Source organism: Sphingobium limneticum (genome assembly GCF_008710165.1).
GTDB classification, from domain to species: domain Bacteria; phylum Pseudomonadota; class Alphaproteobacteria; order Sphingomonadales; family Sphingomonadaceae; genus Sphingobium; species Sphingobium limneticum.
Window position 1 is genome coordinate 56,466 of record NZ_VYQA01000012.1, and the last position, 57,671, is coordinate 114,136.

The 57,671-nt window shown below is 61.2% G+C and carries 47 protein-coding genes (1 of these 47 only partly in view); 27 read left to right on the forward strand and 20 right to left on the reverse strand.

Annotated elements, in window-relative coordinates; translation table 11 throughout:
- From F4U95_RS16075 to F4U95_RS16110, 8 genes are all read right to left on the reverse strand, one after another.
- Window positions 1-1,219 carry the 5' portion of a thiamine pyrophosphate-binding protein gene (locus tag F4U95_RS16075; protein ID WP_246171620.1) on the reverse strand. 494 nt of this gene lie to the left of the window's left edge, so the window shows 1,219 of its 1,713 coding nt (coding positions 1-1,219); the start codon lies at window positions 1,217-1,219; its stop codon lies beyond the left edge, outside the window.
- An 827-nt stretch (window positions 1,220-2,046) separates the two neighbouring features.
- Entirely contained in the window at window positions 2,047-2,655 is a 609-nt protein-coding gene (locus F4U95_RS16080) for a flavodoxin family protein (RefSeq protein ID WP_150426381.1), read from the reverse strand.
- A 65-nt stretch (window positions 2,656-2,720) separates the two neighbouring features.
- Entirely contained in the window at window positions 2,721-3,017 is a 297-nt protein-coding gene (locus F4U95_RS16085) for a plasmid stabilization protein (RefSeq protein ID WP_150426382.1), read from the reverse strand.
- 11 nt (window positions 3,018-3,028) lie between these two features.
- Window positions 3,029-4,123, reverse strand: a complete 1,095-nt coding sequence (locus F4U95_RS16090; protein ID WP_150426383.1) for a catalase family protein — start codon at window positions 4,121-4,123, stop codon at window positions 3,029-3,031.
- Between the two features lie 28 nt (window positions 4,124-4,151).
- Window positions 4,152-4,334, reverse strand: coding sequence for a hypothetical protein (locus tag F4U95_RS16095; RefSeq protein WP_150426384.1), 183 nt, complete (start codon window positions 4,332-4,334; stop codon window positions 4,152-4,154).
- Between the two features lie 9 nt (window positions 4,335-4,343).
- Window positions 4,344-5,126 carry an SDR family NAD(P)-dependent oxidoreductase gene (locus F4U95_RS16100; RefSeq protein WP_150426385.1) on the reverse strand — a complete coding sequence of 261 codons (783 nt, stop codon included), beginning with the start codon at window positions 5,124-5,126 and terminating at the stop codon, window positions 4,344-4,346.
- A gap of 11 nt (window positions 5,127-5,137) precedes the next feature.
- On the reverse strand, window positions 5,138-6,328 hold the full coding sequence (locus tag F4U95_RS16105; RefSeq protein ID WP_150426386.1) for a zinc-dependent alcohol dehydrogenase: 1,191 nt from the start codon (window positions 6,326-6,328) through the stop codon (window positions 5,138-5,140).
- Window positions 6,328-6,903 (reverse strand): SRPBCC family protein, encoded by a 576-nt coding sequence (locus tag F4U95_RS16110; RefSeq protein WP_150426387.1) that lies wholly within the window; start codon window positions 6,901-6,903, stop codon window positions 6,328-6,330. The genes F4U95_RS16105 and F4U95_RS16110 overlap by 1 nt, the downstream gene beginning before the upstream one ends.
- 295 nt (window positions 6,904-7,198) lie before the next feature.
- Here F4U95_RS16110 and F4U95_RS16115 point away from each other — a divergent pair, with 295 nt between their 5' ends.
- Both F4U95_RS16115 and F4U95_RS16120 read left to right on the forward strand, forming a co-directional pair.
- Window positions 7,199-7,849, forward strand: a complete 651-nt coding sequence (locus tag F4U95_RS16115) for a DUF6766 family protein (protein ID WP_246171621.1) — start codon at window positions 7,199-7,201, stop codon at window positions 7,847-7,849.
- A 112-nt stretch (window positions 7,850-7,961) separates the two neighbouring features.
- A complete protein-coding gene (locus tag F4U95_RS16120; RefSeq protein ID WP_150426389.1) occupies window positions 7,962-8,474 on the forward strand; it encodes a hemerythrin domain-containing protein in 513 nt (170 codons plus the stop codon).
- A gap of 358 nt (window positions 8,475-8,832) precedes the next feature.
- On the opposite strand, the gene F4U95_RS16125 is transcribed toward F4U95_RS16120, so the two are convergent.
- The 5 genes from F4U95_RS16125 to F4U95_RS16145 form a co-directional block, all read right to left on the reverse strand.
- Window positions 8,833-9,429 carry a PRC-barrel domain-containing protein gene (locus F4U95_RS16125; protein WP_312313005.1) on the reverse strand — a complete coding sequence of 199 codons (597 nt, stop codon included), beginning with the start codon at window positions 9,427-9,429 and terminating at the stop codon, window positions 8,833-8,835.
- Between the two features lie 501 nt (window positions 9,430-9,930).
- Window positions 9,931-10,914 carry a sensor histidine kinase gene (locus tag F4U95_RS16130; RefSeq protein WP_246171622.1) on the reverse strand — a complete coding sequence of 328 codons (984 nt, stop codon included), beginning with the start codon at window positions 10,912-10,914 and terminating at the stop codon, window positions 9,931-9,933.
- 341 nt (window positions 10,915-11,255) lie between these two features.
- A complete protein-coding gene (gene xth, locus F4U95_RS16135; RefSeq protein WP_150426390.1) occupies window positions 11,256-12,059 on the reverse strand; it encodes an exodeoxyribonuclease III in 804 nt (267 codons plus the stop codon).
- Entirely contained in the window at window positions 12,056-14,572 is a 2,517-nt protein-coding gene (ligD, locus tag F4U95_RS16140; protein WP_150426391.1) for a DNA ligase D, read from the reverse strand. The genes xth and ligD overlap by 4 nt, the downstream gene beginning before the upstream one ends.
- 96 nt (window positions 14,573-14,668) lie before the next feature.
- The gene (locus tag F4U95_RS16145; protein WP_150426392.1) at window positions 14,669-15,604 is read right to left on the reverse strand and encodes a GNAT family N-acetyltransferase; all 936 of its coding nucleotides are present in this window, start codon (window positions 15,602-15,604) and stop codon (window positions 14,669-14,671) included.
- Between the two features lie 140 nt (window positions 15,605-15,744).
- On the opposite strand from F4U95_RS16145, the gene F4U95_RS24930 reads away from it, so the two are divergent.
- Complete coding sequence (locus F4U95_RS24930; protein WP_211364659.1) at window positions 15,745-15,912, forward strand: KTSC domain-containing protein; 168 nt, start codon at window positions 15,745-15,747, stop codon at window positions 15,910-15,912.
- 81 nt (window positions 15,913-15,993) lie between these two features.
- Here the strand turns inward: F4U95_RS24930 and F4U95_RS16155 are convergent, their stop codons facing one another.
- The 3 genes from F4U95_RS16155 to F4U95_RS16165 all read right to left on the reverse strand — a co-directional run bounded on the left by F4U95_RS16155 (window position 15,994) and on the right by F4U95_RS16165 (window position 19,965).
- Window positions 15,994-16,251, reverse strand: coding sequence for a hypothetical protein (locus F4U95_RS16155; protein ID WP_150426393.1), 258 nt, complete (start codon window positions 16,249-16,251; stop codon window positions 15,994-15,996).
- Window positions 16,252-16,255: 4 nt separating this feature from the next.
- Complete coding sequence (ku, locus tag F4U95_RS16160) at window positions 16,256-17,146, reverse strand: non-homologous end joining protein Ku (protein ID WP_150426394.1); 891 nt, start codon at window positions 17,144-17,146, stop codon at window positions 16,256-16,258.
- A 674-nt stretch (window positions 17,147-17,820) separates the two neighbouring features.
- Complete coding sequence (locus F4U95_RS16165; RefSeq protein ID WP_021225619.1) at window positions 17,821-19,965, reverse strand: TonB-dependent receptor; 2,145 nt, start codon at window positions 19,963-19,965, stop codon at window positions 17,821-17,823.
- A 259-nt stretch (window positions 19,966-20,224) separates the two neighbouring features.
- On the opposite strand from F4U95_RS16165, the gene F4U95_RS16170 reads away from it, so the two are divergent.
- From F4U95_RS16170 to F4U95_RS16180, 3 genes are all read left to right on the forward strand, one after another.
- Window positions 20,225-21,478, forward strand: coding sequence for an MFS transporter (locus F4U95_RS16170; protein WP_150426395.1), 1,254 nt, complete (start codon window positions 20,225-20,227; stop codon window positions 21,476-21,478).
- Window positions 21,479-21,544: 66 nt separating this feature from the next.
- Window positions 21,545-22,282: a GntR family transcriptional regulator gene (locus F4U95_RS16175; protein WP_021225617.1), complete on the forward strand. Its 738-nt coding sequence runs from the start codon at window positions 21,545-21,547 to the stop codon at window positions 22,280-22,282.
- A gap of 179 nt (window positions 22,283-22,461) precedes the next feature.
- Window positions 22,462-23,580 carry a 5-methyltetrahydropteroyltriglutamate--homocysteine S-methyltransferase gene (locus F4U95_RS16180; protein WP_150426396.1) on the forward strand — a complete coding sequence of 373 codons (1,119 nt, stop codon included), beginning with the start codon at window positions 22,462-22,464 and terminating at the stop codon, window positions 23,578-23,580.
- Window positions 23,581-23,623: 43 nt separating this feature from the next.
- Here F4U95_RS16180 and F4U95_RS16185 read toward each other — a convergent pair whose 3' ends face one another.
- Entirely contained in the window at window positions 23,624-24,859 is a 1,236-nt protein-coding gene (locus F4U95_RS16185; protein ID WP_150426397.1) for an ROK family transcriptional regulator, read from the reverse strand.
- Between the two features lie 310 nt (window positions 24,860-25,169).
- Between F4U95_RS16185 and F4U95_RS16190 the strand changes: the two genes are divergently transcribed.
- The 8 genes from F4U95_RS16190 (at window position 25,170) to F4U95_RS16225 (ending at window position 35,396) form a co-directional block, all read left to right on the forward strand.
- Entirely contained in the window at window positions 25,170-27,317 is a 2,148-nt protein-coding gene (locus F4U95_RS16190; RefSeq protein WP_161600400.1) for a TonB-dependent receptor, read from the forward strand.
- Between the two features lie 82 nt (window positions 27,318-27,399).
- On the forward strand, window positions 27,400-29,064 hold the full coding sequence (locus tag F4U95_RS16195; RefSeq protein ID WP_150426399.1) for a GMC oxidoreductase: 1,665 nt from the start codon (window positions 27,400-27,402) through the stop codon (window positions 29,062-29,064).
- Between the two features lie 25 nt (window positions 29,065-29,089).
- Window positions 29,090-30,364, forward strand: a complete 1,275-nt coding sequence (locus F4U95_RS16200; RefSeq protein WP_150426400.1) for an MFS transporter — start codon at window positions 29,090-29,092, stop codon at window positions 30,362-30,364.
- A gap of 39 nt (window positions 30,365-30,403) precedes the next feature.
- Window positions 30,404-30,871, forward strand: coding sequence for a C-glycoside deglycosidase beta subunit domain-containing protein (locus F4U95_RS16205; protein ID WP_150426401.1), 468 nt, complete (start codon window positions 30,404-30,406; stop codon window positions 30,869-30,871).
- A 1-nt stretch (window position 30,872) separates the two neighbouring features.
- Window positions 30,873-31,991: a xylose isomerase gene (locus tag F4U95_RS16210; RefSeq protein WP_150426402.1), complete on the forward strand. Its 1,119-nt coding sequence runs from the start codon at window positions 30,873-30,875 to the stop codon at window positions 31,989-31,991.
- 4 nt (window positions 31,992-31,995) lie between these two features.
- On the forward strand, window positions 31,996-33,213 hold the full coding sequence (locus tag F4U95_RS16215) for a lactonase family protein (RefSeq protein ID WP_150426403.1): 1,218 nt from the start codon (window positions 31,996-31,998) through the stop codon (window positions 33,211-33,213).
- Window positions 33,210-34,355, forward strand: a complete 1,146-nt coding sequence (locus F4U95_RS16220; protein WP_150426404.1) for a Gfo/Idh/MocA family protein — start codon at window positions 33,210-33,212, stop codon at window positions 34,353-34,355. The genes F4U95_RS16215 and F4U95_RS16220 overlap by 4 nt, the downstream gene beginning before the upstream one ends.
- 21 nt (window positions 34,356-34,376) lie before the next feature.
- Complete coding sequence (locus F4U95_RS16225; protein WP_150426405.1) at window positions 34,377-35,396, forward strand: sugar phosphate isomerase/epimerase family protein; 1,020 nt, start codon at window positions 34,377-34,379, stop codon at window positions 35,394-35,396.
- Between the two features lie 64 nt (window positions 35,397-35,460).
- On the opposite strand, the gene F4U95_RS16230 is transcribed toward F4U95_RS16225, so the two are convergent.
- The gene (locus F4U95_RS16230; protein ID WP_161600401.1) at window positions 35,461-36,666 is read right to left on the reverse strand and encodes a LysR family transcriptional regulator; all 1,206 of its coding nucleotides are present in this window, start codon (window positions 36,664-36,666) and stop codon (window positions 35,461-35,463) included.
- Window positions 36,667-36,812: 146 nt separating this feature from the next.
- Here F4U95_RS16230 and F4U95_RS16235 point away from each other — a divergent pair, with 146 nt between their 5' ends.
- From F4U95_RS16235 to F4U95_RS16265, 7 genes are all read left to right on the forward strand, one after another.
- Window positions 36,813-37,784, forward strand: a complete 972-nt coding sequence (locus tag F4U95_RS16235; protein WP_021225605.1) for a PDR/VanB family oxidoreductase — start codon at window positions 36,813-36,815, stop codon at window positions 37,782-37,784.
- A gap of 24 nt (window positions 37,785-37,808) precedes the next feature.
- Window positions 37,809-38,915, forward strand: a complete 1,107-nt coding sequence (locus F4U95_RS16240; RefSeq protein WP_021225604.1) for a Rieske 2Fe-2S domain-containing protein — start codon at window positions 37,809-37,811, stop codon at window positions 38,913-38,915.
- A 71-nt stretch (window positions 38,916-38,986) separates the two neighbouring features.
- Window positions 38,987-40,252: a gallate dioxygenase gene (locus F4U95_RS16245; protein ID WP_021225603.1), complete on the forward strand. Its 1,266-nt coding sequence runs from the start codon at window positions 38,987-38,989 to the stop codon at window positions 40,250-40,252.
- 70 nt (window positions 40,253-40,322) lie between these two features.
- Window positions 40,323-41,630: an MFS transporter gene (locus F4U95_RS16250; RefSeq protein WP_150426407.1), complete on the forward strand. Its 1,308-nt coding sequence runs from the start codon at window positions 40,323-40,325 to the stop codon at window positions 41,628-41,630.
- 80 nt (window positions 41,631-41,710) lie between these two features.
- The gene (locus F4U95_RS16255) at window positions 41,711-43,180 is read left to right on the forward strand and encodes an alginate export family protein (RefSeq protein WP_150426408.1); all 1,470 of its coding nucleotides are present in this window, start codon (window positions 41,711-41,713) and stop codon (window positions 43,178-43,180) included.
- A gap of 805 nt (window positions 43,181-43,985) precedes the next feature.
- Window positions 43,986-45,692 (forward strand): ATP-dependent nuclease, encoded by a 1,707-nt coding sequence (locus F4U95_RS16260; protein ID WP_150426409.1) that lies wholly within the window; start codon window positions 43,986-43,988, stop codon window positions 45,690-45,692.
- A complete protein-coding gene (locus F4U95_RS16265) occupies window positions 45,685-47,103 on the forward strand; it encodes a UvrD-helicase domain-containing protein (protein WP_211364000.1) in 1,419 nt (472 codons plus the stop codon). The genes F4U95_RS16260 and F4U95_RS16265 overlap by 8 nt, the downstream gene beginning before the upstream one ends.
- 253 nt (window positions 47,104-47,356) lie before the next feature.
- Here F4U95_RS16265 and F4U95_RS16270 read toward each other — a convergent pair whose 3' ends face one another.
- Window positions 47,357-47,989: a tyrosine-type recombinase/integrase gene (locus tag F4U95_RS16270; protein WP_150426410.1), complete on the reverse strand. Its 633-nt coding sequence runs from the start codon at window positions 47,987-47,989 to the stop codon at window positions 47,357-47,359.
- A 282-nt stretch (window positions 47,990-48,271) separates the two neighbouring features.
- Between F4U95_RS16270 and F4U95_RS16275 the strand changes: the two genes are divergently transcribed.
- From F4U95_RS16275 to F4U95_RS16305, 6 genes are all read left to right on the forward strand, one after another.
- A complete protein-coding gene (locus F4U95_RS16275; protein ID WP_161600402.1) occupies window positions 48,272-49,390 on the forward strand; it encodes an ROK family transcriptional regulator in 1,119 nt (372 codons plus the stop codon).
- Window positions 49,391-49,613: 223 nt separating this feature from the next.
- Complete coding sequence (locus F4U95_RS16280) at window positions 49,614-52,289, forward strand: TonB-dependent receptor (RefSeq protein WP_161600403.1); 2,676 nt, start codon at window positions 49,614-49,616, stop codon at window positions 52,287-52,289.
- A gap of 14 nt (window positions 52,290-52,303) precedes the next feature.
- The gene (locus F4U95_RS16285; RefSeq protein ID WP_073977048.1) at window positions 52,304-53,164 is read left to right on the forward strand and encodes a glycerophosphodiester phosphodiesterase family protein; all 861 of its coding nucleotides are present in this window, start codon (window positions 52,304-52,306) and stop codon (window positions 53,162-53,164) included.
- Window position 53,165: 1 nt separating this feature from the next.
- On the forward strand, window positions 53,166-54,125 hold the full coding sequence (locus F4U95_RS16290) for a glycerophosphodiester phosphodiesterase family protein (RefSeq protein ID WP_081096414.1): 960 nt from the start codon (window positions 53,166-53,168) through the stop codon (window positions 54,123-54,125).
- Window positions 54,126-54,162: 37 nt separating this feature from the next.
- The gene (locus tag F4U95_RS16295; protein ID WP_161600404.1) at window positions 54,163-55,449 is read left to right on the forward strand and encodes an MFS transporter; all 1,287 of its coding nucleotides are present in this window, start codon (window positions 54,163-54,165) and stop codon (window positions 55,447-55,449) included.
- A 925-nt stretch (window positions 55,450-56,374) separates the two neighbouring features.
- On the forward strand, window positions 56,375-57,328 hold the full coding sequence (locus tag F4U95_RS16305) for a HEPN domain-containing protein (RefSeq protein ID WP_246171623.1): 954 nt from the start codon (window positions 56,375-56,377) through the stop codon (window positions 57,326-57,328).
- 31 nt (window positions 57,329-57,359) lie between these two features.
- On the opposite strand, the gene F4U95_RS16310 is transcribed toward F4U95_RS16305, so the two are convergent.
- The gene (locus tag F4U95_RS16310; protein ID WP_037506394.1) at window positions 57,360-57,596 is read right to left on the reverse strand and encodes a hypothetical protein; all 237 of its coding nucleotides are present in this window, start codon (window positions 57,594-57,596) and stop codon (window positions 57,360-57,362) included.
- Window positions 57,597-57,671 lie beyond the last annotated feature (75 nt).

Below are 57,671 nucleotides of genomic sequence, written 5' to 3' on the forward strand. Positions count from 1 at the left end.
TGAATGAGCCGGTAATTTGCTGACGACCCGACTGGCGTAACCAGTTCGACGCCCACAAGGTCACTTCTCCAGTATCTGTCACCCAGATGGCATTGTCGCTTGCCCGGTCGCTGATCGCCCGGGCGACGACCTGCGGATGAAGCTTGTCATGTGACCGGTCGAGAGCAGCCTTTTCATCGAGCATACTGTTCCAGGCTGCGCGGTCGGCGTTGACCTTATCCAGGAAATGCGTGTCGGAGCGTTGCGGCAGGCGGTCTAGCAACAGGCGCAAAGCGGGCCGGACCGAACCCACAACGCCCAGTGTGACCGGGGTCCGCCGTCCAAGGGCAAAGGCGCGCTCGTCGATCTGGATGGTTTTTACGTCCTCGGGGAGAAATTCCGAATAGGGATAGTCGGTCCCGAGCATGAGCAGAATGTCCGCATCGGCAAGAGCGTCGACTCCGGGACGACCTCCGATGAGACCGACACCACCGATCCAGCGTGGGTCATCATAGGGGAGAATGTCCTTGCCGCGATAGGTGTGGACAAGGGGAGCGTGGAGCCTGTCCGACAAGGCGCTGAGTTCGGCTGCGGCGCCATGGCAGCCATGGCCGCATAGGACGGCAACCTTGGTCGCCTCGCCGATTTGCGCAGCTATTCCTGCGATATCCTCGGCTGCCGGCGCTACTTCGGGCCGCGGCCGCAGCGTGGCGATGCTCGGCACGGATGCGGTGACCTTCGCAGAAAAAATGTCCGGCGGAATCGAGATATGCGCGACGCCCCGATTGCCATAGGCCTGCGCTATAGCCTGGTGGATCACGGAGGCTGCCTGCTGGGGAGACGCAATGATCTCGCTATAAACCGCGACGTCGCCAAACAGCGCTACAGGATCATCCTCCTGCAAATAATCCGTACCACGCTTGGCAGATGCGACGCCGCCGGAGATGGCGAGCACCGGCGCGTGATCCTTGCGCGCTTCATATAGCCCGGACACCAGATGATTGGCGCCGGGACCAGTCGTGCCGCAACATACCCCGAGCCTGCCAGTCAACTTCGCCTGGCCGGTAGCCGCCAGGGCGGCACCTTCCTCATGCCTGACACCAATCCACCGGACGACCTCCTGGCGCCGGATAGCGTCAGTAAAGGGATTAAGCGCGTCCCCTACGATGCCGAAGACCTGATGGGCGCCAATCTGGTCGAGGGTCTGCACCAAAAGTTCGGCAACGGTCATCGACATCATGGCTTCTCCTTGTGAGGGGTACCAAGGAGACGGCTTGCGCTTCAGGATGTTCCGCCATCGATCAACTGCGTTGTCATGCGATCTTGCCGATGATCGGAGGGGCATGGGCTATTTGCAGGTCGATCCCGGTCCTCATGCGTCAGACTGTGATTGTGATAATGCCTTTTGAGCGTGGGACCGGCAGCCCTCGACCCGCGTTGTGGGGGGATGGCCCAGCGTCCTTTCAAAGTCTTTCGAACCTCGGCCGGATTTGAGGATGCCTATGTCGCTGCTAAAAGCCAGAAGGCTGCGCTGGAGGCATGGGGAGCGAGGTCGAACCTGTTCGCCAGCGGCATGGCTGAGATAGTCACGGATCCGCAACTCACCAAGGCGGCGCTTGCACAGCCAGGCAAGGTCATCCGGGCGCCTCGCGGCACGCCAGCGCAGCACCTCGCGGCTGCGGGCGCCGCTCGGCCGCGCCGCGCCAAGTCGGGGCGAAAAGGGCAGGACGGGAACAGCGTGGCTCCCAGTCTGGTGCGAGCGAAGCCCAAACCAAAGCCCAGTCGGAGCAGGCTCGACAATGCTACGCATGCTATGGAAGAGCAAAGGCGACAGTTCGCGGACGCTTTGTCGGAAATCGACCGTCGGATAGCTGACCTGCGACAAGAGCGGGAGACCCTCCGGTCAAAGCGGGATTTGGCTCTTGCTAAACTGGAAGAACGGCGAGATCGGGAAGACGAGGCTTACCGATCCGCTCTCGACAGATGGCGGGGTCAGGCCGGGCCATAATCGGCAAATAGCGTCGTGCCTGGTTCCACCGTCTCGATCGCGTGTTAAAGCGTCACGCATCATCTTGGATAAGGACTGGCTTTCAGGAGACCAGCAAGATGCACGGCATTGCCCGCCACCATCTTCGCGGTCTTGGTGACCATCTTTGGCGTTTCGTCCAGATCCTTAAAGTCCGTCGATCCCATTGCTTCCCCCACCCAATAGCATGCGGCCACAGCCGGGATCGTCCATCCGACGTCGTTCAGGGCCTGAAAAAGTTGAGCGGATGAAAAATGGGCGCCGTCTTCGTTGCCGACGATCGCAGCCACAGCGACCTTTCCATAGCTTGGCATGCGGCCCTGCTCGTCAGTCTCGGACAAAAAAGCATCCATCCGCTCCAGCACGCGCTTGGCGACGCTGCCAATCTGGCCCATCCAGATCGGACCACCAAAAATCAATATGTCATGGGCCAGTATCTTCGTGCGCAATGCGGGCCATTCGTCACCTTCCCCCTCGTCAGAGGTAACGCCCGGCTTGATGTCGAGTGCCGCGACACGGACTGTTTCGGTCACCTCTACCTGCACATCTGCAAAGGCCTTTTCGAGGACGGCAATCATTGCATCGGTTGAGCTCTCATCCGTTGTAACGGCCTTGAGCGTACAGTTTATTGCCAGCGCCTTGAGGGCCATGATCTTCTCCTGTTTGCAGATTAGGACTTTGCTGTCTGGTCATGATTGCCCATGGAGACAGGAAATCAGGCGTTGCCCTTACGTCGCCGCGTTTCCCAACCCTTTTTCGCGGCAGCCGACCGGTCGGAAGCGCTCTGGCTGGAACCGCCTTTGCGTCCGCCCTTGCGCGAACTGTCATGATTTTCAGCCTTGCCGCGTCCGGAACCCGCTTTGTTTCCGCCGCCCGATTCCTTATTGACCGTCGCCCAGGCGCGGCGCTCGGCCTCCTTGTGAGAAACGCCGTGATCCTCATAGCCCTCTTCGATATGGGCGGCCTTGCGTTTCTGCTTGTCGCTATAGCTCGACTTGTCACCTTTCGGCATCGCATCTCTCCTTATTCGGCATCGGGCAACTGCGCATTTGACGGCTCATGGAAAGGGCAGCCGTTCAACCGCCCGCGCATTTCGGACGACGCAGCATAGGCCACTTTGCGCGCTCGCATCACCGCACCGAGCGGACGATGCGCCTCGATCCCATGCCAAGGATTGAACGCTGTCTGATCGTCGAGCACCCGCGCTCTGTCCCAAGTCCAGCTCGGCTGTGGCGCAATGCTGATGACCGCGACCGCAACATAGGGATTGTCCTCTTCAGGCCAGGCAACCGACGCATCCTCGATCGGATTGGCAGCAAGATCACGGGCAAGCTGAACGCGTATTTCCCATTCACCGCCTTGCGCCGCCAGCAGGCTGGCAATCTCTTCGCGCAGCGCATCGTCACGACCGGCGATGTCGATTTCCTGGCCTTCGAGCGCCTTGAAATTCTCTGAGAGCGGGACCACGCCAAGTTTGGCGATATAGTCGCCATAACGGATCGGCGCCTGGGTGAAGAAGCTCTCGCCAAGGGGGTGGGTGTGGCGATGGCCGCCAAGCTGTTCGAGCAAGGCGCTCTCGCCGCCCAGTGCTTCGACGCCCTTCTCGGCCGTTCGAAAGACGGCAGATACTGCTTTTTTGAGTCCTTCGACCTTGTCGGTAGTCTTGGCGAGCAGCTTCAGGTTCGCGAGGAACTTCTTTGGACCCGGGGTCGGAAAGGCAACACCATTGGCGAACAGGAAATCCTGCGTACTGTCGCCTTCGCTCCCTGCCAGCCGCTCGCCTTCGACGCCGACGAGCTTGATTGCAAAGCCACGGATCAATGAGACGCTGTCAGGCAATATGTCGCCAGCGCCAGTGGATATCCGTACCAGAGCATCATAGCTGTTCGGCTGGGCAAAAACGCCCTGCGCATAATGAGGCGGCAACCCTTCGAGCACGCGAACACGGGCCTGAAGGAGGGCGTGGCTCTTGGCATGGACGCCGCGAAACCCATGGCCCAGATCACGATAGGTGGTCTCGATGATCTGGCGGAAAGTGTCCGCCAGTTCGGCATTTACGTCCGCCTCATCCTGGTCAATCCGTTCGACGTCGGGCGTATAGGGGATCGGGCTGCTCATCGGGCCTCCGGCGTTCGTTTGAAACATCTCAATCCGGGCGCGCGCTATCGCGATCCCCGGCCGGATAATCCTCGGGTTTTACCGTGCCGACATTCGGCCGGTCTTCCACCTTTTCGGAGGGCTTTCCCTTAGGCCGATCATCCTCAGCCTCATGGCCTGGACGCGCATCGCCGAGCGGGCCTCGCGCTACCTTGCGGGTATCTTCGGACATCTCAGCCTCCTATTGCGCACTGCCGGGCTCAGCCATCTTGCGATGCTGCTCAGCCAAAATGGATTGAGGGACGATACCCGCGGCCGCGACCTGCAGCTTGTTCGAGAAGCCCGAAACGACATGTCCCTTTCCGGCCAGGAGCGCGTCCCAGCCATCCTTTGCAACCTTGGCCGGATCGGCCTTGTTATCGTCGGCACCAACCGATGTGTCGGCGCCCAGGCCAGCGCGGTCGAAAAATTCCGTGTCGGTCACGCCGGGCATCAGCGTCGTCAGCGTGACGCCCTTATGATCCTTCAGTTCATTGCGCAGCGCTTCGGTGAAATTGTCGATGAAAGCCTTGGTGCCGTTGTAGACCGCGTTGAAGCTGCCGGGAATGAACCCGGCGATCGAGCCGGTGACCAGGATCTTTCCCGAATCGCGCGCCACCATCTGGCCGAGCACCTTGTGAAGAAGGTAGATGGTGCCGGTGATGTTGGTGTCGATGACATGGCGCCAATCGAACAGTTGCTGGTCGAGAAACGCATGTCCCAGGCCATGCCCCGCATTGGCGCAGAGCAAGTCCACCTGTCGCCCGTCGGCGCGATCGAGCAACTGATCGACACCCTGGACGGTCGAAAGATCGACCTCCAGCGTATCGACCGCGACGCCCAAACTTGCGAGTCCAGCCGAGGCATCGGCAAAGGGCGTGTCGGCAACGAGGAGGAGATCATAGCCATCTGCGGCCGCCAGTTTTGCCAATTCAGCGCCGATCCCGCTCGACGCGCCGGTGATGATTGCGAATTTATCGGCCATATCTTTTCTCCTCACGCCGCGACGCGATCAAGGCCGGGCTTCAGCACGATCTTGGTCACTTCATTCTGCTGCTCGTGGAACATCTTGTAGCCCTTGGGAGCATCCTCCAGCCCCATGCGGTGCGAGATGAGGAAGGTCGTATCGATCTTCCCTTCGACGATCGCGTTCAGAAGCGCGGGCATATAATGCTGGACGCTGGTCTGGCCGGTCTTGAGCGTCAGCCCCTTCTCCATGAAGGCGCCCAGTGGGAATTTATCGACAAAGCCGCCATAAACGGCCGGCATGGAGACGCGTCCACCTTTGCGGCAGGCATGGATTGCCTGTCGGATCGAATGGGTTCTGTCGGTGCCAAGGAACATCGACGCCTTGATCTGATCGACCACATTGTCGAGGAAGAAGCCGTGCGCTTCGAGGCCAACGGCGTCGATGACTGCATCGGGACCGATGCCGCCAGTCATCTCCATCAACGCCTCATATGTCTTCGATTCTTCATAGTTGATGGTCTCCGCGCCGAATCGCTTCGCCAGCTCAAGGCGATGAGGAAAATGGTCGATCGCGATCACCCGCTGCGCGCCCATCAGGAAGGCGGACTGAACCGCGAAAAGGCCGACCGGTCCGCAGCCCCAGACCGCGACGGTGTCGCCCGGCTCGATGTCGGCATATTCGGCCGCCTGCCAGCCGGTGGGGAGAATATCCGAAAGGAAAAGGACCTGGTCATCCTCCAGCCCATCGGGAACGACGATCGGCCCGACGTCGGAAAATGGAACCCGGACATATTCGGCCTGCCCCCCGGCATAGCCGCCGGTCAGGTGGCTGTAGCCGAACAGTCCGGACATTGGCTGACCATACATTTCTTGGCCGATATCCTGATTGTCGGCGGGATTGCCGTTATCGCAGGCGGAATATTGGTGCTTGCCGCAATGGTAGCAGCTCCCGCAGGCGATGGTGAAAGGCACCACCACCCTCTGCCCCTTCTTCAAGGTGGATTTTGCGCCGGTCTCTACGACTTCGCCCATGAACTCATGGCCAAGGATGTCGCCCGCTTTCATGGTCGGGATGTAGCCATCGTAAAGGTGCAGGTCCGAACCGCATATGGCGGTCGAACTGATCTTGATGATGGCGTCGCGCGGATTGAGGATTTCAGGGTCGTCGACGGTATCGACGCGGACATCATGCTTGCCGTGCCAGGTGAGCGCGCGCATCAGTTCTTCTCCTCGGCAAATTGCTGTGCTGTGCGGGCGGCAGTGGCGACCTCGCCGGTTTCCATGAGCTGCTTGAAGCGCCGCAGATCGCGCCGCGCCTGGATGGCTGGTTCGCGCTGGAACATCTTGGCGACGATCTTGCCGATGAACCCGGCGGGCGGATCATAGGCAATGGTGGCCGTGACGATGGTGCCGCGTTCGCCTGCGTCGCGAAATTCGATTCGACCGCTATTGGGAACGTCAGCGCCTTCGACCGAAGCCCAGGCGATCAGCTCACCGTCTATCTCTTCGGTGATCACGGCATCCCATTCGACGGTCTTTCCCGCCGGCGCCTTCACCACCCAGTGGGAACGTTCAGCGGCAATAATGTCCACGCGCTCCACATTGTCCATGAAGCTGGGCAGCTGGGTGAAGTCGCGCCAGTAGGCAAAGAGTTCGGCGCGAGGTCGGTTGATGGTCACGGACTTGCCGATGAGGCTTTCATGGCCCGCACCCTTGATGTCGGTTGCGGACTCTTTCTTCTGTTCGCTCGACTTGGCGGTGGCCGCAGGGGCATCGTCTGTCGCTCGGCTCATGGGCATAGCTCCTTGGGCAAGAGAAAATCGGGTGCGCCAGCAGGGAAGGGCGCATCAAAGGCGAGCCCTGATCTCGCCGCTACTCAACGCCATTGCCGCAGCAATGGACCCATAAGCGCCGGCATAAATCTTATTGATGGAGATCAGTGTCGGTGCCGCAGCGGGCGCCGGGTTCCGCCATAAATGGCTGCGCGAGGCTCTTCAGGCGTGCATGCCCTGCTTCCTGCCACTGGAACGGACGATAGCTGAAGCCGTTAGCTTGGGCATCCTCCACTAGTCGGACCGGAAGATGGTCATGCTGCGGAACAACGGACTGACGCTCGTCCTGCTGTTGTTTTTTGCGGCGACTATTATCGGACAATGGATCGCGGGCTGGCATGTTCAGGTCGAAGACGCCCACCGCCATGGTGAACAGGCGCTTTCGCTCATCGCCTATAGCTTCAGCCCCGAATTTCTCTCCAGTGTCTTTGAAAATTGGGAGAGCGAGTTCCTGCAGATGTCAGCCTATGTGGTGCTAACCGCTTTCCTCATCCAGCGCGGTTCGGCGGAGTCCAAGGATCCGGACGGCCCGCCGCGCGACGCAGACCTTGATCTCCAGGCCAGCAAGCCCGGTGCACCGAAAATCCTGCGATGGGGACCAATCTGGCGCGCGCTCTACGCGCAATCGCTCGGTTTGGCCCTCGCGTCGCTCTTCCTTGCTTCGTTCGTCGTCCACTGGACACAAAGCGCCAGGGTCGCGGCGCAAGATGCTGTAGCACATGGGGAAAAGCCACTCACAACGATAGCCTATCTTGGCGATCCTCAGCTTTGGTTTGAATCCTTTCAGAACTGGCAAAGTGAGTTTCTCTCGACTGCAGTTCTGGTGCTTCTATCCATTTTCCTTCGCCAACGGGAATCGCCGGAATCCAAGGCCGTGGCAGCACCTCATAACCAGACTGGCGAGTAAACATATGTGTATGGCTCATACTCGCGAACCACTTCCTTTTTGCGAGTCGTTAGCGAGGAACCATAGCTGGTGCTGACAACTTCATTGGCGATCACCCAATAGGAGAATTAGGATGGCTGAGCCGCAATTCACCGATGCGATCGCGCTGCTGAAGGCCGACCATCGCAAGGTCGAGGATCTGTTCGAGAAGTTCGAGGCTGCGAAATCCGCAGACCGCAAGCAGGCGCTGGCGCATGAGATTTGTGTCGAGCTCAAAATCCACACGCTCCTCGAGGAAGAAATCTTCTATCCCGCCTTTCGCGGGTTGATCGAGGATGACACACTCGACGAAGCCTATGTCGAACATGATGGCGCCAAGGTGCTGATTAACGACATAGTGGCCGGCTCGCCCGGCGACGCCTTCTATGACGCTAAGGTCAAGGTGCTTTCGGAAGAAATCAAGCATCATGTCCATGAGGAGGAAATGCCGTCTGAGGGCATGTTCGCGCAATGCCGGAAAACTGACGTGGATCTTGTGGCACTCCGCGACACGATGGCCGCACGCAAGAAGGAATTGCTTGCGAAGGCAAAGACAGACGGGCTGCCCGCCGCGAAGCCGACGGCTGTGAAACTGCTCGCAGCCTGACCCGTGCCAGTAAAAGGGAATGAGTTGGCGCCTGAAAACGGCGGCGGCCCATTTCTTGCGACCACTAACCGACAGAATCCTCCACCGCAGTGGCCATCCTCTCTAAGTCGCAAGGCTTGGCCGGAAGCTAATCGCCGTCGGGTAAGGTCCTTGCAGGGGCCAGCTACCTCTTGAAGTGAGGGCTAGCGACACTTCGCCGCACGCGCTTGCAGATGGTGCTGGCGAGTTCCGGATCGTCCTGGGAACTGGCGAGAGGATATTCTACAGCAACAATGCTCCCTTTCTCATGTCGAGGCAGCTATCTGGGCTCCGACATTTTGGCAAAGACAGGGCGATTTCGTGAAGGTTGCGAAAAACCTCATCTGCTCCGCCTCTCGTTAAAATCCGCCAGTGCTGCGGGCCACTCTCCCTCGACTAGAGGCGCCAGGCTATCGAACCATGCGCGTGGGCGCAGCAGCGTCAGCCGATCACTGGCAAAGTTCAGGTCTGCCCAGTCCAAAGCGCGAAGTTCTTCATCCACGCCTCCCCAACCGCCAGATGCGATGACGACGTAACTTACCCTGCCGCTCTTGCAGGTCACGAGGGCCTCAACGGCTTTTCCGATCGGCTCGCCTTCAGCATCAACGACCGGCATGCCAGCGACGCTCGTCGCGGTAAAAAGACTCGGATAGAGGGAGCGCTGGCTTGCCTGGGCGGCGGATTTGCCGCCATCTTCATATGCGCGCTGCTTGCCAAGCCAGCGCCAGACGCCGATGAGATTGACGAGGGTTAGAAATCCGTTGGTGGCCAGCAGGTTTGCCTGTCCCGAAGAGAATCCCACTATCGACCAGGCGATCGATCCCAGGGTGAAGACCCCGAAACCCCAGCCGGTGACACGTGCGCCCAGATTGGCTGCGGTCATCATGGCCGCAATCATGGTGGCAGCAGGGGCAATCCAACCGGCGAGGTCTTCCAACTCGGGTAGCTCCATGATCAAAAGGTCAGAAGCGACTAACGCGAAGCGCTCTTGCTGGTGCCGGATCGAAGGCAGATTTCTCGGGTTGCCCTTTGCGCGCGTACGGCAACAGCGCTTTAGCCCGAGCAAACGGGAAGCCAGCCCCCTAAGATTCTGTTGGGGCAGGGGGCCTTTAGTGATGGTCGCGATCAAAATGCCGGACCACCAGTGACGGGGCGCCTAGTTTGCTGTTCCTGGCGCGCGATGACCCGAGCTATATGTCGGGTAGGTCCTGCACCCCAATGGTAGCCATCGTGAACGGATAATTGCCCACGCTTGGCGGTCGAACACATTTAGGCTGGCACCGCTGAAACGGAGTATGTCGACGACCGGTTCGCCTGATCCACGCTTGTGAAAAAACCATCGATGGAAGCGAGGACGTTCTGAACCGCCGAAGCGTCAAAGCGCATCGACGTGCTCAAGGCGAAGCTCGGTCTCGACTGAGCGCTTACGGTTCGTCTGTCAGCGAGTCAGATGGTCACGTGCGAGGCAAATGGTCACGACCCGTTCGCCGTCCCGCCATGCCTGTTCGATAGTGCCACCAAGTCCACGCATGGCTGCGCGCATCAGCTCTGTCCCGAAACCCTGATCGCCATTGTCGAAAGTGCCACCGCATTCTCGCCAGGCGATGGTGACGTTTCCTTGCGTCATTGAGATATCAACCTGGAGCAGGCCGTCGGAATTGGAGAGCGCGCCATATTTGACGGCATTGGTGGCGAGTTCGTGCATGAGCAGCGCTAGTGACGTTGACGCGCCCGCGCCCACAGGCGCGTCGCACTGCGCGACGGTGATCTGACCCTCGTCGCGATAGGGCTCCAGGACTGCTCCAATCAGCTCGCTCAGCGCGGCACCGGAGCGTTCTTCGCCTGGAAGTCCGAGGACGAGTTGCTGCGCTGCGCCGAGCGCGATGATCCGGCTGCTCAGGTTATCGGCGAAGTCATCCACATCGTCGGCCCGTCGTCGGCCAACGCTGACCAGCCCCTGCACGATCGAGAGCAGGTTCTTGATGCGGTGATGCATCTCGCGGACCAGGAGCCGCTGGTCCTCGGCATGACGCAGCCGCTCGCCGATATCGCGCGCGATTTTAGACGCGCCGATAATCTCGCCTTCGGCGTTGCGCACCGGCGAAATGGTGACCTCGATATGGACGGGTTCGCCATCACTGCGGCGGCGCACCGTTTCGAACCGATCGACGCGTTCGCCGGCCCGCAGCTTGCCGATAATCTCGGCTTCTTCGTGGAGCCGGTCCTCAGGGATGATGAGCGTGATGGGCTGGCCGATGGCCTCGGAGGCGGAGAACCCGAACAGCTTCTCGGCTCCCGCATTCCAGCTGGTGATGACGCCGTCGAGCGTTTTGCTGAGGATCGCGTCGCCGGAATTGTCGACCACCGAGGAAAGCCACAAACCGGCGTCGAATTTGGGATCGTACATCGTCGAATGGCTCATGTCCCCTCATTCCCGGAATGCCCGGTGGCCATTTGAAAGTCTCGTTGTGACGGCCCACGTACAGAGTCGCAGTGGCGAGCGTCGCGGGGACATTAAAAATTTCGGCGGATGACATCAACGCCTTCTGGCTGCTGATGTCGCGGTGCGCTAGCCATCCTGCTTGCTGCGCTTGCTTGTATGGGCGCCGAAGCGGCCTTTCGTGATCGTCCGATTTTCCCTCTAGCCGACTTGCGAGATCGTGCTCGCGAACGACTGCTTTGACCCAGGAGCCGCCTACCGATTTCGGCCGACAATATTGTGAAGCCCGGTCTTGCAGTAATGGCGCGGTCCTGAATGGGGCATCAGGACCTTGGGGTACGGCGTCGAGCCTTGTTGTCGGAGAGCTCGACCCACACCGGCGCATGATCGCTCGACTTCTCCCAGCCCCGGACGTGAGTGTCGACCTGGGCATCGATGAGCCGGTCGCGCAGCAGTGGACTGAGCAACAGATGATCGATGCGCAGGCCCGCATTTCGGCCATAAGCGTTTCGGAAATAATCCCAAAAAGTGTAGATCGTCTCATCCGGATGGATAGTGCGAAGGGCATCCGTCCAGCCTTGATCGAGGAGCCGGAAGAATGCCGCCCGGACTTCGGGCGCGAACAAGGCGTCGTCGAGCCAGCGTTCGGGTTTGTAGACATCGCGCTCGGTCGGCATGACGTTGAAATCGCCGAGCATGATCACCGGAGCGCCCGATCGTAACAGCGCCGCCGCATGATCGATCAGCCGATCGAACCAACGCAGCTTGTAATCGAACTTCGGTCCGGGGCGCGGATTTCCGTTCGGCAGATAGAGGCCGGCGATCAGCACGCCGTTGACCGCCGCCTCCATATAGCGACTTTGGCTGATGTCGGGGTCATCTGGCAGTCCGCGCCGGGTCTCATGGATTTCGCCGACACGGGCGAGAATGGCGACGCCATTCCAGCTCTTCTGGCCATGCCAGATCGCCTGATAGCCAAGGTCTCGAAAAGCGCTTTGCGGAAATTTCTCTTGTGGCGCCTTGAGTTCCTGGAGCACGACGATGTCCGGTTCGGCCTCGGCCAGCCAGCGAAGCAGGACCGGCAGGCGGCCGTTCACGCCGTTCACATTGTAGGTGGCGATCTTCACAGGTCTGGCAGGAACTGGTCGGCACGGCCCCATTGCGCGAGCGCCTTGGACCCTGCTCGCTTCACCATCTCGGCGGCGTCACCAATATGCCAGCAGGCCGGACTGTCCAGATCGCGCAACTCTTCCCAGCTGAGCGGCACCGCGATTGGCGCAAAGGGGCGCGAACGCGCGCTGTAGGGCATGACTGCAGTGGCGCCGCGCTGGTTGCGAAGATAGTCGATGAAGATGCGTCCGGTACGTCTGGCCTTGGCCAGGGCCGCAGTGAACCGATCGGGGTCTGCCTGCTCCAGGGCCATGGCAAAGCGGTGCGCAAAATCCTTGACCACTGGCCATTGCGCAGTCGGCGTGAGCGGCGCGATGACATGAACGCCCTTGCCGCCGGTCACCATCGGGAAGGTTGCGAGACCCATCTGACCCAGCACGTCCTGAAGGTGGAAAGCAGCCGAGACGACATCTTTGAACTCCAAGCCTTCATCGGGGTCGAGATCGAACACAAGCCGGTCGGCCTTCTCGACGTCCTCGATCCGAGCGCCCCAGCCATGGAATTCGATCGTGCCCATTTGGACGCAGGTCAGAAGTCCAGCGGGCGTGTCCACGAACAGATAGGGCTCGTCATGCCCATCCTTCTCGCGGATCGCGACGTGCTTGACCTCGTCACCAAAACTGCCGGCATCATGCTTCTGGAAGAAGCATTTCTTGTCTCGCCCTTGCGGGCAGCGCACCAGACTGATCGGCCGGCTGCCGCTCCAGGGCAGCATGATCTCCGCAACGGCTTCATAATAGTCAGCGAGTTGCCCCTTGGTGAGCTTGCCCTCGGGAAAGATGACGCGCTCGCGATTGCTGATCTTGACGGTACTGGTAGCGGCCGGAGCGGTCAGATCGCCGACCGGCGTTTCGGTTTCGACCACAACCGCTTCGGGCTTTTTATCCTCTCGAAGGCCCAGATAACTCGAATGGCGCAATACGCCTTCGTGGGTAAACTCGATGAAGGCGACCTCGGCGACGAGCTTCGGTTTGATCCAATGGGCGCCGCGCACGGCAGCCCGGGGTGCTTCCACGGTTGCGGTCTTCTGTTCGAGCGGCGTCATCAACACCATCAGGCGCTCGATCTCGTCGCCCGTGAACCCAGTTCCAACCTTCCCCGCGTATCGCAGTACGCCCTTCTCGTTCACTCCCAGCAGCAAAGCGCGAAAGCCCCGCTGCTTGTCCGAGGGTGTCCATCCGACGACGACAAACTCCTGGCGGCGGATGCACTTGGTCTTGACCCAGGTCCCCGAGCGCGCGCCAGAATAGCGCGCGTCGGTGCGTTTTGAGATGACGCCCTCCAGTCCCGCAGCGCAAAAACTGTCGAAAAGCTGCTCGCCGCGCCCGATTATATGGTCGGAATAGCGCAGATGGCCCTGGCCCTCGCCGATCAGCGCGGCGAGAAGCTCCTTGCGTTCCAGCAACGGCCGTTTCGTCAGATCTTCGCCGTTGAGCTCGATCAAGTCGAATGCGAAATAATCGATCGCGTTCGGGTCGTCCTTGAGCGCTGCCTGCAAAGCCTGGAAACTGGTCCTGCCGTCGGGCAAGACCACGACCGCTTCACCGTCGATCAAGGCGCTTTCAGCATCGAGCGTGACCGCGTCGGCGATCAGTCCGGCGAACCGGTCCGACCAGTCCAACCCCGAGCGCGTGTAGGCGCGGCCTTCGCCATTGCCGATGGCAAGCAGCGTGCGGTATCCGTCATATTTAAGCTCGTGCAGCCAGCGATCACCCGGCGGCACATGGTCGACAAGAGTCGCCAGCTGCACGGGCTGGAACGGCGGCAGGATACGGCCAGCTTTCCTGCGCTTCGTCGCCCTGGCAGGCTTCCTGACTTGCGCCTTGGCTGAAGCTGGAGCCGCCGGCGATGCCTTTGCCTTCGATCTCGCAACCGGTTTGCCCGCAGCGATCTCCTCCATCGTGCGGCCGCTGTCGATACTGGTCAGGTGGAGCCCGATCAGATCGTCCGAGCCGCCGGCAAAGGCATCGTTTACCTTGCGCAATATCCAGTTCTCGGCCTTTTCCCTGCCGCGCGGCTTCAGACGAAAAAGGATCCATTCGCCCTGCATCCGGCGCCCATGGAGAGTGAAATGGAGGTGACCTTCGGGCAGGGTCGTACGCGGATCCTTGCCGGCGATCGGTTCCCATGTTCCGTTGTCCCACAGCATGACAGTGCCGCCGCCATACTCGCCCTTGGGGATGGTGCCCTCGAACCGGGCATAGTCGAGCGGATGGTCCTCGGTCCGCACAGCCAGCCTCTTGTCATCCGGATTGGCACTGGGCCCGCGCGTGACGGCCCAGCTCAGGAGAACGCCGTCCAGCTCCAGTCTGAAATCATAGTGTAGACGGGACGCGGCATGCTTCTGGACGACAAAGCCATTGCCGGCGGCGGGCTGTGTCGCCCCGGAGGGTTCGGCGGTGCGCGCGAAATCACGCTTGGCGCGGTAGGTGGCGAGCCTGTCCTCCTTCTTGGTCTGAACGTTCGGCATGTTGGTCCCGGATTCCTTCGCTCCCTTAATTCGCGGATGCCATGACTCGTTCCTGCGTCGCTCAGGCCTGACAAGCGCGGCTAAACTGGACTTCGATCATTCGGGGGCGATTGATCGCGCGAACCGGTAGCTTGTCTGCTCAAACTTCAATGTCCGGAAGAAATTGTGGGCATTTTTCACATCGATGTCGCTCATCGCTTCGAGCCGCGTGCAACCTTTCTTGCGAAGCGACGTCACGGCTTTATCTACCATAGCGGTGGCGATGCCCTTTCTTCGATGTGCGTGGGCAACGAGCAGCAACGTCAGTCTGCCGACCAGCCCATGCTGGAGCGTGGGTATGACAGCCCAGGCGCAGCATCCGACGACTTCTCCGAATTCAGCAACGGCCATGCCGGCTTCCGCCTTGAGCGCTGCTTTCAAGTTCCGGGCCACACCGAGTTCGTCCAGCCTTACCCCGGACAGCTGTCGCACCAACGGAACGAGCGCTTCCGCGTCGGCTGCCGTTGCGGCGCGGATGAGCAGCTTCGGCTCGGGTGCCGGCGCAGGGGCGGGACGGCGGCCGCTTGGGCGAGATGCTGAACTGACACGCGCGGCCACTTTGGCGGCGGGATTATGCCGATCTCTTGGCTGATCTTCGGCCTCGCTCCGACTTTTTGGATATTCTCTGCTTAACGGTTCTGGCTGTTCTCCAGACCTGCGTTTTGAGCGTGGCCGGATGGCCGATTCCAGACGTTGATCGTCGTCATCATTGCCGCCTGAGGGTCGGGCTTTCGATGCTGGTCTGGCGGGGGTGCTTTCCGCTGATTCCTTCCAAGTGCTGGCGGCACCGGCCCGCAAATAGGTCTCGATATCTTGCGCCGACGCTTCCAGCCCTTGTGCGCCAATGCCGAGCAGCGGCTTGCCGGCTGCATCGATCAGCCCGAACTTGCCATAGTCGCCGACGCCGGGTTTGCGCCTGCGTGATTTTACAAGCTTGAGGCCACGATGCTCGGCCATGTCGCGCAGTTTTTGGTCGGTCGCCACCTGTGCCATCTCACGACAACCCTTTAGCTGGCCCCCGGTTCATGGAGCCTCGAAACGCCATGTCGGCGCAGGACTTTCATCCGGCCTTGTTTCTGATTCGGCTCGACTGCCGAAAGGGAACGCGACATTGGTTCTTTCGATAGATGCTGATGCGCGCATATCGCTTTAACCAGTCTTCGATGATCGAGCGTGTCGCGTTCGATGATGACGCACACACGCTGAGTATCTCGTTCCGTCAGACCGGCAAATACCTCTACTATGACGTGCCTGCCACCATCTTTGACGAGCTGTGCAAAGCCGTCTCGGTGGGCACATAATTCAACGAGCAGATCAAGGGGCGCTTCGCGTGCCGTCGCGACCCCGAACGCCGGCGCTTTGGCCCGAAGGATGAATAACCTTCAGGCTTTCCCGAGCACCTGGTATACCGACATCAAATGCTGTCCTGCAATGGCGCGGGCGCGCGGCGATCGCACGGTCTCCTCATTGGTTTCGTGGAGCATTGTCAGCATATCAAGCAGTTCCTGACGGGGCATGCCGGTTTCGAGCAAGTGCGTGCCGATCAGAGCCACCAGATTGCTCCAGAGCGTGATCGCGCCCTCCGCGAACGCAGCATCATCATCTTCGCTGCCGGAAGCCTTGCAAATTGGATCGGTCATGAATTTACGCCCGCTTGCGCGTCGTCGCCGGCGACTTCGCAGCCGGCTTTTTATCGGTGCTCTTCGCAGCCTTTTGGGCAGGCGCTTTCTTCGCAGCGGGTTTGGAATCGCTGCTGCCAAGTGATTTCTTGAGCGCGGCCATCAGATCGACGACGTTGCTGCCGCGCGGATCGGCTTCGCTATCGTCCGCATCGATGTTGAGGGTCTTTCCCTTCTTCTTGCGCTCGATCAGGTCCTTGAGCGCATCGACATAGCGGTCATGGAAGTCGCTGGCATCGAACTTGCCAGTCTTCTTGTCGATCAGCGTCGTGGCGAGATCGAGGAGTTCGTCATCGGGATCGCTATCGCCTATTTCGCGGAAATAACTCGCCGCCTTGTTGACCTCGTCGGCATAACGCAGGGTTTCCATGACCATTCCGCGGCCGCAGGCTTTGATGCTGACGACATATTCCCGCCCGCGCATCGCTAGCTGGCCAAGTCCTGTTTTCCGGCTGCGCCGAAGCGCCTCCCGCAGCACCATGAAGGCTTCCTCGGCCAGGTCGTCGGCCGGCACGACATAATAGGGCTTTTCAAAATAGATCGGGTCGATGTCGTGGCTATCTACAAACTGTGTCAGTTCGAGCGTCTTCTTGCTCTCCAGCTTGACGCCCTCGATCTCCTTCTCATCGAGCAGGACATACTCGCCCTTGGCATATTCAAAGCCCTTGACGATCTCATCGAGATCGACCGGGCCGATGCCAGGCACGACCTTTTCATATTTGATTCGCTTGCCCGACGGCTCATGAATTTGATTGAATGCGATGGTCGCGCCGCTCTTGGTCGCCGAATAGATTTCGACAGGGATCGAAACCAGGGCCAGCCTTATCTGGCCTTTCCAATAAGGTCGTGCAGCCATGATTATCTCCAACGCATTCTCCGGATAACTTTCTGCGGCGGGCAGCGTTCCAAGTCCGAGAGCCGCCCCGCCTCGTTATAGAACGGCCGCAGCTTCTCCCGGATGCCGTCCAGATCCGCGACGTGATCCAACGTCCACGACATGTCGCTATGGGAACATGATCTTCCAGGCTGAAGCTGTAGAATAGCGCCTCCCGCATCACCCTCCGATCACCAATTAGAGCCTGTCTCCTGACGACAAGGTCAGTGAATCCGGACAGCCATTACTGCAAGGCAGGGTTTTCACCGCTATCGGACCCAAATCGGACGCTCGGCAATCAAATCTGGGGCCTTAGGTGCTGACCGTCCGGTTTCGGCCAGTATTGGGTATCCGAAATAGCATAGTTGACCCGTCCACCTGTGAGCCGAAAATCGACGGCTAGATGGCCCGCACAGGCTTCGCCCGGCCATTGATATCGGGTTGGCGGGGCAAGTCGCGAAAAGGTGCGGAAGTGGGGATGGTTCAGGCAGGGAAGTCCGTCAGTGCCGCTGCAGCTATCATCCATTGCCGCAAAGATCGCATCGGTCGTTCTTGCTTGGTCCTCGGGCGATGCGTGTCGGGACGCTCAAGCGGTGAAGAAGAAAAATACCGGCCCGCGACAGGTGCAGATGTTGCGGGCCGATAGGGAGGGGCTCTTAGAACTTTCCCTGCAGGCGCACGCCATAGGTTCGGGGCGCTGCGAACTGGTAGAAGTTGGTGCCGGTGAAGGAGCCGATGCTGGCGCCGGTCAGGATCACCGAGTTGGTGAGGTTGCGACCATAGGCCTGCAGGCTCCACGCGCCATTCGGTGCCGTGTAGGTCAGGCTGGCGTCGACGGTCTCATAGGCCTTCTGACGGTCGTTCGGATTATTGTAGAAGGTCAGATAGGATTTGGAGCGCCAGGTCGCCTGGACGCGCGGCGTGATGTTGCCGCCATTGGGCAGGTCGAACATATGTTCATAGCCGCCTGACAGCGCCCAGTCGGGCGCCTGGATCAGGCGGTTGCCGGCGAGGTCGACATTGACACCGCCGGTGTTGACCTCGAACGTCTTGAATCGAGCGTGCAACCAGTTGATCGATAGATCGACCGAGTCACTGTTGCTCGCCTTCCATTCGATCTGCGCTTCTAGGCCCTTCACGCGGGAACTACCCGCGTTCAGCACCTGCACGCCCTGGGTCGTGGTCTGGCTAACCTGCTGGTCGCTATAATCATACAGGAAGCCGGTCAGATTCAGCTGCAGGCTGTTGTCCAGAAGGCGGTTCTTTGATCCGATCTCATAGGCGATCACGGTTTCCGGGCCATAGGCGTTGATCGAGGTGAAGCCGCCAGATTTGTAGCCCTTATCGACCTTCGCGTAGATCAGGTTGCGCGAGGTCGCCTGATAATCCAGCCCGATATGGTAGGAGACGTCACTGTCGCGCGAACGGTCATCGGTCGGCGCATAGTTCAGCACCGGCTGGGTGACCGGCGGGTTGACCAGGCTGGGGCCGTTAAGGGCATAGCCGGTGCGGGTCTTGGTGTCCTGTGACCAGCGGATACCGGCGCTGGCTTTCAACTGGTCAGTAAAGGCATAGGAGACCTGACCGAACGCCGCCTTGGACTTGACGCCGACATCATAATGATAGTCGCGCAGCAGGACGATATCGCCATTGGGGTTGACGTAATTTTGCGAGCGGACCTCGAGATCCTGCTTGTAATAATAGAGGCCCGTCTGCCAGGTGAAGGGACCATCATTGTTCGATGACAGACGCAGCTCATGGCTATAGTCGTCAGAAAATTCGCCGGCGTGGAAGACATATGACTTCGTGGCGGTACCATCATTGTCGAAGGTCTGGTCCTTGTCGACGCCGACATAGCCGAACAGATAGGTCAGCTTGGCGGGACCGAAATCATAATCGACCTGTGCCGATGCGGTCTTGCGCGTCAGATTATAGTCATTGTCGAAGTTGAGCGGGACGTTGGACACTTCGTCCGGATCGGTCGGCGGGGTTGGGCGGGTCGTGGGATAGCCCGCCTGCACCGGGCCGAAGCCGGTCTGCTTGAGATAGCCGCCCGACAGCAGCACGCTCAAATTGCTGGTCGGCTTGAACAACAATTGCAAGCGGCCGCCGCGCGAATTTTCGTCATCGCCACGACGGCCATTGCCCACGCTGCGATAGCCTTCATGGTCGCGACTGATGCCCGACGCGCGGATCGCCAGCTTGTCCGACAGGGGCACATTGACCGCGCCTTCGATGTTGATCGTGTTGTAGTTGCCGGCATCAACCGCCGCATAGCCACCAAAGTCGTCGAGCTGCGGACGTTTGGAGATGACGTTGATAACGCCGCCGGTCGCGTTGCGGCCATAAAGCGTGCCCTGCGGACCACGCAGAACTTCGATCCGATCAAGGTCGAAGAAGGCGGCGTTCATACCGGCCGGGCGCTGCAGGAAAATGCCGTCCATGTTGATCGCGACGGCGGGATCGCCAATTTCCGAGGTGTCGCGGCCAGATACGCCGCGCACGGTGACGATCGTATTCGCGCCCGACTGGCCGAACTGTACGCCCGGCGCGACCGCTTGGAGCGATTCCATGTTGGCAACGCCATTCTTGGCAAGCTTGTCCGAGGTCACGACGTCGATGGCGATCGCCGTTCTCTGGACGTTCGCTTCGCGCTTTTCGGCGGTCACGACGATATCGGCCAGTCCGACTCCGTCATCTTGCTGTGCGGCGGGTGCGCTGTCCTGCGCATGCGCGGTAAGCGGCATGGCAGCAGCGAGCGCCAGCAGGCTGACGGCGTGAAATGTGCGAAATGCCTTCATGACTCAGAACCTCTCCCTGATGAGCGATGGGTCGCCCTTTTCAATGGGGTGTTCGCTAGGTCAGAGCAGGCCGCGCCGTCAACGATTTGTATCCCGAATTGTCTGAAAGCTGCCGATCAATGTTAAATTATCGCATAAACCGCCTTGAATGGGATACAAAATATTGACGAGTAAGGGTGCTTCTCCTAGCCCGGCATGCGAAAGGATATGGGTCCGTAGCTATCCATGAGGTCCTTGGACAAATAATGAGGAGCGGGTGATGAGAGACGATAACAGCGCTGCGAGCCAGGCGCGCCGACGCTATCTATTAATTGCGCTCGTCTTTTTCGGCACCGTCCTCAGCTATGTCGACCGCCAGGTTCTGGCGCTTCTCAAGCCGACGCTGGAGGCAACCTTTCATTGGAGCGACGAGGATTTTGCGCATCTGGGGTCCGCTTTCAGCCTCGCAATGGCGACGTCCGTCCTTTTTTCCGGTTGGCTGGTCGATCGCTTCGGTGTGCGGATCGCCTATGGCTGGGCGGTCGCGATCTGGAGCCTTGCCGGCATGGCGCATGCCGCCGCGGCGACGGTCACGCAATTCGTTCTGGCGCGGGTGACGCTGGCGCTGGGCGAATCGGTCTCCGGCCCGGCGACGGTCAAGGCAACGGCGCAATATCTGCCGTTGCGCGAGCGCTCCTTCGGCCTTGGCATCATCACGACGGCACCCAGCATCGGCGCAATCATGACGCCGCTGGTGATCCCGCCCGTCGCCGTGCTGTTCGGCTGGCAGTCAGCCTTTCTGTTGACCGGTGGCCTTGGCGTCATCTGGGTTTTTCTGTGGGTGGTCGGCACCCGCCATCTGCGTGCCCCCAGAGCGGTTTCCGTTGCGCCTGCGAAGGCCGGCGTAGACTGGGCTGCGCTCTTTTCCGACCGGCGCACCTGGGCGATTACGGGATCGAAAGCGATGGCCGACATGGTCTGGTGGTTCCTGCTGTTCTGGATTCCGGACCTGTTCAGCAAGGTGTTCGGCCTGAGCCAGGCGCAGATCGGCGGGCCCGTGGCGTTGACCTATGCGATGGCGGCGCTGGGCGCGCTGGCAAGTGGCGGCCTTTTCCCTATGTTTCTGCGCAAGGGCCTGTCTTTCAACGCGGCGCGCAAATTGTCGATGCTGTGCTTCGCCGTGCTGATCCTGCCGCTGCCGCTGGCGCTGTTCATGGGCAGCCCCTGGGCGGCGGCGGCGATCATCGGCGTTGCGCTGTTCGCGCATAATGGCTTCGTCACCAACATCTTTGGCGTCACAGCCGATATCATCCCTCTGCAGCGCGTCGGCACGGTGACAGCGCTCAGTTCGGTTGCCGGCAATCTCAGCGGCATGGGCATGATCGAGTTTGCCGGGTGGTCGCTGACCAACGGGCATGGCTATTGGCCAATGTTCGCGGTGGCCTCGGTCGCTTATCTGGCAGCGACCCTGTTCCTGCATCTGGTTGTACCCAGCATCGTCCCGGTACATGACATGCCGGGCTCGGCCGGCTGAGGCGGAGGGAGGGGCGCATGCCTGCGGCGTTGACAGCGGCCCGATAATCCCGCTCTGGTCCATCGCATGAGCAACACGACGCTGGAAAATACTCTCAAGGAAATGATCCTGCGCGAAGAGTTTGCGCCGGGCGAACGGCTGACCGAGGCGGGGCTTGCCGAGCGGCTGGGCGTGTCGCGCACGCCGGTCCGCAACATTTTGCCGCTGCTGGCCGCCGAGGGGTTCCTCAGTCCAGTGGGCAAGCGCGGCTATGTGGTCAGCGCGTTCAGCGAGCGGGAGATCTACGAAGCGCTGGATTTGCGCGCGACGCTGGAAGGCTGGGCCGCGCGCGCGATTGCCGAGCGCGGCGCCGATCTCGATCTCTTGCGGCAGTTGGACGCGTGCCTGTCGGAGGGCGACGCGATCTTTGAGAAGCATCATCTCGATCGCGAGGATGAACTGCAATATGGCCGGATGAACGAGCGCTTCCATCAGTTGATGATCGATGGCTGCCAGTCGCCCATATTGTCGATGTTCATCGAGCGGCTGAACAATGTTCCCTTCGTCGCGCCGTCGGTGATTGTCTTCGACCAGGTGGGATTGCGCCACGCTTTCACCATGCTGCATCGGGCGCATGGCTTTCACCACGCGATCGTCGACGCGGTTCGCAAGGGCGACGGCGTGCGTGCGGAAATGCTGTTTCGTGAACATGCCAATCATCAGCGGGTGAGCATGTTCGAACGCCGCAAGGCGGAGCAGGCGCCGAGCGCTGATACACCTCAAAAGCCGGAGCCGAGGCGTCGCCGCAAGCCCGCGAATGTCTGATATCGTATTTTTGGGATCCTGAACTGCGATAATTGTCGGAAAAATTCTGGATTTTTCTACGTAACGTATCCTAAATTGATGATGGGCATGTCGACGGCTTTGGCCGTCGGCAGGCGGCGATGTTCCGTGTGCCGGTGCTGCATCTGCCCGAGGCGAATCCAGACAGAAGCGAGACAAGCATGCCGTCCTCCCGTCCTCCTTTCCGCGCCGATCATGTCGGCAGTCTCCTTCGGCCCCAAGCCCTGCGCGAGGCGCGCGCGCGCTGGCAGGCCGGGGAGATCGATCGCAGCGCGCTCGCCGCAGTCGAGGACAGGGCGATCCGGGATGTCATCGCGCTACAGGAATCGGCCGGCCTTCAGAGCGTGACGGACGGCGAGTTTCGCCGCACCGCCTGGCATCTCGACTTCCTGACCGGCTTCGAGGGCATCGACGCGACGGGCGAGGGCTATGCGGTCAGTTTCAAGAGCGCCGATGGGCAGGTGGCCTCCACCTCCTCGATGCTGCGCGTTACCGGCAAGATCACGCGCCCCAAACCGATCATGGTCGACCATTTCGACTTTCTGCAGGCGAACACCAGCCGTACCGCCAAATTCACCATCCCGTCTGCCACCTATATCCATATGCGCGGCGGCCGATCCGTGGTGGACGCTACCGCCTATCCCGATATGGACGAATTCTGGTCGGACCTTGCAAACGCCTATCAGCAGGAAGTGGCGGATCTGGCGGCTGCCGGCTGCACCTATCTGCAGATGGACGACGTGTCCTTTGCCACCATATGCGACGAGAATGTACGCGAACGGGTCCGCGCTGATGGCGAAAATCCCGATGATCTGCCCACGCTCTATACCCGCATCGTCAATTCGATGGTCGCAAATCGGCCCGAGGGCATGGCGGTGACGGTGCACACCTGCCGTGGTAATCATCGCAGCATGTGGATGGCCGAAGGCGGCTATGAAGCAGTCGCGGAAGCCGTGTTCAGCGGGCTGGAGGTCGATGGCCTGTTCCTGGAATATGACACGAACCGTGCCGGCGGGTTCGAACCGCTGCGTTTCGTGCCGAAGGGCCGTCGCGTGGTGCTGGGTCTGGTGTCCAGCAAGGTGGCCGCGGTGGAGGATCGTGAACAGATACTACGCCGCATCGATGAGGCGTCTAACTACATCGATGTCGATCAGCTCTGCATCAGTCCGCAGTGCGGCTTCGCGTCGACCGAGGCGGGCAATGCACTCAGCGAGGACGATGAGAAGCGGAAGCTGGAGCTGCTGGTAGATGTCGCCACGCAGGTCTGGGGCGAACTGTAAGGCGTGCCGCGCGGGCGACGATGTCGCCCGCGCCCCAGTCGCCTCATGCCACCGTGCGCGATGGCTCCGCTACGCCTGGATCGGCTGGCCGTAGCATCCAGGGCGACAGGCTGTTGATGCCCATGTCGATCTCTTTGAAGATCGCGGCTAGCGCGCCGAGTTCGGTGGCGTTATCGGCAATCTCAGCTACGCGGAATTCCGTACCCGCGCCCACCGCCTTCAGATTGATGATCTCCGAAGAGGCGCGCAATCCGCCCATGACGATGTCACCGGCATGACCCAACACGCCACCTATCGCGATCACGCGCGGCCCCATCACCCGGACCACCGTCGCCAGCGCCTTGCCAAGCCGCAGCCCGGTTTCGGACAGGACGCGCTGGCAGGCGGCATCGCCGTGCTGAGCGCTGTGGATCACCTCCTCCAGCGAGCGCTTGGGTACAGTCTGATGGGGAAGGGCATTCAGGATCGCGCGTTCGGTCGCCAGGCTGGTAAGGCAGCCCCGGCTGCCGCAGAAGCACAGGTCGCCGGCATCCTCTATCACCATATGGCCGATCTCTCCGGCAAGCCCGGTGCCGCCATGATAGATTGCGCCATTGATGACGAAGCCGCCGCCAATACCCTGCGCGCAGGTGATGTTGAGGAAGTCGCTGCATCCTCTGCCCGCGCCCCAGGACCATTCGGCCAGCGCCGCCAGATTGGCGTCATTGTCGACGATGACCGGGATGCGTAGGTTCTTGACGAAATATTTCTGGATTTCGACCTGTTTCCAATGGGGTAGGCGCTGCCAGGCCCAGGGCGCGATCGCACCCGTCGTTCGGTCGATCGGGCCCATGATGGCTATGGCCGCGCCGACCAGCGGTGCACCGCGCTGCCGGGCGATCGACGCGATCCGGTGTATGAGGTCCAGCGCCATGGACGGGGTGGGGGCTGCATCGTGATATTCTGGCAGATGGGTCGAAAGCAGGTCGGTCCGTTCCTGAACGCTGAAGTCGAACAGGATGGCGTGCACCGCGCTTTCGGTCACGGTGACCGTGACGATCGATTCCTTCGTAGAGGCCAGACAGACCAGCGCTTCGCGCTTGTTCTTCCATTCATATTGGACAGCGCCCTGATCGCGCAGGGCCTGGACGATATGATTGACGGTCGCGCGCGATAATCCTGTCGCGCGCGAGATCGTCGCCTGGCTCGACGGGCCGGTCGCGCGCAGGAAATTCAACACTTCCTGCACATTGCCGCTGCGATCGGCGCGCGCGCTGCGCTTGCTGGAGGGGGCGGTCATGAGCGCATGATGTGTTGGACTCGATGGATCGTCAAGGATGATTGTACGGGATGTGATCAAATATCCAATAAATGCATTATAATCGTTCGGGATAACGCGCTGCGGTACAGGGTTATCATCGCGGAACTGGCAGCATTATACCTGGATTAACCGCCTTTTCATGTGCGCTGCAGCATGAAACGATCGAAATCCGAACATTTTTCAAGTTGATAAATCTCGCTGTTCGGCGCTTTTTGCGGCCGTCCGGCGCAGCTCAAGCTGATGGCGAGTATAAGCGTTCGGTTAATAAATGATTCTTCGGGAGGAAGTCATGAGAGCGTTCCACTTTACCAGTTCGGCGATCGCCCTAGGTTTCGCCGCGCTTCAGGCTGCGCCGGCTTCGGCGCAGGATAGCGCGGCTGTGCCACAGGCTACTAATGATGCTGCACCGGACACGGCCGAGATCGTCGTTACCGCGCTGCGCCGCGACCAGGCGCTCAGCAAGGCGCCCGTCGCCATTGCCGCCGTCGGTGGCGAGAAGCTGATGTCAGAAGGCGTCACCAGCGCAAAGGACCTGCAGAACGTCATTCCAAACGTCCAGCTCGGGCCGGCGGGTTTTGCCATTCGCGGCGTCGCCAGCTCGGACTTTTCGGAAAAGGGCGACCCGTCGACCGCCTATAATCTGGATGGCGTGAATATTGCCCGCCCGACCGAGCAGACGCTGACCATGTTCGACGTCAGCCGGGTCGAGGTGCTGCGCGGGCCGCAGGGTACGCTTTATGGCCGCAACGCCACCGCCGGCGTCATCAACGTCATCACCAACCGTCCGACTCAGAAGTTCGAGGGGTCGGGATCGATCGAATATGGCAATTACGACACCGTCCGCCTGAACGGCATGGTCAATGCCCCGATCACCGACAGCATCGCCTTCCGCCTGGCAGGCGCCTACAATAATCATGACGGTTTCACCGAGACCCATGACGGTCATGGCAAGCTGGACGACCAGAATGATTTCGGCCTGCGCGCCGGCCTGCTGTTCGACATTGGCAGCGCGACCACACTTTTTGTGTCGGGCGATTATGAGCAGTCGCACACCAATGGTCAGGCTCGCATTGCCGTGGAGCGCGCTGTCGCCCAGAATGACGATCACAGCCTGCGCTACCAGAATCCGGGCGTCGACACCTATAGCCGCTTCAATTCAGGCGGCGTCACCGCCGAACTCAATTCGGACCTCGGCTTTGCCAAGCTGACCTATCTATTCGGATGGCGCAAGTCGACCTGGCGGGAACGGGCGAGCCGCAACGATATCCCGGCGGATGCGGGCGTGCCCAATGGTGATTTCATCTCTTACCAGAATCACCAGCAGGATTCGCACGAACTGCGCCTCGCCTCGCAGGGTAGCGGCCCGTTGTCCTGGGTCGTGGGCGCTTATTATTTCCATGAGAAGACCTACACGGCACCGATCCTGGACTTCGTGAACCAGGGCTTCACGCTCAGCTACGACCTCAATGCCTCGGCCAAATCCTATGCCGGCTTCGGGCAGGCCACCTACGAAGTAACGCCGGGCGTTCGTGTGACCGGGGGGCTACGCTACACCAAGGACAGCAAGGATCGCACGGGCACGCAATATTTCACGCTGAACGCACTCGATCTGACCTTCCCGTCCAACTATGACGGCCATTATCCGGGCGGTGGCATTTCCGGATCGCGCTGGACCTGGAAGGGCAGCGTCGAAGGCGAAATCAGCGCGTCCATCCTGGCCTATGCCAGCGTGACGTCGGGCTACAAGGCGGGTGGCTTCAACGACGGCAGCCCGGCCGACCTCAGCTCGGTGCCCTTCTATTACAAGCCGGAATCGATCATCTCCTACGAAGCCGGCATCAAGGGTACGGCGCTCGACCGTGCGCTCTATTTCAGCCTGACGGGCTTCTATTACGACTATCAGGATCTACAACTCGGCCTGGTCAAGACCACCGGTGGCGCGGTCACGCTCAACGTGCCCAAGGCGAAGGTCAAGGGCATCGAGCTGGAGGGCAATTATCGTGTCGGCTCCGGCACGAAGATCGACTATTCGCTCGCCTATCTGGACGCGACCTATGGCGACTTCCGCCCGCTGGAGAGCGATCCGACGATCAATTTCAAGGGCACGCCGCTCGATCGTTCGCCCAAATGGACTGGGCGCATCGGCGTGACACAGGACTTCCCGTTGGCCAATGGCGGGCGGGTTTCCGGCAGCGCGGCACTCAAATTCTCCAGCTCCTATGTGGTGACGGACAACAACACCGCGAACCAGATCAAGCAGGGCAGCTATACCCGCACCGATCTGCAGCTTGGCTATTTCGCGCCGGAAGACCGCTGGTACGTGCAGGCCTACGCCAAGAACCTGGAAAATAAGCGATTGCTGGGCGTCTACGAACTCCAGTCCTTCACCCTGTCCGATCCGCGCCAATATGGCGTTCGGGCGGGCTTCAAATTCTGATCGAGGTCACGGCCTCTCCCTCGGGCGCCCGCAGGTCATGCCGGTGGGCGTCTCTCTCTTGCTACTGGAATTGAACGACCCGATGGACAGGCAGTTTGATGTGATCGTTGTGGGTTCCGGCGCGGCCGGCAGCTTCGCCGCGATGGGCCTCACCGAACAGGGGCTTGATGTTCTGCTGCTGGAAGCGGGCCGGACGATCACTACTGATGATTTTCCCATCAACCTTTCCGGCCCCAAGGAAAAGGGCGTTCAGCTTTGGGCTCGCATCCGGGCGTCGGTGACGGGGCAGCCGCTCCAGTCGCGCGTCGCGCTCTATGCGCAGCAGCAGCGCCATCTGTTCGTCAAGGACAGCGATCACCCTTATAGCACCGACAAGGATGCACCTTTTCTCTGGATCCGGGGCAAGCAACTGGGCGGCCGGCTGCATACGTTTGGCCGCGTGCTGATGCGCTGGTCCGACGGCGACTTCAAGGCGGCGAACCGTGACGGCTTTGGCGAAAACTGGCCGATCGCCTATGCCGCTCTTGCCTCTTACTATGCCCGCGTCGAGGAGACGCTGGGCGTGCGCGGCTGCCCGGAGGGCGTGCCGAGCATCCCCGACGGTCACTATGCCGGCCCGTCAAAGCTGACGGCGGCCGAGCGCGACTTCAAGCAAGCGACCGAGCAGCATTGGCCGGGGCGCAAAGCGACCTCCTGGCGCTATATGCCGCCCAATATCAAGCGCGTGCCGGTGCCGATCCTGAAGGCACAGGAGACGGGAAAGCTCACGATCCGTTCGGAAGCGATCGCTCGCCGCATCCTGACCGATCCGGCGACGGGCGCGGCGACCGGCGTCGAATTTGTCGATGCCCACAGCAAGCAGGTCGAAACCGTGCGCGCGGGCGCCGTCATGGTCTGTGCATCCGCGATCGAGTCCGTGCGCCTGCTGCTGAATTCCGCAGGTGGCAAGCATCCTAACGGCGTCGGCAATAACAACGATATGCTGGGTCGCTATTTCATGGACCAGATGCCGTCCATGATCATGGGCACGGTGCCGGGGCGGACCGGTTGGGAAGCCGATGACACGGTGCCGGCCGATCCCTTCTACGGCGTGGGCGGCGGCGTCTATATCCCGCGTTGGGAAAATGTCCTGTCGCAGACCAATGGTGATTTCCTGCGTGGCTATGGCTATCAGGGGACGATCGGCCGCCTGTTCTCGCCCGAGGGCAATGCCGCCAAGTTCGGCATCATGGGCTTTGGCGAAATGCTGCCCAATGCCGACAACCGCATCAGCCTGCACCGATCGCGCAAGGACAGATGGGGCATCCCCATCCCGCATATCCGCTGCAAGATGGGCGACAATGATGTCAAAGTTCTGCGCGCCCAGTCGAAGGCGATCTTCGAGATGGCCGAAAATGCGGGGCTGGAAACGGAATTTGTCGGCAACGGGCTGGGGCTGGAGGAGCATGGGCGCGGGATCTTCCCCGATGCCGACTGGTTCAGCCGGATGCTGGTGCGGATGAACTTTACCAAGAGCATGGCGATGGGCGCGGCGATCCACGAAAGCGGCGGCGCGCGTATGGGCAGCGACCCGGCGACGTCGGTGCTGAACGGAGATAATCAGGTCTGGGATGCGCCGAACCTGTTCGTGACGGACGCGAGCAGCTTCACGACCGGCGGTACCAGCGGGACGACGCTGACCATCATGGCGCTCAGCCTGCGGGCGAGTGCGCGCGTCGCCAGGCTGTTGTCGGCAAGACAGGCCTGATCCCACGACGCCACGGAGAGAATATATGCCAGGGATCATAGCAGGCGCGCAGACGGAATTGAGGCCGGTCGGGTTCGGCGAGATGGATGGGCGCGTGCCTTTCCTGCTCGCGCGGCTCAGCCTGGTGACACTGGTCGAATTCATCGTCTTTGGCGCCTGGTTCGCGACACTGGGCCTGGTGCTCGCGAGCAACGGGCTCGATAGCATCATCGGCCCCGCCTATCTGATCAGCGCGATCGCGGCGATCCTGTCGCCCCTGTTCCTGGGGGCGCTGGGCGATCGCTATCTGGCGCCGCGCAACGTTCTGGCCATTGCCCATGCCGTGGGCGCGGTGCTTCTGGCGCTGCTACCGCATGCAATAGAGTCGCATAACGCCACGCTGACGCTGGCGCTGATCTTCGTCTATATGTGCAGCTTTCAGCCGACGCTGGGCCTCATCAATTCGATCTCGCTGACGCTGCTGGGCGAAAACCAGAAGCATTTCCCTTATGTCCGGCTGTTCGGGCCGCTCGGCTGGGTCGTGGCGGGACTGGCGATCGGCTGGCTGGGCCTGTCGGCTTCGACCGGCCTTTTCTATTTCGCGGCGATCTTTGCGGTAATCACCGCCATGTCCGCCTTCACCCTGCCGCGCACGCCACCACCGGCCAAAGGCGCACGCTTCTCTCTGGGCGACCTGATCGGCGTCAAGGCGTTGGTGCTGTTCCGCAACCGCACCTTTGCCGTGCTGATGATCTGCACCTTGCTCACCTCGATCTCGCTGGGCGTCTATAACAGTTTCGCGTCGCCCTATCTGGCGGTGCTGGGCATCGACAATGTCGCCGGCGTGCTGGCGCTGGGGCCGATTTCCGAAGTCGTCTTCATCGGCACCATTCCATGGGTTCTGGCGCGCATCGGCATGAAATGGGCGCTGTTCTTCGGCATGCTGATGTGGAGCGTGCGCTTTGCGCTGCTGCTTTTCGCGGCAAAGGGCGGCATGCCCTATGCGATCGGCGCGGTGGCGCTGCATGGCATATGCAACGATTATTTCATTGTCGTCGCCGCCATGTTAATCGCCCGCATCGCCCCGGCCGAACTTGCCGCGCAGGCGCAGGGCTGGCTGATCCTGATGGTGTCGGGCTTTGGCGCGGCGATCGGTTCGGCCGGTTCCGGCGTCATCTACGGCGCGTATGTCATTCCCGCTATGGCCAGCCATGGTGCGTCCGCCTGGTCCCCCATGTGGGTCGGGCCGATCGGCATGGCGATCGTCACCTGCCTGCTGTGGTTGGCATTGTACCGACCGGAACAGCCGAAGCCCGCATGACGGAACGACCCTCCATCCTTCTTCGACAGGATCATAGGCATGTTTGATAATTATCTGATCCGCGCCGACAGTTTGCGCAATGACGTCATCGACGGCGAGATCGTCGGTTTCCAGATGGCGGTGCGCATCGCCAATTATCGCGGCGTCTATCTGTCGCTGCACACCGGCTATTTTCTGGAAGTCGACGGCACGCTCTACCCGCGCGAGGCGCAGAGTTTCGAGGTGAACGGCAAGCCGCCGCGCGGCTTTGATGAGATCAAGGCCGCCGTCCGAGAACATTGGGACTATGACGACGAAGCGATCCTGCACATCCGTGCGCCCGGCGGACTGTCCGCGGGCGCGCATGTCGTGCGTTTCCAGCAATGCGTGATCGCCGCCTATGGCTATCTGCCGACCGACGAAGCCTGGGTGAAGGAACCGCCGACGCCAGGCACCGGCGCAGGATCGGACAAGACACCGCAGATCATCACCTATCATCTGACACTCACCGAAACGGCGGAGGCCTGACATGAAGACCGGTGTTTCGCTCTACAGCTATCAGCAGTCGCATTTCTTCAAGGAACTGACGCTGGAGGACCAGATCCGCGAGGTCAGTGAAAATCTGCCCGGCGCCGACGGGATCGAGATCGTTGACGAAATGTCGCTGCGCTACCCCGATCCAGGCGACGCATTCGTGGTGCAATGGTTCGATTGGATGGAGCGTTACGGCACGGTGCCTGTGTCCATGGACGTGTCCTTCGACGTATTGCAGTTCCGCGATCATGTGATGGATCATGACGAGGTGGCGGAACGGCTGCGCCACGATATCCGGCTGGCGCATCGGCTCGGCTTTGCCAATGTCCGCGTGCTTTCCACCTGTCCGCTGGACGTGATGGTGAAGGCGTTGCCGGAGATCGAGCGGCTGGGCATGCGGCTGGGCAAGGAAGTGCATCAGCCCATGGCGCTGGAAGGGCAGCAGGTCACCGAGATCATCGACTATGCCGAAAAACATAGCATCAACGCGATCGGCATCGTGCCCGACTTTGGCATTTACGGTTTCCGTCCGAGCGAAGTGCTGCTCGCCCAATATGAGCGGCGCGGCGCACAGCCGGAGGCGAGCGCGGCCTCGGTCGAACTTTCCGCGCTGCTGCGCGCAGGGCAGGGGCCGTTCGACTTTGCCGATATTGCCAAGCAGACCGCCGGCAATCTGCGCAGCGAATACAAGCGATTCCTGACCAGCGGCGAGGCCATTACGGCGCTCAAGGGACCGTTCGAGGCGCTGCGTGCCTTCGCCGACGCCCGCGTGCCGCAGGCCAGCGAGCTCGACTATATCGTCGTTGCCGAAGCGATCATGCAATCGCACACATCCTTCGATACGCTGCGCCAGCTGGTGCCGCATGTCGTCAGCTGTCATGGCAAGTTCAACAATATGTCGGAAATTCCCGGCCGGTCCGGCGAATATCAGGACATGGCGATCGATTATGAAGGCACGATCAAGGCGCTGAAGGATGGCGGCTATACCGGCTATATCAACACCGAATATGAAGGGCAGCGCTATTCGCAGGACCGCAGCCGGGCGGAGATGATGGACGAAGTGGAACAGGTCCGCCGCCATCACGAAATGCTGAACCGCCTGATCGCGGCCTGATCGCATGAGCCATGCCGCCCGCCTGATCGCTTATGTCGGTTCCTATGGCTGCGCACCCGGCGCCACGGGCGGAGGCGTCTATGCGCTCGCCGTCGCGGCGGATGGCAGCGACCTGCGCCTGCTGTCGCGGGTCGAGGAGCGGAAGGAGGCGGGCTATCTGGTCTATGCGCCGGAGACGCGGACGCTTTATGCCGTGGACGAGCGCAAGACAGATGGGCGCGGCCCGGTCGATCCGCCCGCCGCCGTCCATGCTTTTGTGGTAGAGGGCGACGGTGCCCTGCGCTTTCTGAACAGTCAGAATGCGCCGGGGCCACGCCCGACCTTCCTCGACTATCATGCGGGCAGCCGATCGCTGGTCTGCGCCAATCATGGCGACTTTCAGCATGTCGAGAAGGTCGTGCGCCTGCCCGATGGCGGTTGGGGCACGGACTATGTCTATGACGATTCCACCCTGCTGCTCTATGGGCTGGAGGTGGACGGACGCATCGGCGCGCTGCGCGATGTCCATGTCTTCGATGGCCATGGTCAGGATCCTAATTTCTCGCCACAAAATGGCGGCCATGCGCAGGCCAGTCCCCACGCTCATTGCGCGGTGATCGATCCGTCGGGCCACCATGTCATCGTCTGCGACAAGGGTACCGACCGTATCCACAGTTTCCGCTTCGGCGACAGGCTGGAGCCGGCCGCGACCTTGCAGATGGCCCCGGAAACCGGGCCGCGCCATATCGCCTTCGACGCGACGGGCGGACACGCCTTCGCCACGCTGGAGTTCGCGTCGGAACTGGCAGCCTTGCGCTTCGATGCGGAGACGGGGGCTTTCACGCTGGTCGATCGGATGTCGACGGTCGCAAGCGACCCCGGCCGTGTCAACGAACCCGCCGATGTCCGCATCCATCGGCGGAGCGGCTGCATCTATGTCAACAATCGCGGCGAGGACAGTCTTGCCTGGTTCGCCTTCGACGGAGAGAAACTCAGCCGGCGCGGCGCCGTGCCGCTCGCGCCGTCGATCCATCCGGGACTCGCCGCGCGCAGTTTCGCCTTCGATCCGTCGGGCACGTTTCTGCTGGTAGCCGATCGCCCGGCGCATCTCGTGCGGGCCTACGGCGTCGATGCGACGACGGGTGATCTGTCGCCGCTGACGGATTTCGCGCTGCCCGATCCCGCCTTTATCGCCTTCGTCGAACTCGATGGAGCGCAACAGTCTGCAGGAGACATTGGATGACCACCGTTTCCGGCCAGCCCCCTCGAGTCGCGATCCTGGGCGCCGGCATGATCGGCGAAGTCCACCGGCGCGCTGCCCTGCTCGCCGGCGCGGAGCTCGTCGGCGTGATGGCATCCTCGCCCGAGCGTTCGGCCGAGGCCGCTACCAAATGGGGCGTGCAGGCGATCGGCTCACTCGATGATCTCGCTGCGCTCGAGCTGGACATGGTCCATGTCTGCAGCCCCAACAATCTGCATGCCGCCCATGTCGAGGCGGCAGTCGCCGCCGGCGCGCATGTGATCTGCGAAAAGCCGCTGGCCGTGGACACGCAGGAGGCGCTGCGCCTGCACGCGCTGGCCGCCGATGCAGGCAGGGTCGCGGCCGTGCCCTTCGTTTACCGCTTCCACCCCCTGATACGCGAAATCCGCGCGCGGCGTGAGGCTGGGGAGTTCGGCGCGTGGCAGCTTCTGCACGGCAGCTATCTGCAGGACTGGCTGCTCTCGCCACAGGCGACGAGTTGGCGCCTGGATTCGGGCGCGGGCGGTCCTTCGCGAGCGTTTGCCGATATCGGATCGCACTGGTGCGACCTCATGGAGTTCGTGACGGGTGAACGGATCGTGTCGGTCATGGCGGCCATGACCATCACCGTGCCGGAACGCCCGGCCGCTTCGCAGCGCAGCTTTTCCGGTGGCGACGCCGCGGGGCCGCTGGCCAAGGTCGATACCGAGGATGCCGCCACGATCCTCTTCCGCACCCAACGCGGCGTACTGGGCAGTGCGGTGATCTCGCAGGTGTCGGCGGGTCGCAAGAACCGGCTTTGGTTCGAGTTTGACGGCGCCAGCAAATCGGCCGTGTTCGATCAGGAAACGCCCGAGACAGTCTGGCTGGGCAGTGAGGACTCGATCGAAATCCTGCACCGCAGTCCGGGGCAGGGGGCGACCGATGCCCGTCGCCTCTCCAGTCTGCCGTCCGGCCATGCGCAGGGTTATGCCCAATGTTTCGAGAATTTCGTGGCGGACAGCTATGCCGCCGTCCGGGGCGAAGGGCCGGCGGGCCTGCCGACCTTCGCCGACGGCCTGCGATCGGCGCGGATCATCGATGCAGTCATCGCGTCGGCGCAAAGTAGCGCATGGGTCGATGTGCCTGCCGAACCGCAGAACTGACGGACGAGAAGGAGTATCATCATGTCGAAAGCCGCGCTTCCCGTCACGCTGTTCACCGGCCAGTGGGTCGATCTGGCTTTGGAAGAGGTCGCCCGCCTGGCCGCCGAATGGGGCTATGACGGGCTGGAAGTCGCCTGTTCGGGGGAGCATCTCGACATATGGCGCGCGGCGGAGGATGACGCATATCTCGCCGATCGGCGCGCAATCCTCGATCGCCATGGCCTGAAACTCTACGCCATCTCCAATCATCTGACCGGACAGGCGATTTGCGATGATCCGATCGACTTCCGTCATCAGGCGATCGTGCGCCCGAAAGTGTGGGGCGATGGCGACGCCGAAGGCGTGCGCCAGCGGGCCGCCGAGGAGATGAAGCTGACCGCCAAGGTCGCGCGCAGGCTGGACGTCGATACGGTGGTAGGCTTTACCGGGTCGAAAATCTGGCCCTATGTCGCGATGTTCCCGCCGGTGCCCGATGCGGTGATCGAGGCTGGGTTCGAGGATTTCGGGAACCGCTGGAACCCGATCCTCGATGTCTTCGACGGCGAGGGCGTGCGCTACGCGCATGAAGTGCATCCGGGCGAAATCGCCTATGATTATTGGTCCAGTGTGCGGACGCTGGAGGCATTGGGCCATCGCAAGGCATTCGGGTTCAACTGGGACCCCTCGCACATGATGTGGCAGAATATCGATCCGGTAGGGTTCATCTGGGACTTTCAGGACCGCATCTATCATGTCGATTGCAAGGATACGCGGCTGCGTCCGCGCAATGGTCGCGCCGGTGTGATGGGGTCGCATCTGCCCTGGGGCGATCCGCGCCGGGGCTGGGACTTCGTGTCGACCGGCCATGGCGATGTGCCATGGGAGGATAGTTTCCGGGCGCTGCGCGCGATTGGCTATGCTGGGCCGATCTCGATCGAGTGGGAAGATGCCGGCATGGACAGGTTGCATGGCGCGAAGGAAGCGGTCGGCTTTGTCCGCTCGCTGCTGTGGGATTTGCCTGGTGTCCGCTTCGACGCGGCGTTCGCGAAAAATCAGGAATAAGACGACCGCCTTTCAGGTGAAAGTCTTGGCGCCTCGCGATCTGCACGCCGTGGGGCGCCGCCCATCAGGTCGATTGTGCCAGTGTCGCGGTCAGTTTTTTCAGGAACAGTGCCTGCGGCTCAGACGGCGCATGGCGTTTCAGCGATATGACCCCGATCTGCCGTTTGGCATCGGGGAAATCGGATTGGATTACGGCCAGCCGCGTCCTCAGTGCTCGCCGCTGCCGCGCCGAGTAGGTCAGCAGGCCGATCGCATCGCTTTCCAGCACCATCCGCTCGGCGAGCGGAAAGGTCACCATCTCGCAAATCTGGAGCGGCGGCGTCATGCCATGTTCCAGCAGCACCGCCTCGAAATATTGCCGTGTCGGGGTGCCGTGCGGGCCAACGATCCAGCTATGATCGACCAGTTGTTCCAGGCTGACCGGGCCTTGGGCCAGGGCATGGCCGGGATGCGCGACGATCGTCAGATATTCGTCGAGGAGCGGCCGTTCGGCGAGCGTGGCGGACGCGTCGCCCCCACGCAACGGCCCGATGATGAAGTCGATTTCCCCGCGCCGCAACGCGTCTGTCAGGGCTGCGTAGCTGCCGGTCACGCCCTGCAACCGGACATGCGGATGATCGCGCAGTATGTGCGCGAACACTTGGACGATGACGTCCTGCTCGGAAAAGGGAAGCAGGCCGACAGCGATGCGCCCGGTCATCTCGCCGGTAAGCGCGCCCAGCATTTCGGGGATGCGGTCGGCATCATGGCGCAACTGGTCGCGCAGCCGACGCAGGATTGCGGCGGAGGGCGTTGCCTCCATGCCCGCCGCATTGCGGGTGAAGAGAGCATGGCCGACGGCTGCATTCGCCTGGGCCAGCGTCCGACTGATCGTCGGCTGCGATATGCCAAGTCGCGCGGCGGCGCCCCAAGCGCTGCCGCTCGTGCATACGGCATCGACGGCATCAAGCAGGAACCAGTTCAGATGATAGCCAAGGTCGGTGCCGCGCGTCCCGGGCGGTTGCAGTTCTCTCTGCGCTGCTGTGATCGCCGTCATCATGCGCCGCGCATGGGCGATCACGATGGCGCCGGCCGATGTCGGCTCGGTCCCGTTCCAGCCGCGCTGGAACAGCCTATGGCCCAGATGCCGCTCGGCTTCCGCCACTTGCCGCGACAGGCTGCTCTGACTGAGGTTGAGCTGCTGACTAGCGCGCGCCAGGCTCGCCTGCTCGGCGATCGCGACGATCGTGCGCAACTGCTTGATGGGTAGGGTGGGGCGGTCGCTTGCCATGGGTTTCCGGTCATTTTCACCATTATACCTATTCTGCAAGGATAGTTTTGCAAATTGCATAACCCGACTGCCGGCCCGGACGTTAGATGTATGCGATGCACTAGCTATGGCGATGCGATCTGGCTCGCCTGCGCATGGGAGAGGTCATGCAGGATAAATATCTGGATGCCGTCATCGTGGGACGGCGTCATCTGACGGACAGGATATCGGAATTTCTCATTGGTGCGGCCAATGGTGTTGCCTTGCCGCTGGCCGAGGCCGGCAGCCATGTCGAGATGCGCTTTGGTGGCGCGCAGGGACGTTTCCTGCGCCATTATTCGGTGGTCGGCCCGCTGTCGCCCGATCAGCCATCCGAACCCTTCTGGCGCATCGCCGTGCAGCGGGAGGATCGCGCGCGCGGCTCCGCCTTCATTCATGACAATTTGATCGTCGGATCGCAGGTCCGGGTTTCGCGTCCGCTCAACGCCTTCCGCCTGTCACGCCATCGGCCGCATCACCTGCTGGTCGCGGGCGGCATCGGCATCACACCGATCTTCGCCATGGCCCGGTCGCTGCTGACCCGGCACGAAAATTTCTCCGCCTTCTACGCCGGCATGGATCGCGCTGCCATGGCTTATGCCGATGAACTGGAGGCGCTGTGCGGCAATCGGTTGACGCTGCACGAGTCTCGCACGGCCGGCCTGCCGGATCTGGACAGACTGCTCGCTGCGCAGCCTCAAGGCACGCAGGCCTATGTCTGCGGCCCGCCCGCCATGATCGATGCCCTGGTCGCCGCCGCCGCGCGGCGCGGCTGGGACCCCGCGCGCATCCGCTTCGAGGTTTTCAACGCCGCGCATAAGCCGGAGGATACCGCCTTCGATGTGAAGCTGAAGGACGGCGCGACCATCCCGGTCGGCGCCGGCACGACGATCCTCGACGCGCTGGAAGCGGCCGGACTCGAAACCTTTGCCGACTGCCGCCGGGGCGAATGCGGCCTGTGCACCACCGACGTTATCGGCTGCGACGGCGTGCTTGATCATCGCGACCATTTCTTCAGCGACGCGGACCATGAGGCCGGGCGGCAGGTGACGATCTGCTGCTCGCGCATCACTGGCCGCGTGCTGGAACTCGACATCTGACATTGCAGGGAAAGGACAGGCACCATGGTCACGACCGCATCGCCGCAGCAGAAAGAACATGACATCTTCGCCGCCATGGCGCCACATGACGCAGGCTCCTTCGCGAACAACCGCACGCCTTTGATCCGCAACTGCTGGTATGCCGCTGGCCGCGCGAGCGAGATTTGTCGCACGCCGCTAGCCCGCAAATTCCTGGGCGTCGACGTGGTGCTCTATCGAACCGAGAACGGCGATCCTGTCGCGATGCGCAATCGCTGCCCGCACCGTTCCTTTCCGCTGGCGCGCGGCAAGTTGGTCGGCGACCGACTTGTGTGCGGCTATCATGGCATGGAATTCGGTTCGGACGGCGTATGCGCGCACATGCCCGCGCTGCCGCATGTGCCTGCGACCGCGTCGGTCAAGACCTTCCCGATCGTCGATCGCGGGCCGCTGACCTGGATCTGGATGGGGTCCCCGGACCTGGCTGACGAAGCGCTGATTCCCGATACTTTCTGGCTCAGCGATCCGGCTTGGGGGACCGTCTCGGGCGATTTCCACATCAAGTCCGACTATGTCGCGATGCATGAAAATCTGATCGACCAGACCCATTTCCCGTTCCTGCATCCCGATACGGTCGGAACGCCGGAATATGCCCGGTCCAAGCTCACCGCCTCGACCGAGAATAACCAGGTCGTGATCCGTCGCGAGTTGCGCAACGCGCCGCCGCCGGGCGTTTATGGCAAGCCCGCCAACATCATGCACAAGCTGGTCGACCGCACGTCGGAAGCACGTTTCGTGTCCCCTGCGCTGCACACTGCGTATGCCCGCGTCAGCGTGGTTGATCCCGATCCGGGTGAACCCAGCCTCTATCGCTACAACATTACCCATGTCTTCACGCCGGAAACGAACGACTCCATCCATTATTGGTGGTTCAACTCGCGCGACTATCTGCCCGGTGATGCCGCCATCGACCGGTTCATGCTGGAAGCCCACACCCAGGCCTATTCGGAGGATGTGGAAGCGCTGGAATGGATCAACGAAGTGGTCCGCACCGATGGCGAGGAACAGTTCGACCTGAGTTTCGCGCCCGACAAGCCCGGCCTGATGGCGCGACGTGTCATGTATCGTCTCGCCATGGCCGAACAGGGCTGAGACGATCGGCGCTGGCCTCTCCGCAACGGCCGGCGCCTCCGCATTTTGATCAGATTTCGACAGGACTAGACATGGCCACCATTATCGGCGCGATCGCCAGTTCGCATACGCCGACCATCGGCTTCGCGCTTGACGCCAACAAGCAGGAGGATCCGGCCTGGAAGCCGATCTTTGACGCCTATCTCCCGATCCGCACATGGCTCGAAGATAAGCGGCCCGACGTGCTGCTGATGATCTATAATGATCACATCACCTCTTTCTTCTTTGACCATTATTCTGCCTTCTGCCTCGGGGTGGATGATAGCTATCGGGTGGCAGACGAGGGCGGAGGCCCGCGCCCGATGCCTGCGATCGGCGGCCATGCGGCGCTCTCCCGCCATATCGTCCAGTCGCTGATGACGGACGAGTTCGATATGAGCACCTTCCGCAACAAGGGGCTGGACCATGGCATTTTCTCGCCACTGTCCGTGCTCATGGAGAATGACGGGCAGCGTTGGCCAACAAAGATCGTGCCGCTGCAGGTGGGCGTGCTGCAATTCCCGATCCCGTCTGCGCTGCGCTGTTACAAGCTGGGGCAGGCGCTGCGCCGTGCGATCGAAAGCTATCCTGAGGATATTAAGGTTGCGATCGTCGCCACTGGCGGCTTGTCGCATCAGGTCCACGGGGAGCGCTGTGGTTTCAACAACACACCTTGGGACGCGGAGTTTCTCGATCTGCTGGAGAAGGACCCGATAGCTTTGACCCGCCTGACCCATGCCGATTATGCCCGGCTCGGCGGGATGGAGGGCTCCGAAGTAATCATGTGGCTGGTGATGCGCGGCGCGCTCTCGGCGAGCGTGCGCAAGATCCACCAGAGCTATTATCTGCCGTCCATGTGCGCGATCGCGACCGCCATTTACGAGAATGAGGCCGCGCCGATGACAGAAAGCGATGCGGCGCATCATCTCCATATGATGGGTTCGCAGTTGGCGGGTATCAGCCGACTGGAGGGGACTTATCCCTATACGCTCGATCGCAGTGCGCGCGGCTGGAAGGTCAACAAGTTCCTCCACTCGCTCATCGATGCCGGCCATCGTGCCACATTCCGGGCCGACGAGGATGGGACATTGGCCGCCGCCGATCTTAGCGACGAGGAGCGTCGCCTGATACGCAACCGTGACTGGCGCGGGCTTATTCACTATGGCGCCATCTTCTTCCTCTTGGAAAAGCTGGCCGCGTTGAGCGGTGTGCCCAATCCGGCGATCTATGCCGCAATGCGCGGGCAATCGCTCGAAGAGTTTCAGAAGACCCGCAATCAGCAGGTCAGCTACGGGGTCGCTGCGCCAGCCGGCAACTGAAGACTATCGCAATCCAAAACAAAACAGTCCGGGGCCAACGGGTAGCGCGGCCTCGGAGAGGAGAAAATATATGGAAGACCCCCGCGCGATCATCGCGCGCGAGCCGATGCACTATCGTCAGGTGCTCACGGTCGCGACCGCGACGGCGCTCAATGCGCTCGACGGTTTCGATGTCCTTTCGATCAGTTTTGCCTCGCCCGGCATCGCGCATGACTGGGGCATTACCCGGGCGGCGCTGGGTGTCGTGCTGTCGATGGAACTGATCGGCATGGGTATCGGCGCCTTTCTGCTCGGCAATCTGGCCGACCGGATTGGACGTCGTCCCACGATCCTGACCTGTCTCGTCATCATGGGCAGCGGCATGGGGCTGGCTTCGATCGCCGGTAATGTCATGATGCTCTCGCTGTTCCGCCTGTTCACCGGGCTAGGCATTGGCGGCATGCTGGCAGCCACGGGCGCGATCGTCGCGGAATGTTCCAATGCCCGCCGTCGCAACCTGGCAGTGGCGATCATGGCCGGGGGCTATCCGGTCGGCGCGATCGTGGGCGGCAGCATCGCCTCGCTATTGCTGGCATGGACCGGGCGGTGGCAGTCGGTCTTCGAGTTCGGCGCGCTCGTGACGCTCTGCTTCATTCCGCTGGTGTTGCGGCTGGTGCCGGAAACCATCGCCTTCCTGTTTCACAGGCGGCCGGCGAATGCGCTGGAACGGATCAACCGCACCATGGTGCGGCAGGGGCGCGCACCCTTGGCGGAATTGCCCCCCCCCGATCCGCAAGTGGCGGGACCGGGCATCGCCCAACTCTTCAACCCGGACGTCCGCGCGCTCACCATCCTGCTGACCCTGGTCTATTTCGGCCACATGCTGAGCTTCTACTTCTTCGTGAAGTGGATTCCCAAGATTATCGTCGACATGGGCTTCGCCGCTGGGGCGGCGGGCGGCGTGTTGGTGTGGGCCAATGTTGGCGGAATGCTGGGATCGCTCGGCATCAGCCTGCTCAGCCAGCGGTTCAGCGTGCGTCGGCTGGTGGCGATTGCCATGTTCGGTGGCGCGGTAGCGATTTGCGTCTTTGGCGCATGGCCGCGCACCCTGTCCGAATTGTCGATCATGGCGTGTATCGGCGGCGTCTTCACCAATGGCGCGACGGCGGGGCTCTATGCGGTGATCGCCCAATCCTTCCCGGCGCGGCTGCGCGCGGGCGGAACCGGGCTGGTGATCGGGATAGGGCGGGCTGGCGCTGCACTTGGGCCGGTGCTCGCCGGCCTGCTGTTCACGGCCGGCTGGTCGCTGGGGCCGGTTGCCCTGATGCTCGCCTGCGGCACGCTGATCGCCGGGATCATCCTGCTGACCCTTAACTATCGCGAAAGCGCCATCGCCTGAACCGCGCCGCACGAGCGGTTGATCCAAGTCGGAACCATCAAGACCCGGCTGCGGCCAGCCGGGATCGGGAGACTATTGCCATGTCTTATCAAGATCGCCGTGCGCTGATGGCGGCGGTATCGCTGCTCTGCGTGACAATGCCCTGCAGTGCGTTCGCCCAGGTCGGCCCTGCACCGGTACCCGCCGCACCGCCGGTGCCCGAACCGGTGCCCGGTGGCATTCCGGCGACATCGGGTGTGCCGCAGAGCCTGCGATGGACCGAGGATTGGGGCATTGCGGCCGACCCTGCCTATCGCCGTGACAATCCGCTGGAACGCCTGCGCAACCTGCCGATCTCCGATCCGGATATTCGCCTCTCGATCGGCGGAGAGATGCGCTATTATTATCAGAGCTGGACGCACCAGAATCTGGGCGCCAGCGCAAATGACGCCAACCACAATCTAGGCCAGCGGCTGCGGCTCGTCACGGAATTGCGCGTGACGCCCTTTCTGCGCATCTTCAGTGAACTTGGCCACAACAAGGAATATGACGCGACAACGGCTACGCCGCCCAATCGCGACAAGCTGGAATTTCAGCAGATATTCGCGGACATCACCGTGCCGCTCGGCGATCAGGCGCTTTTCACGCTCCGGCCGGGCCGGTTTGAAATGCCGCTGGGCAATGGCAAGCTGGTGGGGTTGCGCGATGGGACCAATGTGCGCTTCACCTATCAGGGTGTGCGGGGCACCTTCATCCTCAAGAACCGCCTGCGGATCGACGCTTTCGCGGTGCGGCCGATGCAGTTGCTAGCCGGCTCCTTCGACGACAAGGCCAATCCTGATCGCCATTTCAACGGCGTGACAGTCTCCGCCGCCAAGGGACTGCCGCTGCCCGACACCCAAATCGACGTCTATCATTATGACGTCTTCAACAAGGTCGCGAAATTCGCCCTGCTGACAGGCGAGGAACATCGTGAAAGCTGGGGCATGCGCATCGGCGGCAAGAGCGGCGCCTGGGACTATGATGCGGAAGGGACGTTCCAGACGGGCCATTTCGCCGGCGATCGCATCCGCGCCTGGGGCTTCAACAGTGATCTGGGCTACAGTCTGCCGCCCACGACGCCGCTGCGCCCGCGCGTCGGTCTCCGCTTCGATGCGTTCAGCGGCGACGGCAAGCCCAATAACGGCACCCTGGGCACCTTCGCGCCGCCTGCGCCGCGCCTGCCCCTGTTCGGCGACGCGGGCTATCTCAATTTCTCCAACATCATCGATCTCTATCCGAACCTGACCGTCAAGCCGGCCAAGGCGCTGACGCTGGTCGCGGGACCGGAATTTTTCTGGCGCGAAACGAAGGAGGACGCGACCTATGCCGGGCCAACCAACTATCCCGGCGTGCGGCCGGTCGGGTCGTCCTATGTGGGGACCGGCTATAATTTCCAGGCCGACTGGATCGTCACGAAAAATCTTAGCTACCGCTTCTTCTTTACCCGCTGGATCGCGAGCGAGGCGTTCAAGGCCGGCGGGGGTAAGAGCAGCGATTATGTCGGTATCTGGCAGCAGATCCGCTTCTAATGCATTTCCTCCTTGGAGCAGATCAGGGGGGCAGCGTTGGCACATTTCAATCAGCGCTTTAGATGCTGCCTTAAGATCGATCCATGAAATCGATACAGGGTGCGTCGCGCATTTTTTATCGGGCGAGCAAGAGCGGCTAATTATTTCAGCCAATGCAAAATTGTACTTGGCCCGGTTTGAAGAAATGATAGCGACAATCGAACCGTGATGCACGACGGTAGCGTTGCGCCCATCGTTGCAGTTCGACAGCGATATTCTAATCCCGGGAACGGAAACGCAAATCGGACCGGCGCAGGGACTTCGACGACCGGCGCTTGGCAAAGCCGACCCTTTGCGGCCATTTGGCAGCCAATTTTCGGTTCCCAAGTGCGGCCCGTCCGCTTTGCCGATCGGGACCTTAGAGACTGGCCGGTAGGCGAATGACCGCTTCGAATGTGGAATGGAGGGATAGCTGACGTTCACAGCGCGGCAGTTTGCGACCAGGCCTGGCCGTTCAGATCAGCCACCGCGAACGTCTGGTCCTGACAAAAGCTGCCGATAGACTAGGCATCGCGGCATCCCCGACCTTCGTCGTCCGCAGCATTCGAGCTTCCCTCAGCGCGAACTCGAACGGCGAGACCGATAAGAAAGGCTATAGACACAGCGGGCGCATGTCATTCGGGATACCCTCCTCGCGCACGCTTGGTCTCCCACTTTCGCCGAATGCGGTCTTTGGACCGAATTCGCTTCGACCTTGAGTGCCCACCTGTGGCATCAGATGCTAGGGCAAATTGAGTGTGCTAATGTTGCACGATGGGGAGGGGCAATGGCGCAGATCCGCCATATCGCGATCGAGAATTTTCGCTGTATTGAGAAGTTGGATTGGCACCCGTGCGCGGGTGTTAATTGCCTGATCGGGCCAGGCGACGCTGGTAAATCATCGATTCTCGATGCCATAGACCTCTGCCTCGGCGCTCGTCGGACCGTTCAATTCACCGACGCCGACTTTCATGGCCTCGATGTCACGGCGCCCGTAGTAATCACGATCACCATCGGTGACCTCTCCGATGCGCTGAAGAGTATGGACACCTATGGTGCCTACGTTCGCAGCTTTGATCCAACGACGAAAACGATTGATGACGAGCCCGAGGCCGGAAAAGAGACGGTGCTCTCGGTTCGCTTGCAAATTGGCAGCGATCTCGACCCGGTCTGGTCGCTCGTGTCAGACAGAGCGAAGGCGCAGGGCCTCGCGCGAAATCTAACGTGGGGCGATCGCGTACGTTTGTCGCCAACCCGCATAGGTGTGTTGGCCGATAGTAACCTCGCGTGGCGCCGCGGCTCTGTTCTCAACCGTCTGACCGACGAGAAGGCTGACACGTCAGCCGCCTTGGCTAGCGCAGCTCGTGATGCAAGAAGGGCGTTCGGCGATCTGGCCGATGCTCAGCTTGGCGAAACGCTCAAGATCGTGGCGGAAACAGCGCGTGAGCTTGGAATCCCGGCCGGTGACAAGCTCAAAGCCATGCTCGATGCGCACTCGGTCTCGTTCAGCGGCGGCACGATCGCACTGCATGGTGATGACGGCGTACCGCTCCGCGCTCTCGGCGTTGGATCGACCCGTTTGCTAGTAGCGGGCCTTCAGCGGAAGGCCGCCAAGGAATCGAGCGTTCTTCTCATCGACGAACTCGAGCATGGGCTAGAGCCGCACCGCATCATCCGCCTGCTAGGATCGATCGGTGCGAAGGAAATGCCCCCACCCATCCAGGCATTTCTCACAACCCATTCGCCTGTCGCGCTGCGCGAACTCCGCGGTGATCAGCTGTGGGTCGTGCGGAAGCTTGCCGGCGTCCACAAGCTTGATCTCGTCGGCACGACCGATCCGATCCAAGGAACTATCCGGTCTCAGCCGGAGGCGTTTCTGTCGCGTTCGGTCGTCGTTTGCGAAGGAGCGAGCGAAGTCGGGCTGATGCGTGGGCTCGATCTACACTTCGTTGCGAGTGGCCGCGTATCGCTGAACGCGTTGGGGGCCGTACTGGTCGACGCGGGTGGCGTGAACAAGATCTATGGGCGCGCGAACGTAATCCGCGGTCTCGGTTATCGGTGTGCCGTACTGCGGGATGACGACGTCCTGCCCGACAACGCCCAGGAAGCGCTTTTCACCTTCAACAGCGGTACGCTGTTCAAATGGAATGCCAACTATGCGCTTGAGCACGCGTTGTTCTATCTGGTCAGTGATGCAGCCGTGCATCGACTTCTTGCGCGGGCCGAAGAGCTCCACGAAACTGATCTGATCGAGGCTCATATCAAGGGCGCTTCCGGCGGCACGCTTACCCTCGCGGACTGTCGTGGGACCATGACGCCCCAGATACGCGAGACACTCGCGAAAGCCGCCAAGTCCAACAAGAACCCTTGGTTTAAGACTGTCAGTGCGATGGAGGACGTTGCCCGAGACATCGTCGGACCCGATCTGCAAAATGCCCACGCCGATCTCCGCAATGTCGTCGAGGCCCTTTTCGGTTGGTGCGCGAGTGCCTGACGTCGATCTCCTTGCGATCGATCGTGGAACCGTCACGGCCCCAGCCGGCTGTGGCAAGACCCACCTCATATCCGTGGCGCTGACACGCCATGTCGCACCAAAGCCGATCCTGGTTCTTACCCACACAAACGCAGGGGTTGCCGCCCTTCGCTCGCGGCTCGACAAGGCGGGCGTGGAACCATCGCACTACCGGCTGACGACGATCGACGGCTGGTGCATGCGGCTGCTGACGATGTTTCCAAAACGAGGTGCCTGTGATCCGGCAATCCTCACCGTATCAAACCCGAGGTCTCACTATCCACAGATCCGTCGCGCCGCCGCCGTGCTGCTTCGGGATGGTCACATCGCTGACGTCTTGGCCGCAACCTACGATCGGATGATCGTCGATGAGTATCAAGACTGTTCAGAAATCCAGCATGCCATTGTGTGGTTCGCCGCCCAGAGTTTGCGCACCTGCGTGCTGGGTGACCCTATGCAGGCGATCTTCGGCTTTCAAGGCAACGCCTTGGCCGATTGGGATCAACACGTCTGCGTGCAGTTTCCCCTCGCAGCAGAACTCGCGCATCCCTGGCGATGGGTGAACGCAGGCGAAACGGCCTTCGGTGAATATCTCCTCGATGTGCGGCGGGCCTTGATCGCCGGTCAGGCGATAGAACTTTCGTCCGCTCCCGTCAGAAACGTCAGCTGGGTTCACCTCGACGGCACCGAGGACCATCAGCGACGTCTGCGGGCGGGCGCGGTCGCGGCGGCGCACAACGAAAAGGTTCTGATCATCGCGGATTCCAGAAACCCGACGGGTCAACGCCAATTTGCGAGTCAGATCCATGGCGCCGTAACGGTTGAGAATGTCGACATGCGCGATTTAGTCACCTTTGGCGAAGGCCTCGACCTAGCATCACCCGAGACCCTGCAACACGTCGCCAGCTTTGCGGCTATCGTTATGACCAACACCGGCGCGAACAACCTTGTGGGTCGCGTCGCGACATTGAAGGCGGGGCGAGAGCGCCGACCGGCGTCACCCGCAGAAGCCGCCGCGGTCAGGCTTGTGGAAGCTCCGACCTATGGTGCGATTGCTGACGTCCTTGTCGAAATCGGCCAGGAACAAGGCGTCCGCCCGCACCGGCCGGCTATATTCCGCGGTGCAATGAGGATGCTGAGGAGCTGTGCGGACTGTCCCGACCTCTCGCCGGCCGATGCGGCGGTGCAGGAGCGGGAGCGCTCGCGCCTCATCGGGCGTCCGCTCGCAAAACGAACGGTTGGCAGCACACTGCTTCTCAAGGGTCTCGAAGCGGACACTGCGGTCATTCTCGATCCCGGCGACATGGATCGGCGCCATCTTTACGTTGCCATGACCCGCGGCGCGAAGAAGCTGGTCATCTGCTCGCGAACATCCCGACTCACACCGGTGTAAGTGGGGGAGCGATCATGGCGTGTCTTTCCCGCCGCGCAGCCTCGCTTAACGAGCGTCAGCTATCCCGAGATTGGTAACCAAAAGCCGGCGGTCCGTAATCGACCGCGCTGCAGTCGCTGTGCTTGGCCGGTCGGGCAACCGCTAGTGTCGGGTATTGGCGAAGGACCTGCCGTTAAGAACTCCGCGAACGAACGACAGGTGAGTCCCAAAGCGCGGTGAAGTGGCCCCTCGCGGGAGGCGAGGAGCCAACCGGTCAGATTTCGGTATTCTCCGCAAGGGCAAGCGCGTCTTCCACGTCGATCCCGAGATAGCGCACTGTGTTCTCGATCTTGCTATGACCGAGAAGGATCTGGACGGCACGAAGGTTACCGGTCGCCCTGTAGATGATCGATGCCTTCGTTCGGCGAAGGGAGTGCGTGCCATAGTCGCTTCGCATCAGACCAACCCCTGTCACCCATTCATCGACGAGCCGGGCGTACTGGCGGGTGCTGAGATGCCCATTATGATCAACCCGGCTGGGAAAGACATAGTCGTCGACCGTGCCGCCCCGCCGCTCAAGCCAAGCCAGCAGGCTGCCCCGGGTGTCTGAGAGCAGTTCGAACTGAACAGGCCGACCTGTTTTCTGCTGCATCACGATCGCACGCGTTCGGATCTGCCCGCCGCTGACGATGTCGCCGATCTTCATCTGCACGAGGTCGCAGCCCCGAAGCTTGCTGTCGATCGCCAAGTCAAATAGCGCCCGATCTCGCAAGCGGCGGTGCTGATTGAGGTAGAATCGGATCTCCCAAATTTGCTTCGGTTTCAGCGCGCGCTTCGCACCGACGGTTCGTCCGGCATTCCAGACTTGGCGCTTTGTGGCGGTGGGTTCGGTTTCAGGCATCTCCATGATCATTCTCCGATGGCCAGAGTGGCCGTCCGAAGAACGCTCTGGCGCCTGATAAGCATGATTACCTCGAGGCACCAGCCGACCAACTCTTGCCGTTCGGATGCCGATGCAGGAAGGTCAGCTTACGCCGGAACAGGTCATTCCAGTTGGCCCCGACCAGCAGCTCTGGCAATTAGCTCTTCTGAATGATGGTGTTGGTACGAGGGCCGGACGATCGGCCTTTGCAGCGTCCGACAATCATTTGGCATCGATTAACGTAATATGCAAAGGGCACGGGACGGAATGCGGGACGAAACCGGAGATATGATGCAGGGTCTGGAAACATCCGGTGACCGATTGGTAATGAGCCTCATTCAACGTCATATAGGTGCAACACGCGCTGAATTGACGAAAGCATCATCCTTCACGCAACAATCAGTGTCGCGTATCATCGACCGCCTTGCAAAACGCGACCTCATCAGGATCGGCGAGATTGTCCGCAACGGTCGGGGCCAGCCCAGCCCGATCATCAACCTCAATCCGGATGCCGCATTCTCGCTTGGCTTGTCGATCATGGCGGATGGTGTGAAGCTGGTCGCCATAAACCTGTGCGGTGAGGTGATCTGCGAGAGCGCGATCGGCGTTGAATCTCCAAGTCCTTGCGATGTGCTGGAAATGGCCAGCAGCTTCATTGCCAGTTTGGCTGAACAAGGGCATGCGCTGACTGCGCTGGCCGGGTTGGGAATCGGGATTACGGGCTATTTCGTCGTTGACGGCAGTCAGGTCAATCCGCCCGCCCTGGATGATTGGGCATTCGTCGAAATAGGCCGCGTGTTCAAGGATGCGCTCGGTATCCCTGTGTGGGTGGAAAATGATGGTACGGCCGCCGCAGTGGGAGAATCCTTGCTCGGCTATGGTCGTGAAGTCGATGACTTTGCCTATTTGCACTTTGCTGCCGGCTTCGGCGGAGGTCTGATCCGCAATGGGGGAGCGGTTCGCGGCGTCAGCGGCAACGCCGGTGAATTCGGTGGCATGCTGCCGCCCGATTATGTCTCCCCATCGCTGGGCAAATTGATGCAGATCGTCAAGGCCGAGGCGGGAATATCCTATCCGACCTTGCAGGCGTTTCTGGACGCTTTCGATCCATCATGGGCTGGGGTCTCGACCTGGCTCCAGGAAGCGGAACGCTCGCTCACCCTGATCGTCAACGGCATCGGGTCTGCGGTGGACCCGGGCATGATTATCCTTGGCGGACGACTACCAGAAGTGTTGGCCAGCGCGTTGATCGAGCGGTTGCACTTCTATCCCGCAGAACGGCGAGGCTTTCGCCGTCCATCTCCACCGCTTCGGTTCGCCGCATCCCCGTGCGATCCAGTCGCTGTCGGGGCAGCGATGCTCCCGTTCCAAGCTGTATTTTTTTGACATCACTGCTTCAATACTGCGGCTTGATTCGGCTCGCAATGCTAAGGAGCGCCCGCGCCAAACAATGGTAGGCCTTCATCTCTATATAAAATATTGTTTGATTTCATTATATTAAAATAGAGTTTTTCTTTATCACACCAAATGTGTGGAAATGTCATATATTCTACACTTTGGGTGTGGATATGCCGCTGCCAACAGGACAAAGATGCAGGGGCTTCTCCAGATGAAACAGGGATCAAACAGGCGAAACTATTGGGCTGCGGGCCTGATCGCCATCGCTACGGCTTCGGCTGCACAGGCTCAGGTCACACCTCAGCCGGGTGAGACCGGATTGCCGGATAATGTGGAGGCGAAGGGGAATGACGGCGATATCGTCGTCACGGGCGAACGCTATGTGAATCGTGCCGCCATTCAGGCCAAACGCGCCAATCCGCGGATCGCGGACGTCGTGTCCGCGTCCGAGGTCGGCTCGCTGCCCGATTTCGGTTTCGGCGAAGCCATGCGGCGCATCCCCGGCATCTCTCTGGTTCAGAACAATCAGCGGGGCGAAGATCAGTTCGTCGGCATTCGAGGGCTTAACTCGGCCTATACGCTCGTCGTCCGTGATGGTATTGCCCTGCCTTCGACCGAGGTGGGACGCCGCAGCGTGTCGCTTGACGTGCTGCCCTCCACCATTGCCAGCCAGATCACGGTTACCAAATCGTTGACACCCGACATGGACGGCAATGCCATCGGTGGCCAGATCAACTATCGCACGCCCAGCGCCTTCGATCATGATCGCCTGTTCGGTTCGATCCGGGTGGATTATGGCGATTATCAAAATGGTCGCCGTTACAGCAACCGCACGCCGTCCGGCAAAATCGATGCATTGCTAACCACCCGCTTCGGCAATGAAGACCAGTTCGGCCTGGTCGTCGGGGGCAGTTATTTCCGCCGAGACTCTTCGTCGACGGATCCGACCGCTGCCTCCTACGGCTATTATGATGCCGCTGGCGCGCGCCTCGCGCTCAATTCGCCCAGCATCGCCAGCGCCAATGCCGGACCGTTGCGGCGCGACTATTATGTCTACGACAATCTGCGCGACCGCCTCGGCTTGTTCGGGAAGCTGGAATTCAACAACCACAACGGCATTGCCGCCACCATCTCGGCAGCTCAGTTCACGCACAAGAATGACGAGGACCGCAACGACAATGTCCTGGCGGCATCGGGCAATCTTACGAATGTGACAGCAACGAGCGGCACGGCCCAGTCCGGCACCGGCACGGTGCAATATGACAGATATTTCCAGCGACGCCAGATCCGCTATGTCACCGGCACGCTCGATCTCCAGCCGACCGAGCGCGACGAGATCAATTTTCGCGCCAGTTATGGCGTGGGAAGGTTCAGCAGCGCCAATGTGGAAAGCATCTACACAGGCGGCAGCGCCTCGAGCCTGTTCGGCTATGACTATAGCTACAACCAATCGGATTTTCCGATATTGGCGCCGCGCAATGCTGCCGCGACCGACCCGTCCCGCTATCGGCAGACGCTTTACGGCTATGGCCTGAATCGCAACATTGAAAAGGCGACGACCGTGGGCCTGGACTACGGACATAATATGTCCGCGCAGGACCAGGGGCTGGGCTTCAAGGCGGGCACCCAATTCCGGCTGCTTGACCGGAATTACGATCACACCGAAAGCTATTATCAGCCGGTCTCCACGGCGCTTGCGCCGCTATTGAGCACGCAGATCCGCGGCAACAGCTTCTCGCCCTTCATCGATCCGGCCTATACGATGATGCTGGTCGATCAGAACGCTGCGGAAGCCTATTTTCAGGCCAACAAGGGGAATTACGCCCTGCTCGCTGCCACGGCGGACAACAATATCAGCGGTAATTACGGCGTGAAGGAGAACGTCTATTCCGGCTATTTCATGACGACATGGCGGGGCGACCGGCTGCGCATGACCGCCGGCTTGCGCTATGAACTGACCGATTTCAAAAGTTCATCCTATACGCGATCGGCTTACACCACACCCGCGCAATATGCTCTGGCCCAGCGCAGCAGCAGCTATGGCAATCTGCTGCCGTCGTTCAACGCCAGCTATGACGTTACCGGCAATGTGAAGCTCAGGGCGGCCTATGCACGCGCCATCGGGCGTCCCGATTATGATGACCTCGCTACGCCCGCTACGATCACCCGCACGCCGATGGGCTTTTCGGTCGCCAGGGGCAATGCCGATCTCAAGGCCCGTCTGGCCGACAATTATGATCTTTCGTTCGAATGGTATTTCGCCAGCGACAGCATCTTCTCGGCCGCGCTGTTTCGAAAGGATATCGCCAATGAAATCTTCCGGTCTGTGTCGGAAGATACGCTCGACATCGGCGGCGTTCCCACCCTTGTTACCGTGAGCCAGGCGCGTAACCTCGACAAGGCGCGTGTGGAAGGACTGGAACTGGGCCTCGTGGTGTCGAGCCTCGGCTCGCTGTCTTCGCCGCTCAGGGGGCTGGGTTTCTCGACCAACGTCACGCTGCTCAAGACCAATCCCACCAGCATTCTCATGAACAACGGCACCTATCGCCAGCTTAATTCCCTGCTGGAGCAGGCCGATACCGTGTTCAACGCCAGCCTGTTCTACAGCATTGGCCGGTTCAGCGCGAAGGCGGCCTATAACTACACCGGCCGTCAGCTTGCGGTGGTCGGCACGGACTTTGCCGCCAACGACCGTTATCTAGGCGCTGCGAACATCGTGGACCTCCAGGCTTCCTATCGCGTGAGGAAGAATCTCACATTCATGGTCACCGCGAAGAATGTCGGAAACGATCGTCCCACACGCTATTTCGGCCCCGGCGGTGCCGTGACCCGCGATGTGATCGACAATGGCCGGTCATTCTTCGCCGGCGCATCCTACAAATTCTGACGAAAGCACAAGATATGCGCAAATCCCTTTTCGCGGTATCCGTCATTGCCGCCGCCCTGTCGATCGGCCAGCCCGCGCTGGCCCATCGCTCGGATGACATCTGGACAGCACTGATGGCTCCGCCCGGCGCCCGATCCTTCGTTGTCGCGCACCGCGGCGCCCATGTAGAGGTGCCGGAAAACTCGGCCGCCGCCATTCGCCGCGCGATTGAACTTGGCGTCGACATTGTCGAGATTGATGTCCGCTTTACCCGGGACAATGTCGCCATTCTGATGCATGATCCGAAGATTGACCGGACGACGAACGGCCACGGCGAAGTGGAAAGCATGACGTTCGCGGAAATCGAACGGTTGCGCCTGCTCGGTCCCGATGGCAAGCCGACGGCCTATCGGGTGCCGACGCTGAAATCCGTGCTGCGGATCGCGCGGGACAAGATCGTGGTCGATCTTCACCTCAAGGTCGATCGCGCTCCTGAGGTGGCGGCGATTCTGCGGCAGGCGGGCATCCGCCATGCCCTTTTCTATGCCGACGATGCGCCGTGGCTTGATAATATGCAGGCGCAATGGCGTGGCGGCGAAACAGTGCGGCTGGCCCAGTCTCGCGAAGAACTGGATTATTATCTGAAGCAGGCCAGCCCGCATTTCGTTCACCTGACACCGGCCTATCTTTCGCGCGAGTTGATTGAAGGGCTGGATCGGCGTGGGGTGAGAGGCATGGTCAACGTCATTGGCGGTCCCGATCGCGCGGCGGCGGCGGATCGCGGTGCAAGCTATGATGCTTTCATCAACAGCGGAGTCAGCATCATCCAGACCGACCGGCCAAAAGACCTTATCGAGCGCATGACCGAACTTGGCCGTCACAGGATGATCCGTTAATATGACTGGACCGATCGCCACCACTTCCCGCCGGCTATGGGCCATTGCCCTTGTCACATCGCTCTGCATCGGGACGGGCGCGGCAGACCGCGCGCTTGCGCAAAGTCCCCGGCAACGGCTGGCGAACGCTGAAAGCGGCGCCATGGTAGTTGCCCATCGCGGCTGCCATCGCTCAGGCGTGAAGCATGGATTGCCGGGCGCGCCGGAAAATTCTCTGCTTGCGCTCGACCATTGCATCGCCATGGGAATCGACGTCATGGAAACCGATGTCCGTCGCACCCGCGACGGCTATCTCGTCATCATGCACGATGCGACGGTCGACCGGACCACGGACGGCACCGGCAAGGTCGCTGACATGACGCTTGCCGAGATCAGGCGATTGCACCTGCGCGACGGCATGGGCGGCGCGGCTGCGGCGGTGACCGCCCAGCAGGTGCCGACCCTTGCCGACATGTTGTCCCATGGACAGGGCCGCATCCTGTTCAACCTGGATATACAGGAAGCGATCTATGGCGAAGCGATCGACGAAGCTTTGCGCCTGGGCGCGGCGAACGATGCCATCCTGAAAACGAGGGCCGGGTCAGGCTCCCCGCCGCTGGCGGCCATCTCCCCTTATGATCGCGTGCCGTTCATGCCCATATTGTCGAAAGTCAGCGGAACTCCGTCCGAGATGGTGGCGCTCGCCCGGCAACAGCTTGCGGGCGGCCGCCGTCCCGTTGCCTTCGGCACGCCCCGGCTCGACGGCGTTTCCCTTGCGGCGCTGCGAAACGAGGCACGCAAGGCGGGCGTAAGGCTCTGGACGAACACGTTGGGCGATGGCGATGCCCAAGCCATGAGCGATCCGGACCGCATCTGGGGCCGCCTGCTCAGCGATGGTTTCTCGATGATCCAGACCGACGCACCGGAAATGCTCAAGGAATTTATCGCGCGCCAGCATTCAGGCGAGGCGTCACATCGCTGACGCATATCGGCGCTAGCGAGCCCGCGTGCGCCGGAATTTGAAAGTTTTGCATCGGGAAGCGCTTACCGAAAGCCAGGCGGCGCTGTGGCCCTATGGCGTGGCGCATTTCGGAAAGAGCCTTTTCTGGTATTCAAGCGAGCTGGTCTTCGCCTTCTTCCTGACCGAGCGCGCAGGGCTGCCCGCCGCATGGATGGGGGGCCTGCTGGCCGGTGGACTGGTGCTGAGCGCGCTGATCGACCTCGCCATCGGCTGGAAATTGCGCGGCGCCTCGTTCACACTTGCCCGCGCCTGCCGGTTGCAGTTCATCGGGGCTTGCGCGAGCGCGGCGGTGATAACGCCTCTCTTCGCCGCGGATCTGCTGCCCGAGGCATGGCGGCTGATCTGGGCGGTGCTGCTCGCGACCCTCTTTCGTATTGCCTATGCGCTCTATGACATTCCACAGAACGCCACGCTGGTTCTCGCCACGCGCAATGCCAGGGAGCGCGCGCGGCTGGCTGCATTGCGGCTGTCCTGTAGTGGTATGGCCTCCATCGCGGTCGCCACCGCGCTCGCCTGGCTGGTCCGCGGCGGGAGTCAGAACGGAAGCGGCCGTTTTGCGCTAGTGACGCTGGGGATGTCCGTGGTCGCCATCGGCTCGGCCTGGTATCTGACGCGACTGCGGCCACGTCCTGGCGCCGACTGCGCGGTTCCCGCCGCATCGTCCGCTTCGGGCACCGGCATCGGCCTGATCCCGCTGCTCCTGCTGATGTTTCTGGTATCGATAGCGACATCGGTGTTCGGCAAGCTCGAACCCTATTATGTCGCCTATCGCTGGCAGGGCCAGGGAGGGACGATCATCATCGCCGTCTCAGTCGGCCTTACCGTGGCGCAGCCATTCTGGCTGATCGCATTGCGTCGGATGGGCCACCTCCGTACGCTCTGCGTGGCGTTCGTCCTTCTGGGCGCCGGGGCGATCGCCTTCACGCTTGCCGAGACCGCCGGCTATTATGCGCAGGCGGCCTTCGCATTCCTGTTCGGCGCGGCCAATGGAGGCATTGCCACGCTTTTGTGGGCGAGCTTCGCGGATCGGGTTTCCGCCGAGCGTCCGACCGCGCCCGCCTCCGCATTTGCGCTGTTGACGGCGATTTCGAAATTCGGGCTGGCGGTCGCCAGCTTGACGGTCGCGGCGTGGCTTTTTCTGGTGGACTATCGCGTTGACGGCACGGGGCTTGTCCTCGCCATGGCGGGCATTCCAGCGGCCGCCGTGGCAATGTGCCTGGCCGTCATGGCCCTGTCGACCCCGATCCGAAGCGGCGGACGGCTCGGCATTATGCCGCGGATCTGATCGGTGACAACGTTCAATGTCTCCGGCCAAACAGGATTGCACCAAGAGGATGCAATCCGTCGCGAGCCGGCGGCGCCTATGGCCATGTCGACACGGGCGGCTCGATCGGTGGCCAAGCCAAATATTGCCTAGTGCCCCATACCGACTTCAATCTGCTCGAATTCCCCGATCGCGACCGCGCCATGGAGCGTATCCGTGATCTTGCTATGTTGTCGGACATCCTTCCGACCGGCTTTCTTGCTTGGGGTATGGCAGCTTCCCAGAGTCGACTGCCGTCAAGCAGCCATTCTGGAATCGGCCAGCCTTGCTCGTTCCCTGCCCGATCTCCTACGGTTCGCGAACGGCCGGTTTATCCGAAACCTGACACCCACGGATGCGCGCTGAAACGGCGGTTTTGTCCCCAGGCCCAGTCATAATCGGGCGGTCCGCTTTCAAGCATCGTAATATTGCGGTCGAACGGCTTGAGTGGGCGCATTGCAGCCAAAGCACTGACGGCAATCTGTAGGTTGGGAGCGTCAGCTTTCTTGGGCTATGTGCTCGCAACCGGACCGAGCAAAATGTCCCAAGTTCAGCCGGCCGTGAATCATTCGACACCAGCAAAAGTGGCCCCGCCGGAGAAATCTCAAAGGCGGGGCCGTAGTTCAGGGAGGGCCGCTACAAAGGGGGGAAGGGAGCGACAGATCTGATGTGGTGCATGTCGACGAATTTACAATGAGCCTCTACATTCCAAATCATTGGATGGGCAGAGGTCGTTGATGTCGGAATGCCGCCCGCATTTGTGGCAAGGACGAGCGTCAGGTAATTTTCGTAGCGCTACTCCCTGCGTCCGCGGGCAATCGGTAAGCTGGCGATAACCCGCTCGCCCAATATCTTGATTTGGGCAGACGTGCTTGCACTTGGCCACCCTTCCGGCGATGACATGATTATGGCTGAGTTGAAGACCGATACCGCACATTTGCCAGGGCGAGCGCGTCGCGACCTTGCCCGCGCGGTCGAAATTTTGCGCGATGAATTCGGCAAGCAGGTTGCGCGCCGCAATGGTCGGCACGTCCGCGAGGGCCGCATCCTAAAAATCATCCTGTTCGGATCCTATGCGCGTGGCCGCCAAGTGATCGACCCGGTGGGCCGGTATTTTTCCGACTATGATATCCTGGTGATAGTGAGCCATGAGGACCTGACGGACGCAGCAGAATATTGGGTGCAGGCTGAAGATCGGATGGTCGACATGCTGCTACGACGCTTCTGGCCACAGCCTCTCAATCTGATTGTCCACAGCATCGACGATATCAATCACCAGCTCGAACGTGGACGTTATTTCTTCACCGATATTGTGAAGGACGGTATCGCGCTGTTCGAGGAGCCGGGGCATCCGCTTGCCGATCCTGTGTCGCTCTCAACCGAAGAAGCTCTAAAGGAAGCGCAGTTCTATTTCGATGACGATTATCCGGATATCGAGATACTGCTTGAAACCGCCGCATTCCAGCGCGATCGAGCTGCTAGGGAGTCAGAAGAGAAACTGAAATTGAAGTGGCGAAACAAGGCCGCTTTTAACCTTCATCAATCCGCCGAACGTGCCTATTATTGCATTCTGCTGGTTCTGAAATTGTACCGGCCCAAATCGCACAATCTCAACTTCCTGTCCCAGCGCTGCGAGCAGCTGGACGAACGCCTGATCGGCATCTGGCAGCGGGAATCGAAGGAGGGCAAGCGTTGCTACGAACTGCTGCGCGCCGCCTATATCAAGGCGCGCTACTCCGATTTCTACAAGATCACCGACGAGGAGCTGGACTGGCTGACGGCGCGCATTCGTGAGTTGCAGGCGCTGACCCAGACCATCTGCCAGGAGCATCTGGGCGGCGGCACGCGTCCGGCGGACTGACCCTGCGGCTCCAGGAGATGCGATTTAGGGCTTAACCGCTCTCTGCGTCGCCGGCCCGATCATGAAGACGCTGAAGCATCGCAATCCGCGCCCTTGAAATGCGCATCGCGTCCACCGCATCGGTATCGCCGCCGATCCTCCCCAGACCGGGCGAGCGCGCCTCCGCCTCGAGGGCGGCATACAGGGCTTTTTCTACCCTGAGTACGGCGAGCAGGTCATCTTTTCCCGGTCGCTCGGCGGCATGAGAAAGGGGAAGGGGCTCGGTCATGGCAGTGGGTCTCCCTGGCAAGGCTAGGTCCTATACCGCTCGGAGCTGCATTGGTTGCGCGTTCCTGCTTCTTGC

Coding starts and splice junctions, on each gene's coding strand:
- F4U95_RS16225 (WP_150426405.1), top strand. CDS start 34,377: ATGTCGAAAGCCGCGCTTCCCGTCACGCTGTTCACCGGCCAGTGGGTC.
- F4U95_RS16090 (WP_150426383.1), bottom strand. CDS start 4,123: ATGAGCAGCCCGATCCCCTATACGCCCGACGTCGAACGGATTGACCAG.
- F4U95_RS16250 (WP_150426407.1), top strand. CDS start 40,323: ATGGAAGACCCCCGCGCGATCATCGCGCGCGAGCCGATGCACTATCGT.
- F4U95_RS16285 (WP_073977048.1), top strand. CDS start 52,304: ATGCGCAAATCCCTTTTCGCGGTATCCGTCATTGCCGCCGCCCTGTCG.
- F4U95_RS16120 (WP_150426389.1), top strand. CDS start 7,962: ATGGCTGAGCCGCAATTCACCGATGCGATCGCGCTGCTGAAGGCCGAC.
- F4U95_RS16190 (WP_161600400.1), top strand. CDS start 25,170: ATGAGAGCGTTCCACTTTACCAGTTCGGCGATCGCCCTAGGTTTCGCC.
- F4U95_RS16085 (WP_150426382.1), bottom strand. CDS start 3,017: ATGCCGAAAGGTGACAAGTCGAGCTATAGCGACAAGCAGAAACGCAAG.
- ligD (WP_150426391.1), bottom strand. CDS start 14,572: ATGCCGAACGTTCAGACCAAGAAGGAGGACAGGCTCGCCACCTACCGC.
- F4U95_RS16145 (WP_150426392.1), bottom strand. CDS start 15,604: ATGGCACAGGTGGCGACCGACCAAAAACTGCGCGACATGGCCGAGCAT.
- F4U95_RS16175 (WP_021225617.1), top strand. CDS start 21,545: ATGAGCAACACGACGCTGGAAAATACTCTCAAGGAAATGATCCTGCGC.
- F4U95_RS16280 (WP_161600403.1), top strand. CDS start 49,614: ATGAAACAGGGATCAAACAGGCGAAACTATTGGGCTGCGGGCCTGATC.
- F4U95_RS16170 (WP_150426395.1), top strand. CDS start 20,225: ATGAGAGACGATAACAGCGCTGCGAGCCAGGCGCGCCGACGCTATCTA.
- F4U95_RS16310 (WP_037506394.1), bottom strand. CDS start 57,596: ATGACCGAGCCCCTTCCCCTTTCTCATGCCGCCGAGCGACCGGGAAAA.
- F4U95_RS16235 (WP_021225605.1), top strand. CDS start 36,813: ATGCAGGATAAATATCTGGATGCCGTCATCGTGGGACGGCGTCATCTG.
- F4U95_RS16210 (WP_150426402.1), top strand. CDS start 30,873: ATGAAGACCGGTGTTTCGCTCTACAGCTATCAGCAGTCGCATTTCTTC.
- F4U95_RS16100 (WP_150426385.1), bottom strand. CDS start 5,126: ATGGCCGATAAATTCGCAATCATCACCGGCGCGTCGAGCGGGATCGGC.
- F4U95_RS16180 (WP_150426396.1), top strand. CDS start 22,462: ATGCCGTCCTCCCGTCCTCCTTTCCGCGCCGATCATGTCGGCAGTCTC.
- F4U95_RS16130 (WP_246171622.1), bottom strand. CDS start 10,914: ATGAGCCATTCGACGATGTACGATCCCAAATTCGACGCCGGTTTGTGG.
- F4U95_RS16305 (WP_246171623.1), top strand. CDS start 56,375: ATGGCTGAGTTGAAGACCGATACCGCACATTTGCCAGGGCGAGCGCGT.
- F4U95_RS16220 (WP_150426404.1), top strand. CDS start 33,210: ATGACCACCGTTTCCGGCCAGCCCCCTCGAGTCGCGATCCTGGGCGCC.
- F4U95_RS16185 (WP_150426397.1), bottom strand. CDS start 24,859: ATGACCGCCCCCTCCAGCAAGCGCAGCGCGCGCGCCGATCGCAGCGGC.
- F4U95_RS16255 (WP_150426408.1), top strand. CDS start 41,711: ATGTCTTATCAAGATCGCCGTGCGCTGATGGCGGCGGTATCGCTGCTC.
- F4U95_RS16165 (WP_021225619.1), bottom strand. CDS start 19,965: ATGAAGGCATTTCGCACATTTCACGCCGTCAGCCTGCTGGCGCTCGCT.
- F4U95_RS16205 (WP_150426401.1), top strand. CDS start 30,404: ATGTTTGATAATTATCTGATCCGCGCCGACAGTTTGCGCAATGACGTC.
- F4U95_RS16155 (WP_150426393.1), bottom strand. CDS start 16,251: ATGACCGATCCAATTTGCAAGGCTTCCGGCAGCGAAGATGATGATGCT.
- F4U95_RS16080 (WP_150426381.1), bottom strand. CDS start 2,655: ATGGCCCTCAAGGCGCTGGCAATAAACTGTACGCTCAAGGCCGTTACA.
- ku (WP_150426394.1), bottom strand. CDS start 17,146: ATGGCTGCACGACCTTATTGGAAAGGCCAGATAAGGCTGGCCCTGGTT.
- F4U95_RS16215 (WP_150426403.1), top strand. CDS start 31,996: ATGAGCCATGCCGCCCGCCTGATCGCTTATGTCGGTTCCTATGGCTGC.
- F4U95_RS16200 (WP_150426400.1), top strand. CDS start 29,090: ATGCCAGGGATCATAGCAGGCGCGCAGACGGAATTGAGGCCGGTCGGG.
- F4U95_RS16230 (WP_161600401.1), bottom strand. CDS start 36,666: ATGGCAAGCGACCGCCCCACCCTACCCATCAAGCAGTTGCGCACGATC.
- F4U95_RS16110 (WP_150426387.1), bottom strand. CDS start 6,903: ATGAGCCGAGCGACAGACGATGCCCCTGCGGCCACCGCCAAGTCGAGC.
- F4U95_RS16245 (WP_021225603.1), top strand. CDS start 38,987: ATGGCCACCATTATCGGCGCGATCGCCAGTTCGCATACGCCGACCATC.
- F4U95_RS16095 (WP_150426384.1), bottom strand. CDS start 4,334: ATGTCCGAAGATACCCGCAAGGTAGCGCGAGGCCCGCTCGGCGATGCG.
- F4U95_RS16240 (WP_021225604.1), top strand. CDS start 37,809: ATGGTCACGACCGCATCGCCGCAGCAGAAAGAACATGACATCTTCGCC.
- F4U95_RS16105 (WP_150426386.1), bottom strand. CDS start 6,328: ATGCGCGCGCTCACCTGGCACGGCAAGCATGATGTCCGCGTCGATACC.
- F4U95_RS16275 (WP_161600402.1), top strand. CDS start 48,272: ATGCGGGACGAAACCGGAGATATGATGCAGGGTCTGGAAACATCCGGT.
- F4U95_RS24930 (WP_211364659.1), top strand. CDS start 15,745: ATGCGCGCATATCGCTTTAACCAGTCTTCGATGATCGAGCGTGTCGCG.
- F4U95_RS16195 (WP_150426399.1), top strand. CDS start 27,400: ATGGACAGGCAGTTTGATGTGATCGTTGTGGGTTCCGGCGCGGCCGGC.
- F4U95_RS16290 (WP_081096414.1), top strand. CDS start 53,166: ATGACTGGACCGATCGCCACCACTTCCCGCCGGCTATGGGCCATTGCC.
- F4U95_RS16260 (WP_150426409.1), top strand. CDS start 43,986: ATGGCGCAGATCCGCCATATCGCGATCGAGAATTTTCGCTGTATTGAG.
- F4U95_RS16270 (WP_150426410.1), bottom strand. CDS start 47,989: ATGGAGATGCCTGAAACCGAACCCACCGCCACAAAGCGCCAAGTCTGG.
- F4U95_RS16115 (WP_246171621.1), top strand. CDS start 7,199: ATGCTGCGGAACAACGGACTGACGCTCGTCCTGCTGTTGTTTTTTGCG.